Here is a 57,671-nt window from a genome sequence, read left to right on the forward strand (position 1 = left end):
CGCCTTGGGCGCCGCTATGCGGAAACTGGTGCAGATGGCCTACGGCGTGCTGAAGCACCAGCAAGGCTACGATCCTCAGTGGGCAGCGTAAGCCCATTGAGGACTGTAGGGACAGATGGTATCTACGGGGTTTGAGGCCAATCTCATTCAGTTCAATAGCGGCCCAGCCAGTTCCTGACAACCCATGCTCCGAGCACGTCCTCGATAGAGGGAGCGTCCGATGCCCACTTATTGTTGGGCTTCCTGCGTCAGCCCAACCTACGCTCGTTGCGCGCCTGAGTAGTCACTGGGGCATGGCACTGAAGTAAGATCAAACGAGCGTCGCCTCTTTCTTCGGAATCGCGGTATCCGAACCGGCATGCCCCATCAATCGGTCGATCCGACGATCCTTCGCCAGCCACAGGTCATCGACCCAGGCCTGGAATTCCTTTCTCAGCTGCTCGTCGCTGGTGTAGTCCATACCCAGGAAGTGAGCCGGTATCTCAATGGTGCGGACGTCGACGATCACGCGCTTGATCCGTCCACAAAGATAGTCCCAGAACCCGTGCCGGCGATCGGGATAGACAATGGTGACGTCTAGCAGTGTATGCAGTGTTTCGCCCATCGCGCCGAGTACGAAGGCCGTGCCGCCGGCCCGGGGCTTTAGCAGGTGTTTGTAAGGCGACTGTTGGGCATCGTGCTTGGCCTGGGTAAAGCGGGTGCCTTCCATGAAATTGAAGACAGTCACTGGCGTGTAGTGAAACTTCTCGCAGGCGGCGCGGGTGGTTTCCAGGTCCTTGCCTTTCAGGCTCGGGTTTTTGGCCACCTGTTCCTTGGTGTAACGGCGCATGAAGGGGAAATCCAGAGCCCACCAGGCCACGCCCAGCAGAGGCACCCAGATCAGCGCCTGCTTGAGGAAGAACTTGAGCAGCGGGATGCGGTCGTTCAGGACGTACTGGATGACCGGGATGTCCGCCCAGGATTGATGGTTGCACGTCACCAGATACCAGTCGTCCTGCGACAGCGCGTCAACACCCTCAACCTGCCACTCAATCCGGTGGAAGAGGTCGGCCAGGCGGTTGTTGAAGCCAATCCAGAGGTAGGCGATCCAGCTCAGCACCACGGTGCAGCCGGCACGGACCGGGCGGATGGGAACGATCAGCTTGATGAACGCAAACAGCAGAAGTACCGGGAACAGGACCAGCGTGTCTGCGAGTATCAAAAGGGCAGCCAGGCACCCTTTGAGTGTCGCAGGCAAAAAATTCAGCATGACGTTGTCTCGTTAGCGATCAGAGCGAATCCTGAGGGATGTCTGGCTTTCTGGACTCGCCCATCAACTGGTTGGTTTTTGCGCGGGCCTGGTCGCGGATTGCCGGTGTGACATGGACACCGAGCGCGGCGAGTGCGGCCAGCATGACTGAAATATCGTCCGTGTAACCCAGGACCGGTGTGAGGTCGGGGATGGCATCCACCAGGCTGATGAAATAGCCCAGACTGCCGGAAATGACCGTCTTGCACCACAGCGGTGTGCCCGGTGCCCGCATGGTATAGAAGAGCGTCAGTCCCAGCGCCAACGGCTTCCGCCCGAGGTTGTAGGCGCTTTGCCGCAATTTATGGCGAAATCCGGTTTCCGAGTAGTGTCCGGACCACTCGGCGATCCGGCTGCTTTCCGGTTGTGTCTTCACAGGTCAGCCCTCGCTTTTCGCAATGCCTCCCGGCGTGAACGCCGCCTTGTCTCCGGTCGCCAGCTGGAGCAACTCCGGCAGGGTATTGCTGCTACCAATCAATGCTTTGTATTCCTTGTCATAGTATCCAAGGTTGTTGTGCCGGATCATAGCCTGGATTTCCTCGACGTAGGCCGCTCCGCGCTCAGAGTAACCAATCAGACCCTGAGCCAGTGCGATGCCGCCGGGGAAGCGATCCTTCGTGCGGGCCTGCTCACGGGTATTGCGCAGGGCCTGGTAGCTGTCGTGTCGGTTGAGATTGGTGATGTAGGCCCGGATCGACTCATAGGGAGACTGGAACGCCGCTACCTCGTGCGTCGCACCCTTTGCACGGCTACGGGGCACCAATCCGCAGCCTCTGGTAAAACACCACTGGCCGAACAGGTTATTTCCCTGGGTCGCAAAGCGTGAGGTGCCCCAGGCCGATTCGTTGGCCGCCTGGGCCATAATCAGTGACGGCGGGATGACGTCGAGGCGACGATTAAGCTTGTCGTACATTTCGGATGAGGCGACTTCAGCGTCCACCCGCAGGCGCTTGGCCTGACGTTCCAGCCAAGCGCTTTCCTGATCGGTCAGCTCCGATTTGCCTTCCAGAATCTCCAGGTTGTCACGCAGCATCAGGACGCGCGTGTTGGCGAGAACAATGCGTGGATACAGGAAGGAGAAAAACGCGGCTTTCTTTTCGGCGGTGTCGTGATACCCGGAAAAGTCCGGCAGGTCCGCCATGGCCCAGTCCGGAAGCGGTGGCAAGGCATCCAGGGTCGCGTTGTCCTGGTCGTACTCCGGCTGGTAGTCGGCGGGCTTGTGGAATGCGCCCCATCCAAAAGCCAGGACCAGCGTAGCGGCCATGGCCGTCAGTTTTACACCTGCTGACATCACGTTCTCCATTACTGCAGTATGACGCGTATTGTAACAGGTTACGTTTGGGGCACTGTTTGGTTCAGTTACAGTGGGTATATAGGGCGTTGCAAAGGCATCGCGGGTGACGCCCAGAATCTGTAGGTTGGGCTGACGCAGGAAGCCCAACAAACCAGGTTTGCGGCCAAACTCATTCAGCTCAATGGTTGCCAAATCGGTTTTTGAGTACCCATGATTTATGCATATCCGCGATAACGGGAGCTTCCGGTGCTCACTTATTGTTGGGCTTCCTGCGTCAGCCCAACCTACGCTCTGGGGCTATTGTAGCGCTCTCTGTACGTTCTTCTACTCCGGCTCAGGGGCGCCAAGTAGCAGGCCGATGTACTCCTCGCCGGAGGCCTTCGTTTCACGGTATCGCAGCACCATAAATTCGCGGTCACTGGACAGGTAGCCGTCCAGGGTGATCGTGCCGTCGCTGCTGTCGAACGTCAGCCGGTCATCGGATCGCGTGTAGGTCAGATCGATATTGGCATCGCTGACCGACGTCGGCGTTTGTTGGCTTGTGGTGCTGATGGATTCCCTGATCTGGAAACCGGCCAGCGACACGGTGGCTTCCTCTGCCGAGACATCGATGATCGACAGCCGGCCGCCATCCACCTGTCGCAGATACTGTTCGTCGTCGCCCAACCCGGCGATGGTGCCGGACAGTCGGTAAGTCGCCTCTTCGGGACCGCTGCTGCCTTTTTCCAGGGCAAACAGGATACCTTGTCCATTCACTGGATTGTCCAGGTTGAACGCCAACAGGCTGGCGTCGGGATTGCTGGCGCCAATCCCTTCAACGTTGTAGAAACCGGTGGTGCTGTCGTATAGCAGGTTAAGTCGGCCGGTATTGGCTTCACCGGCATTCAATTGGGACGTGCGGTTGCCGACACTCGCGTTTTCGTCCCGGTTAGGGGCGGTCGTGTCGACGGCACCGCTGGCGTCCCTGCGAATGGCCTCTGCGGTGGCCGTCTGGTTGTAGTCGCCATTACCCGAACCGCTCCAGTCGCCAATAAACGATTCGGCGCGGAACGGGTAAGTGCTGTCACCGAGTTGGACGGAAAAGCTGATGACGTTGTAGCCGGAGTGCAGGGTATCTGTATCGAAATCATCACTCTGTGCGAGGCCCACGTCGAACGCCGACACGAAATAGGTTTCCAGCTCATCCTGGCGCTGATAGTTACCGTCATTGTCCTGTTCCAGTTCGATGGCTTTGCCGGCGCTGAAGTAGTTGGCCAGGAGCGTGTCCGGGTAGTCATCGGCGGACAGCAGGATGTGCGCGTCCAGGAAGTAGGGATTGCGGGTCCAGCCAACGGGCAGGGAGCCGGTCTTATCGGTGATGCTCTGGTAGAGTGACGAGCCGGCCAGTAACCGGTCCTGGTTGACGATGCTGGCGGCGCTGGGAGAGGTGGCATGGCTGTTGATTTCCCAGAAGCCCCGGCCCTTGGTGTCATAGAGGCCATTGTCGTAGCGGTCGAGGGTGGCGCGCTCGTAAGGGTAGTCGCTCGCCATCGAGGTCACGTTGATGCCGAAGACCGAGAAGGACGTCATGCTTAAACTGGGATAAACGTAAGAAACGCCATTGCTTTCAAGGCGCTCCTCATAAGCACGCTGCGTGGCCCACTGTGCGGCGGTGCCGCTGGAAAAACGACTGCTGCGGCCCAGTTCCAGCCCGAAATAGACGCCGTTCATATTGACCGAGTCGGCCGAAATGGCGCTGGTGGACACGGGGGACACCTGGGCCAGTTCAGCCATCCGTTTGACGTAGTTGGCCAGGTCCGTGCGATTGGCCAACAGGCTGACAGCGCCTTCCAGGGAGGTGCCGTCGGGAATGTTGATCTCGAAGTCCTGGATCTGGTCGGCCAGGGTCGACCAGACAAATTTGTTGATGCACAGACCTTCGCTGTCGGTGGACTCGACACAGCCCATGACCGCCGCAAATTCGCTGCTGTTGTAGCCGCCCAATCCATAGCGGACCACGTATTCGGAAAACGGGTTTACCTTGACGTCGCGGTCGCGGTCGGTGGCAAAGGCCCGTATGCGGGTGCTGCCATATTCCACCTCAATCAGCACGTCGGGGCCGACTGGCTGGCCGTCCGGGAAGTTAATGATGGTGTAGCCGTCGTCGTCCTGGCGTTGCTCCGTTTCGACGGTGCTGATTTTGGTCAACGTCTGGTTGGTTCTATAGACATTGACGCTGTCGGGTTGCACCAGATGCAGGTTGCGGCGAGACAACGGGGCATTGGGAGCCAGAGACTGAGGCACTTCCACCGTGATCCGGACCTCGCTCTTGGCCAGGCCCGATGAATTGTTCGAGTCACCTGTGCTGGATTCGGTGAAGTCTTCAGCGGGGTTTTTCTCGCCCGAGAAACTGTTGGGGCGGTCGCCGGCCCCCTGGACCGCGTCGTCTCCCCCGCCGCCACAGGCGGTCAGCAGGGTGGTGAGGGTAATGACACTCAGCAGGCGCAGGGCTACGGACATAGAAATCGGGCATCCAGGATTTTTAAGTTCCCGGCAGATTAGCAGGACCGTTAACCCGAAAAAGTGAGGTTTGGCACGGAACGGAGAGGAAGGCCTATTTCGGCGTGTTGTGCGTTAGCGGGGGGGGGGGGGGGGAGATCGATAAGCAGAGAAATAAAAAACGGGATTCATCCAGAATCCCGTTTCTTGCTGAAAGCCCTCTGACGTTCGGGCTTTAGAAGTAGAGCTTCATACCGGCCATGGCGCCTTCATCCAGATCGATGTCGCCGCGGGGGTCGAGATCGGTGTTCAGGTAGCGGTAGCCAGCGAACAGTTCGGCGTTGCGAATGACCCGATAGCTGACCCGTCCTTCGAAACTGGTCATATCGTCGGAGTCCCCGAAGGACAGGATGCTGGGGGCATAGTGCAGGGCGCCAGTCACCGACAGGCCAGGAACGTTAGGGATGTTCATGGTGGCGAAACCGCCGATGCCCACCGCGCCGCCATCAAAGTCGTCATCATCCCAGCCAATACCCTGAACGCCGATACCGGCGGTTGTTGGCAGGTTGCCCAGTGCCGTGCGGCCTTGCGCGTGCAGGTCCAGGTTGACGATGTGGCGGCTGCCTTCGTGGTAGGTGTAGCCGGCGCCGGCCTGGAGATCGGCGGTGTTCGGCATGAAGTCGATCTGGCCTTTGGCGGAATCGTTGGTCAGGCTGAGATCAAAATCGGCAGCCAGCGCCGGTGTGGCGGCCACGGACAGTGCCAGAATGGAAAGGCGGCAATATTTCATGGATTTACCCTTATCGTTCGTTGGTTCTGCGGCCCATAGTAGCCATGGGCTAAGGGCCTCTCAACTTAACATCTGGTCATTCAACCGGGTCTTCCATGACGCCGATCAACGGGTTACAGACGTATTAGTCTGAATCCCGATTGAGTAGTTCAGTGCTTCGGAAAGTCTTGCTCGTTGTCAGCGTCCGGAAATTCACCCGGGTCGGCGTCCTCGGCAGGGATTCGGAATTCCTCGTTGGCCCAGGCGCCCAGGTCAATCAGCTTGCAGCGCTCGCAGCAGAATGGCCGATAAGGATTGTTGACGTCCCATTCGACGTCGTTTTTGCAGGTTGGGCAGGTGACAAGCATGGATCTCTGACTACCGGTTGAGATTGCCCCGTTTGCGTTGGGGAAACGTGTTCAACGCAAGGACGGGATGGACCAGACAAGGTGCAAAGAATTGATTTAACAGGCTATCTATCCGTTGCATCCTGAGGCCTATGTTAACCGGCTCAGACGTCGATTGCACTCCGGCAGAACTGTTCGATCACGGCCCGGAGCATCTCCATGTTCACGGGCTTGGCAACGAAGGCGTCCATACCCGCCCGGCGACAGCGTTCTTCGTCCTTCTCCATCGCGCTGGCGGTCAGCGCAATCACCGGCACGGCCGGCTGATTGAGTTTGCGTTCGCGCTCGCGCAGACGCCGGGTGGCTTCGTAACCGTCGACCCGGGGCATCACGCAGTCCATGAAGATGATGTCGAACTCGTGCCACTGGATCAGGCCCAGGGCGGCTTCGCCATCGTTGGCTGTGGTGACCTCACACCCCAGCTTCTCTAAAAGTCGGCGGGTGAGTGTGCGGTTGACCGGATTGTCCTCGACCAGCAGAACGCGCATGCGCTGGCTGGGCAATGGGTGTTGGCTGCGTTGTTCCGGGCTGGGCTGCAGGGAGAACCGGGTCAGGAACGCGCGCTCGCCGCTGGCGCGATCACTGAACATCTGGTGCAGGATCGGGGTCAGGCAGGACTCTCGTAGCGATTTACTGAGGAAGCCGTCCGCGCCGGCCTGTCGGAAGTGTTCTGCGTCGCCGCGCTGCGGGTTGGAGGACAGCACAAGGATGCGGGTGTCCTTCCAGGCAGGATTCTCCCGCACCTGCTGGCAAAGGAGATCGCTGTCCATATCCGGGACGAAGCCGTCCAGGATCATGGCATCGAAGGGGACGCCGCTGTCACTGCTCTGACGCAGGGTCAGCAGGGCTTCGGCGGCGGAGTGGACGGCTTCGATCTCCACTTCGTTGCGGGACAGCATCTCCAGGGTGATTTTGCGGGATAGTGCGTAGGAATCCACCACCAGCAGGCGTCTACCGCGGATCATGCGGGTGTCCGGGCGTACACGGGTGGTGCCTTCCGGTGCGGTGGCCAGGTCCAGTTCGATCCAGAATGTGGAACCTTCGCCGGCGCAGCTCTGGACATCCAGGTGCCCGCCCATCAGTCCAATCAACTGCCGGCAGATGGTCAGCCCCAGGCCGGCTCCCGGCAACTGCCGGCGAAAACGTTGTCCCAACTGGACGTAGGGTTCATAGACCAGCGGCAGATCTTCAGCGTGGATGCCCACCCCGGTATCTTCAACGGCAATGCGGACCTGAATGCGGTCGTCCTTGTGGCCGAGCACTTCCAGATTGACCAGGACATGTCCGGAATCGGTGAACTTGATGGCGTTGGAGGTCAGGTTCAGCAGGATCTGCCGCAGACGGATCGGATCCCCGCGCAGGGCGCTGGGCAGGTTCTCATCGACGCGCAACTCCAGCGCCAACCCTTTCTCCCTCGCCCGCTCGCCGAGCATGACCACCAGGTCATTGAGGGTGTCGCGCAGGTCGAACGGAATGTCCTCAAGCACCAGCTTGCCGGCTTCCATACTGGAAATGTCCAGCAGGTCGTTGATGATGGCGGAAAGGCTCTCGGCCGAATTCTGCAGGGTTTTGACGAAATCCCGTTGCTCATCGTCAAGTTGCGTATCTTCGAGCAGGCTGGCATAGCCGAGGACGGATTGCAGGGGCGTACGCAGTTCATGGCTGACGTTTGCCAGGAACAGGTTCTTGGCATGGTTGGCCCGCACTGCCTCATCCCGTTCGTCCCTTGAGCGCAGGCTGGATTGGCGCAGGTCTCGGGCCTCTTCCAGCAACTGGGCGCGCATGATGTTCAGGGCATGCTCGACTTCGCTGAGTTCATCGGCCCGGCGTGGCGGGCGGCGTCGAAGCTTGAGCGGGGCAATCAGGGCGTCAAAATTGAGCCGCTTGATGTAATCGGAAATGGCTTCCAGGTGTCGGGTCAGTGTCAGGCGCACAATGACCAGCAGGCCCAGGGTGCCCAGCATCACGATCATGCTCTGGAACAGCAGCAAAATCAGGCCGCGGCTGATCACCTCCTGGTAGACCGTGCTCAGAGACGAGCTTATGGTCAGCGTGCCCAGCTGTTGTCCCTGGTGTTCGCCGTCGCTCATCTTGATCGGGTAGGTCTGCTCAATGCGATCATGATCGACCGGCTGGCCCGCGCGAAAGACATCGCCGGTTTCGGAACGGACCTCGGCGTACTGCATCGACGGGAAGGCGAGCAGTCCATCAAGACTGGTTTCCACGGCCTTGAAATCAAGCATCCAGAGGTTGCTGCTCAGCACCGGTTGCAACATCTCCGCGGCGCGGTTCTGGACTTCCTGCAGCTCACTTTTGCGACGGCCGAATTCACCCATCATCTGGGCGCCTGTGGCGACAACGGAGAGCAGGAAACTGAAAATCAGGACGTAGACCAGCAGGCGTGCCGCGAGTGGCCGGACACCGAATTTCTTGAGGGATGTTCGTAATGCCACGCTACCGTTTCCCTGGTGAAGTGATGCGACTACGGCAAACCTGAGGCATCTGTGTCATGCAGTTGGCCCCATTTCATGCACCGAATGCCCGGGCGTGTTCAGAGGTTACTTTATTACAGATGTCTTCTGCAGCCCTGTTCTGGCTGAAATCTCAGTCTAGCAGACTTATCGTCAAAACGGTCACGCCTGACCCGCTGAAGCGGAAGCGGACATTGTGGTCGTACAGGTGCGCGCCATAGATCCGCTCCTCGATGCGCCCCCGGCGAAAGGATGGGCGTGGATCGTAGGCCACCACGTCTTCGATCAGCGCGCGAAACTCGGGGTAGCGCTCGGCATCCAAGGCGTTCAATTGGGCCTCGGCTTCTGCCGCAAACTCGACTGGCAGTCGCTCGGTGGGCGGCGTGGAAGCCCACGGGATCTCGGCATCCGGGACCGCATCGGCAAACGGCAGGTAGGGTTTGATGTCGAGGATGGGCGTTCCCTCGATCAGATCATGCTCCCGAATGCGCAGCACCAAGTCGCCGTCATGCCGGCGCAGCCCTTCATTGCGCACGACGGACAGGCCCAGGCTGTTGGGGCGGAAAGGTGAGCGGCTGGCAAACACCCCGACTTTTTTGTTGCCGCCGAGTCGGGGCGGGCGGATTGTCGGCCGCCATTCGGCCCTCACGGCTTCATGGAACTGGAATGTCAGCCAGAGATGGGAGCAGTCTTCGAGGCCCCGGAAGGCGTCTTCCCGGTTATAGGGCGGCTGTATGACCAGATCCGCCCAGGCATGTCGGGTGAGCCCAGGTTGGCGGGGTACGCCGAACTTGTCCTGGAAACAGGAGCGGGTGATCGCAATCGGTTCAAGCGTCAGGGCGTCCTGAGCAGGCCGGGATGGATGTCGGCTCATCGGATACTTCCGGCAAAATACATTTCGATACGAAAGGTGATGGAGGTGGTTTCACCGAAATTGTCGTCCCGGTAAAAGTTTACGGCCGGGATGGCCTCGCCATAAAGCCAGGTGCTGTAAAGGCGATAACGGTAGGTGAAATCAACGAAGTATTCCGTCGGACGCCATGAGGGCTGGCTCTCGCCGAGAACGCCCATACGGGGATTCAGTTCGGCCCGGTTGTTGGGGCGGCTGTAGAGGCTGAAAATCTCGGAAAATTCGAAGTTCCGGTCAGAATGCACCCAGCGTAATTCGGAGGCGCTCCGGAATCGCCATTCGCCATACAGCTTGGAAAACCCAATCCACGTGCTTTCGCCCCAGCCGTCCTGGTGAAAATAATAAACGCGCTGGTCGATATCCAGGTCCCAGTCGTCGACGAGGTCAAAACGGCCTCGGGAGCGTGCGCGCCAGAAGGCATCCGGTGGTAGTCGCAGACGGGCACCGACGTCGTTGGTCAAATTCAGCGTGTCGGTCAGATCGGTGATATACCGCAACGCACCGGTGGCCTCGGAGTCACTGCGTTCATTCTCGGTTAATTGGCGGTCGCGATCCCGTTCCGAGAGGGATTTGGTTTCCTCGCTGTCACTTTCCACAACCAGGCGCAGCTTTTCTTCGACGGTGGGCAGGTCCAGCTTGAAGCGGGCTTCCGGCTGGATTTGGGCCAAATTGCCGGTTTCCGAGCGTGTGGCGAAACCGATCCGCAGGTAACTCTGGTTGTCTGGAAGGGCGAGCTGATCGCCGGCCAACGTCTGGTCGGCCCATGCGCCCATGTTCTGGACTTCCTGGGAGCGTTCTTCGTGCTGTCGGATGATCCACTCGGAGGTGTCCAGCCACCATGAGTCCTGCGGTTGGGTGTAGCGCTGGTCCTCGGTGTAGGTAAAAAAATCCGGGTCCAGCGCGTCCATCCGCAAAGGAGAAACGAACGGCTCCTCCCGATCTGCCGTGCTGCCCAGGGCGGCGACCGGAAGAGCGGTGAGGCAAAAAAAGAGCGCCTTGGCGTAGCTGGTTGGACGTACTCTATTCCCGGAAACGATCGATTTCATGCCGAAGCGCTTCCGCCTGTTGTTGCAATACCGCTGGCTTCTGGCGAGGACCGAACAAGCCGGTCACGTGCAGCAGAAGACGTCCCATGGATTTCAGGTTGTCCCGGGATTCCCGGGGAATGACGTGGATATGAGCATGCGGCACCGTCTGGTTCGCTGCCTTGCCATCGTTCAGGAGGATATGGGTTCCCTGCAGTCCCCAACCGAGTTGGCGTTGTGCCTTGAGTACCCGGCGAGCAACCTGGAACAGTCGATCCTGAAAAGTACCTTCCAGCTCGGTTATCTGAACCGCATGTTGTTTTGGAATAACAAGAACGTGGCCCCGTCCAAGCGGATGGATATCCATAAAAGCGCTGCATTCAGCGTCTTCGTAGACCAGGGCGTGGGGCGCTTCATTAGCCGCGATCTGGCAAAAAATGCAGGGCTTGCTCATGAACGTTGATCCACAGAATTCGCGTCCAGCAATGCGTGAAGCGCTTTGACCTCGTCTTCGACCACGGCGAGAGGTTGGGTGTTATCAACCACGTGATCGGCTTTCTGGAGTCGATCCTCCCGGGGCATCTGTGCTGCAATAATGCGCTCCACCTGGTCTCGATTGTTCTGATCGCGACTCATGGTGCGTTCGATCTGCGTTTCAACAGGCACATCCACCACAATGACCTCATCCGCCAGTTGGTGCTGATCGGTTTCCAGAAGTAGCGGAGAAACCAGCAAGACATACTGATGAGGATAGTCCGACGGAGCGGGTTCATCATCCAGCCAAAGCTGACGTCGGATCTCGTTCCGAATGATGGGGTGGAGCAGGTTCTCCAACCATTGCCGCTCGGCTGGCGCTTCAAACACGATCTGCCGCAAGGCCGCGCGATCCAGTGCTCCTTCGGGTGTCAGGATATTCTTGCCAAAGTGCTCAGCAATCCGGGCCAGCGCCTGCGTTCCGGGCTCCACGACTTCACGGGCAACAATGTCTGCATCCACCGCATGGACACCCAACTCCTGGAAGAACCGGGCGACCGTGGACTTGCCACTGCCAATACCGCCCGTCAGACCGATGACTCTCAAGGGATAGACCTGTTGTTATACTTTGAGGAAGTTGACCCAGGCTGCTGTCATCTCAGGGCCGAACCAGAGCGCAAGCAGACCGGCGATCGCCAGATAGGGCCCAAACGGTATCGGCACCTCGCGCCCATGGCCACGGAAAACGATCAGACTGATACCGATGACGGCCCCAACCACGGACGATAGCAGAATCACCGCCGGCAGCAATTGCCATCCGAGCCAGGCCCCCAGGGCGCCTAACAGCTTGAAATCACCATGTCCCATGCCTTCCTTGCCGGTTACCAGCTTGAACAACCAGTAAATGGACCAGAGGGACAGATAGCCAAAGATGGCGCCCCAGAAGGCGCTGCTGAAATCGGTCAGTACTCCGAAGTAGTTGAGAATAAGACCCAGCCAGAGCAGGGGAAGGGTGATGCTGTCCGGTAGAAGCTGGGTATCGAAATCGATCACGGTCAGGGCGATCAATGCCCATACCAGAACCAGCGCCCAAAGCCCCTTTTCGCCAGCGCCCAGCCAGGCCACGGTAAAGACCGACAGAATGGCAGTGGCGGCTTCAATCAACGGGTAGCGAATCGAAATCGGTGCTTTGCAGGTGGCGCACTTGCCGCCGAGGAACAGGTAGCTGATGACCGGGATGTTTTCCCAGGGCTTGATCTCGTGCCCGCATTTTGGGCAGGTCGAGTTGGGGGAGGAGAGGGTGAATTTCTTTTCGGGCTTTCGGTCACTTTCTGGAATTTCAAGAAACTCCTCGCATTGGCAGCGCCAGTCCTGCTCCATCATTTTGGGGAGGCGGAGGATGACGACGTTTAGGAAGCTGCCGATGCAGAGGGAGAGAAAAAGCAGAACGGGGTAAAGAAACGTTGGGTTGTTGAGTAATGCTTCGAAGGTCGGCATGAATGGCCTTGAATTAGAAGATTCGGGAAAGCTTCAGGGCCTGCCGTCCAGTGACAAAAAGTTCACCGGACGACAGAATGGTGCAGCTTTAATCTAAACAACTTGCCCCATTTGGAATATTGGCAGGTACATGCCGACGATCAGGCCACCTACAAGTACACCCAGAACAGCCATTATAAGCGGTTCCATCAATGCCGTGAGATTATCTACCATATCGTCAACCACCGACTCATAGTGGTCTGCAACCTTTTCAAGCATCGAATCGAGGTTGCCCGATTCCTCACCAATTGCCGTTAACTGAACGGCCATCACCGGGAAAACACCGGTCGCTCTCATTGATGCTTGCAGTTGTGTACCGCTGGATACATCGTCCCTGATTCTGCCAATTGCATCTCGATAAACTGCGTTGCCCGTTGCTCCAGCTACCGACTCAAGTGCATCGACGAGGGGGACGCCTGAGGCAAATGTTGTTGATAGAACGCGACCGAATTTTGCGACTGCGGATTTATCAATGATTTCTCCGACAATGGGGAGCTTGAGAATGTACTTATCTATGGCGTCTGAAAATTTGGGTGACCGGCGTTTTGCTTCTTTGAATGCAAAGATAAAACCAACGATTCCCAATAGAACAACAAACCACCAAGCTTGCATCCATTCCGAAATTCGGATTATAAACTGGGTGAAAACAGGTAGTTCTGCTCCGAAACCATTGAAGAGAGACTCGAACTGTGGCACGACTTTCACCAGCAAAATAGCTGTAACGACGATGGCTACTACCACAATTGCGGCAGGGTACGTCATGGCCTTTTTGACTTTCTTTTTCAAAATTTCGGTTTTTTCTAGATAGGTTGCGATCCTGTCAAGCATTTGCTCAAGAGCGCCGGCTTTCTCGCCAGAATCGACAAGATTGCAATATAGGTCATCAAAGTACTTTGGATGTCGACGCAACGAGCCCGCAAAACTAGTCCCCGATGCCACATCGTTTCTTAGTGCGATAACGAGTTCCTGAAGCCCTTTGTTTTCCATGCCGTCCGCAACGATATCGAAGCTTTGAACCAGTGGGACACCTGCCTTCATCATGGTCGCCATTTGCCGAGTGAGCATTGCGATATCGAAAGGCGAGATTTTTTTGCTACCACCAAAGAGCGGCTTGGGTTTCTTTTTAACCTTGTCGGGCATAATGCCCTGCTTGCGGAGCTGGGCTTTTACCAAAGCCAAGCTTGGGCCTGAGAGCTCCCCTTTGGTTTTGTTGCCTTTGCGGTCCTTGCCTTCCCAGACAAAGGTCGATAATTTCTGCGCGTTTTCTGCCATCGTTAGTCCTTCGTCACGCGGTTCGCTTCCTCAAGGCTTGTCACGCCATCCATGACCTTCTTGAGACCGGATTGTCTGAGGTTTGCGAAGCCTTCCGCTTGAGCCTGTTTTGCAATCTTAATTGAGCTCGCCTCTTCCATAATCATGTTGGCGAGGTTCTCTGTAACCTTGACGACTTCGTAGATGCCGACGCGGCCTTTATACCCACCATTGCATTTATCACAGCCTTTGGGGCGGTACAAAGTAAAGCCTGTTTCAATTTGTTGCTCTGTGAAGCCTTCCTTCAATAACACTTCATTGGGGACGTCCGCCGGCTCCTTACAACTACAGAGCCTGCGCGCCAGTCGCTGGGCGATGATCAGGCTAACTGATGTTGCTATGTTGAAGGCTGGAACCCCCATGTTCATCATGCGAGTGAGGGTTTCTGGCGCACTGTTGGTGTGTAGTGTGGACAGTACCAAGTGACCTGTCTGAGCCGCCTTGATTGCGATGTTTGCAGTTTCAAGATCCCGGATCTCACCAACCATGATCACATCGGGATCCTGGCGCAGGAATGCGCGTAGGGCTTCAGCAAAACCAAGCCCGACCTTGTTGTTGACGTTAACCTGGTTAATCCCTTCCAGATTGATTTCTGCTGGATCTTCAGCTGTAGAAATATTTCGCTCTTGCGTGTTCAGAATGTTTAGTCCCGTATAGAGCGAGACGGTTTTACCCGAACCTGTTGGGCCTGTTACTAGAATCATGCCCTGAGGTTGCTCAAGCGCCTCCAGATACATCTGCTTTTGTTCATCTTCATAACCCAGCGCATCAATCCCCAGTTTGGCAGAACTTGGGTCTAGGATACGGAGGACAATTTTCTCACCCCAGAGTGTCGGAAGTGTATTGACACGGAAATCGATCGCCTTGGTCTTGGACAGCTTCATCTTGATCCGACCGTCCTGCGGCACCCGGCGCTCGGAAATATCGAGCTGGGCCATGATCTTTACACGAGCCGCGATTTTCGGGGCGAGCTTTATGGATGGTTTGGAAACTTCTTTGAGGATGCCATCTGTCCGCGTTCTTACACGATAAACTTTTTCATAGGGCTCGAAGTGAATATCAGATGCGCCGCCTCGAATAGCGTCTAATAGCACCTTGTTGACATATTTTACTATAGGGGCGTCATCGACATCCGATGCGGCAACCGCAGCGTCGTCGTTATCCTCTTCCCCCCCTTCAACATCAATGTCTTCAAGGTCGGAATCTTCCAGATCCCCCATAGATGTCTCGTGGGATTCCAGATACCGATCAATCATCTCCCGAAGCTTGGCATCATCAACCAGGATTGCGTCTGTGCTCAGCCCGGTGTTGAACTTGATTTCGTCCAATGCTTGGATGTTTGTGGGGTCCGAAACGGCGATAAACAGTCGTTTCCCTCGCTTGTAAAGGGGGAGGGCGTTGTGTTTTCGAACCAGTTTCTCGTCGACGATCTTCTCCGGCAACATTTCCGGGAAAAATGAGTTCAGATCAAGAACGGAGACGCCGAACTCCATCGCGGCGGAGAATGCTAGCCCCCGGCTATCTGCCAGGTTGTTCTGAACCAGATAGGTGATCAGCGGGATCTTGTTGTTGGATGCCTGGATAAATGCATCGCGGGCTGAGGCTTCATCGAGCAGTCCGTCCTCAACGAATCGGCGGGCAAGTCCGGTCAGGGTAACGTTCTGATTGCTTGGCGGCATAAAATTGAGTGCTGTCGACAGGTTGCTGAATGTTTCTGAAGCTCAAGTTTAGATCGGACCTCAGCGTTTTGAAAGGTTCGCTTGATTACTAGGAGTACTGATCTTCCTTCGCTTGAGCGGGTGACAAAAAATGTCAGTAGACGGCGCTCTATGTCACTGCCTTTTAGTGTTGGTGGCGAAAAGTTGCGCTACGGACCTTTCCATTAGCCTGATTTTGCTGGGCATTTTTACATTTCTTGCAATTGGCATGGTTCCTGCTGGAGTTCTGGTAGGCTTCCCCGACCGGGGTGTCAAACGAAAGGAATAATGCGGAGATTTATATGAAGCGCGTACAACAGGGTTTTACTTTGATCGAACTGATGATAGTTGTTGCGATCATCGGTATTCTGGCGGCGGTGGCGATTCCGGCCTACCAAGACTACACTGCGCGTGCTCAGGTGTCTGAAGGTGTTAACCTTGCAGCTGGACTTAAGAGCACTATTAGCGATATCTGGGCTAACGAGGGTTCTCTTACTAACGCTGATAGTAACAACGCGGGGCTCCCCGTGGCGACTGATGTCAAGGGTAGTTATGTAAGTCAGGTGTCCGTCTCAGATGGCCTGATCACTGTGACTATGAAGAACTCCGATGTGTCCAGTGGCATCAAGGGTAAGACGTTCCAAATCAGCCCGATCACTGGCACGGGGTCCATGATTTGGACCTGCAAAAAAGGCAGTGGATCTATGGATGTTAAATACCTGCCGTCAAGCTGTCGTTAATTGGTGGGATGAAGTAGGAAAAGAGGGCGCAACGGCGCCCTCTTTTTTTAAATAGCCGAGACAAGAGTGTGGTTGCATGTTCAAGTTCAACAAAACCGAGTGCTTGTTGGGCGTTCTGGTTTGGTTGGGACTGTTTCTAGCCTATCTGCTATACTCAGCTGGCTTTAGTGGGCCATTTCTTTTCGATGACTTCCCAAATTTGGAGCCTATTGGATATTGGGGAAGTATCGACTCTCTTGAGAAGTTATATTCATTTGTTTTTGGGGGCTTTGCTGGACCCACTGGCCGCCCCGTAGCTCTGTTGTCCTTCTTGATCGATGCAAATTTTTGGCCGGCAGATCCGTATCCTTTTAAGCGCACCAATGTTCTGCTGCATCTGCTGACTACGTGTGGCGCCATCCTCTTTTATTTACAGCTGCTAAAGTCCTTGGGGGCAAATGCTCTTGTAAAAGAGCGGAATCTTTTGGCGTGCATATTTGTTGCTGGGGTTTGGGTTGTTCATCCATATTGGGTCTCTACGGTCCTTTATGTTGTCCAGCGAATGGCAATATTATCAGCATTGTTTTCTATCTTTAGCGTTGTGTTTTTTTTATATGCACGCTCCTCTGTATGTGATCAGCACCGCTTTAATGCGAAAGCATTGATATGGCTTATCTTGGCTGGCACTTTCTTTTTGCTGGGAGTTTATTCAAAAGAAAATGCAGTGATTTTGCCTGTATGTATTCTCGTGCTTGAATTCATTCTATCGGAGCGTCGACCGATAGAGTCACAGGTTTGGCATTGGATTATACGGCTCGGCTGCGCGCTCCCCTCTATCGCTTTGCTTGGCTATATATTTTATAAGGGGCTTGATACTTGGAATCTCACCTCCAGCCGAAGGTCGTTTTCGGTTGGTGAGAGAGTCATAGCCGAAGGTAGGATTTTATGGTTATACATATACGACATTGTTATACCGAAGGCCTATACAGGGGGGTTGTATACCCAAGTTAGCGTATCCGGTGGCGCGCTGAGCCGGGCTCTCGGCGTGCTTGGATGGGGTGTTTTTTTTGCGCTTGCTGCCTTGGGCTTTAGGTTTCGAAAATCGTCTCCTTTGCTTTTCTTGGGTGTAACTCTTTTCTTGGTGGCTCATTTGATTGAGTCAACAGTTATTCCTTTAGAGCTGTATTTTGAGCATCGTAATTACTTTCCTAGTATTTTTCTGTTTCTTGTGCTTTTGCATTTCTTCCAAAGCCAACTCAGAATTTCTCAACTCTTAGTTCGCGGACTCTATTTTGTTTCGATATGTTTGCTTTCGTTCTTGCTATGGATGAGGGCGAATACTTGGTCAGACTACGGCTCATTGGTTAATGCGTGGGCGGATAGGGCGCCATCTTCGATTCGTGCGCAGTTGGAGGTGTCCAAGCTTGCGCTCCAGCGGGGAGATACCGGCAAGGCTTATGAGTATTATCTTAAAGCAAAGTCTATTGGGTCAGAGGATTTGCGAACTGAATTATGGGGTATTTTTGTCGGCTGTAGTATCAAAGGCCGTGTATCTGATGGTTATATAGATTATGTTGTTCGCAATCTCTCCGGCGCCGCTGAAAGTGGGAGTTTGATTAGGTATCTATCAGTGTTGGTGGATGGCCAGCGCAGTTTTGATTGTCAGGGCCTGTCGCCCCTCCGCGTCAACGATATGCTGGATGCGTACAAGCGTTCTAATAAAACAGGCAAGACGGTTGATTTTCAGCTGGAGATGTTGCAGGGCATCAACGCTGTAAACGCTGGTCTGCCAGAGACTGCTGTTGCCTATTTTCGAGAAAGTGTATGGGGTCTGAGATCGGTGAATTCTGGTATGCTCGCTGTATCACATTTGGCTTCAGCAGCATATCGAGAGACTGCGTTGGAACTACTTGATGACGTCGACTCTTCATATAGAAGCGGTTCTCTAAAGGGGAATGACATTGACTATAGTTATGAGATTGACCGGATGAGGAAAAAGCTGAAGCATGACTAGATATTCTGTTGTTATCCCCGCGAAAAATGAAGCTGCAACGATAACTGATCTTCTGGGAGGACTGGTCGACCGTGCCGGAGTGAGCGAGATTATAGTCGTTGATGATGGCTCAGAGGATGAAACTGCCGCTGTGGCGTCTCAATCGGGTGCAACTGTAATATCGCATTCCTATTCGAAAGGTAATGGCGCAGCTATTAAAACTGGAGCTCGCGCGGCTAAAGAGGATGTCATCGTTTTTATGGATGCTGACGGCCAGCACTCGCCTAGGGATATCAAGAGGCTGATTGATAAGCTGGAGTTGGGTTTTGACATGGTGGTTGGGGCTAGGCAGTTTAGCTCCCAAGCGAGCTTGGGTCGAGGTGCTGCCAATTGCTTTTACAATTGGCTTGCTGCATATATGACCGGTCACAAAGTGGAGGATTTGACATCTGGGTTTCGAGTGGTTAAGAAAGCTAACTTTTTAGAATTTATTAACTTGTTGCCTAACGGGTTTTCTTATCCTACTACTTCAACGATGGCTTTTTTTAGAGCGGGCTATAGTGTTGGCTACGTGCCGATTAATGTGGGTCGACGAGAGGGGAGAAGTCATATTAGGCCTGTAAAAGACGGTATTAGATTTTTGCTCATTATTTTTAAAATTGGTACGCTTTATTCTCCTTTGAAACTGTTCTTCCCGCTTTCATTCTTTGTGTTTTTTGTTGGCCTTTGCTACTACGGATATACCTTTTTTTCAATGGGCCGTTTTACCAATATGAGCGCTTTGATGTTTACCACGTCTTTAATAGTATTTATGGTGGGTTTGGTCTCAGAACAAATTACCGCATTGATGTATAAAAACGATCGATGATACTGAGACGTTGCGAGGGAAAAGGTTCTGCTTCTTCCTATTTACCCACGCTGAGCAAATGATTCCGAGCTTCGCCTGTTTGTTGTGCGGGCCGATGCTATCTCGTTGAAAGCGCTTTGTGACTTTGCCAACAGCGAGAGCGTGACGGTGGTAGCAGTGAAGCAGCTGACTTGAATGCCTCTGACATCATATAGGAATGAATGCACTGTTCGGAGCTATCGAACTCTGAATCAATACTTTGCGTGAACAAGAGAAACCAAAAATTTAGGAGGGCTCCCAAAATAGGCTTTGCTTTCGGGTTAATGGCAAAAATACTCAAAGGTCCCATCGCGCTTGGCACAATTCGCACCGGCATGGTGCTGGGTTTGCGTTTATTGCTCCAAGCAGGAAATCTGTTGCTGGTTGCAAGAATGCTGGGCCCAGATTTCTTTGGCATATTTGCAGGTATCGCTGCACTTGCGGTGTTGCTGGGAACGTTGTCGACTTTTGGTACCCAGCTTGTTTTGTTGGGAGAGGTGTCCAAGGACCCGCGCAACCGTGATGGCGTCCTGTCATATGCTATACCGACAACAATGCTGTTTGCTGGTTTTATGTTGTTGTTGTACCTCGGGCTGATGTTGTTTTGGCTGTCGGAAGATGAGGTCACTTGGCCGGTGGTTTTGGCTATTGGATTGGCAGAAATAGTGCTTCAGCCTCTATTTGGCTTAATGTCTACGGAGCATCATGCACTTGGCCGCGTTGCTCGGGCTCAGCTTTTGCAAAATGGCCCGCTTGTATTGCGTCTAATAATGGCTGTAATAATCTTTTATTTTGAGCTGTCTCCCGTTCTAGATATTTATGCTGTAGGTTATCTTTTGGCTTCCATTATTGTGTTGCTGTTGGGGGCATGCTGTTTACCTAAAAGGTGGCCTGGCTGTCGTTGCTGGCACATGCCAAGTAATGATCAATGGAGTCGTGCTTTTGGTTATGCGGCCGTTAATATTAGCAAGGCTGGCCCGGCGGAGCTCGATAAAACATTGGCTGCTAAGCTCCTGGCGATGGATGTGGCCGGCGTTTATGCTGCGGCAGCCCGTGTTGTTGGTGCCATTACACTGCCTGTCACCGCTCTGACTTTATCAGCTTTGCCTCGTTTGTTTCGTGAGAATGCAGAGCAGCACTTTGGTTCATGGCGTTTGCTGAAATGGATGTACTCCTTAGCGTTATTATATGCTTTGATTCTGTCGGCAGTATTGTGGATTTTCGCCCCAATATTGGGGGAGCTGTTTGGCCGCCAGTACGCAGGTATAGGGGATATTATCCGTTGGTTTTGCTTGGCTCCTCCTGGAATAGCTGTACGCTTGATTGCTGGTAACGTATTGATGGCGACAGGAAAGCCATGGTTTCGAGTTGGTTTTGAAGTTATAGGGCTCGGTCTGTTGGTTCTTGTAGGTATTTGGCTGGCGCCGAATTTTGGGGCTAAAGGAATGGCCTTGGCTGTCGTGTGTTCTGAGTGGGGAATGGCTGCAGTTGGTAGTGTATTAATTATTCTGGTGAGTAGGGCGGGTATTTCTCCAAATTCAAAGGCGTAGCTTTATGAGCAGAATTTATTCAAGTCCGGATGATCCCTGTAACCCGCTGATTGACAGTGAGTCCGTCAGTGAATTTTTCAATCAACGGGCCAATAAGATTTCCTCTATTGGGCCGGTTCAGGCCGTTATCTATCAAGATAAAAATCCAGAGTTGGCCAAAAAGCGCAACGAGGCCGAGAAAGATAAGTTGCTGCCGTTGCTTGGCCTGGATGGTTCCGAGCGCGTGCTTGATGTGGGGTGCGGTACCGGGCGCTGGGCGAGTGATATCCTGCCCAATTGTAGTTGGTACCATGGCTTTGATGCTTGTGACGGTTTGGTTACCTATGCCCGGAGGACAAACCTGTCATCCAAGTGTAAATTTTCCACAGCTTCGGCCGATGCTTTTTCTTTATCTTCTCTTGGTGAGAGCGAGGGCTTTAATCGGGTTTTGTGTGCGGGCGTGTTGATCTATCTCAATGATGATGAGGTGGTTAGTGCTCTGAGATGCATCTTCAATGTGCTTGCTCCCGCTGGCCGGGTCCTTCTTCGAGAGCCAATGGGATTGAGTAGGCGCTTGACGATATCTAATCACTACTCGGACGAGTTATCGCAGGATTACAGCGCTATATATAGGACCAAGACTGAGTTGCTTGATATGGTTAAGCTTGCTGCAGGCAATCTGCGAATTACTTTAAAGGACAGTGGGGCTGTCTATGATAGTCCTGCACTTAATAATCGAGCGGACACGAGGCAGCACTGGATGCTGCTGGAGCAATCGGAATGAGCACAGGCTTTTTTTTTGACTTGGATGGCACGGTAACAACTACAGAATTATTGCCATGTATAGCGTCGGAATTGGCTGCTACTGATGAAATCGCAACGCTTACAAAGCTGACTATGGATGGGCATATTCCTTTTGCTGATTCTATGCGTCTGCGTTGCTTGATTCTTGGCCAGATTCCATTGGAGCAAGTGCATTCCGTCGTTAGCTCTGTCCCCCTGGATCCACTGATTGTTGATTTCATCACGAATAGGCCCAAGGAATGTGCGATCGTAACAGGGAATCTGGATATTTGGCTTACACCTTTAATGGAAAGGCTCAGATGCCGTTGGTATACCTCTCAGGCGGCGTTTGATTCTCGTCGCCTGGGTCTTACTCATATTTTGGATAAGGGGCAGGTAATAAGGGGGGTTAAGTCATCAGGTGAATTTATGCGTCATGTTGCTGTTGGCGACGGAGCAAATGATGCTTCCATGCTAGAGCACGCGGATATCGGAATTGCCTATGGTGGCGTTCACTCACCGGCACCTGTATCAGTAGAAGTTTCCAAAATATTAGTCAATTCTTCGGAGTCATTATGCAGTCTGTTGAAGGCGCTGTAATTGCTTGTGCAGGGCTCGGTTCACGTTTAGGAATGGGGCTGCCAAAATGCCTGATTGAAGTTGATGGAAAAACCATTCTCTCCCGATTAATTGAGACGTTGCGCCCTCTTGTACCCCGTATCCATGTGGTCATTGGATATCGTGAGGAGTTGGTGGCGGAGTATTGTGCGCGCTATCATCGAGATGTTGTTTTGGTTCGTAATCCTCAATTCCGGGAGACCAATACCGCTTTTAGCATATTGCTTGGTAGCTTGGGCTTTAGTTCCAAGGTTTTGTATTTGGATGGAGACCTGATTGTCGAGAAAGAGTCCATAGCTCACTTTGTCCGTATGGCTGGCAAATTCCCTTACTTGATCGGGGTGACAGAGGCAAAAAGTGAAAATGCGGTTTTGGCTTTGATTGAGGGGCAGGGTAAGAAGAATGTAAAAGTATCAGCATTTGGTCGGAACCTTGATAGTCGGTACGAGTGGGCTAATGTTTTTGTCGGACCACCGGCTTGCCTTGCGGATGCTTCCAACTATGTTTTTGAGGTTTTAGAGCCATCACTCCCTTTGCCTGCATGCTTTCTCCAATTGCACGAGGTTGATACGCCAAGCGACCTCCGTGCTGCCGAGTTATTTTTGGGTTCCTACGATAGCGGTAAAGAATGAGATTATCTTAGACTCCTGGCGATACTGTGGATAAGGGTATCTCTATAGGTGTTTTCAAGTTTCTGCGTGATTTAGACTGTCGTTGTGTCTGCGAGAGCAAAGAGTGGCTTCACTGTTGGGGGTGCTTTTGTAATATGGAAGAGCAAAAGCCGGTTAAAGTATTGCTATTGCTGCAGCGTCCTGAGGCATGGGTTAACTTTGCCTCCCTTTGGCATTGTTTGAGTGCTCATAAAGATATTGAACCAACGCTTTGGGTCCTTCCTTACAATTATGAGAGTCATGAGCAGTCTGCAATAAAGAAACCGTTAATTAGAAAACTGTTAAGTAACTCTTCTATTCCATATCACGAGTGGAGTGAAGGGGAATATATTTCGAGCAATCAATTTGATTTCGTAATATTCAATCATCCTTATGATCGAGAAAGGCCAAGTTCCTTGTGGGTCGACAAGGTTAAGCAAGTTGTACCCAGAATAATATACATACCCTATGGTCTTGTTATGGGGGGAGGGTATAAAAATATGAGGTTGCAATTTGGTCAGTCAACCCAGGTTCTCGCTTCTGCTGTTATTGCTCGTTCAGTCCATGAAAAAAAATTATATTCCAGATATTGCCCTGTAGGATCCGGGAATGTCTATGTGCTTGGGCAGCCTCGTTTTGATCAAGTAATAAAGGAAATGGCGCGCCCTGTCCCGAAGTTGTATGAAGAGGCGGCGGCGGGGCGGTTGTGTATATTATGGAATTCTCATTTCAGCTTTGGACGTATTCACTCACAGTCTAGTAACTTTTCTACATTTGATTTATTGGGGCCGGAAATTATTGAGTTGGCTTTGGCTATGCGGGAACAGTTATGTTTACTTTGGCGGCCGCACCCAGGCTTGTTTCCTGCAATTGTTCGAGAGGGTTTGCTTTATGAATCAGATATTCCTATTCTGCGATCTGAACTTGCTGATGTGGGAATAATTCTGGATGAGAACCCCGACCATCTCGCTGCATTTAAGTTATCAGATGCATTGCTGACGGATGTCGGATCTTTTCTATTAGAGTATCTTGTAACCGGAAGGCCTATTTTATCGTTGCTTAACCCTGAGGGCGAGCCGCTTAATCCGGAATCGAGGAAACTGATCGAGTATTACGATCGCGCCAGCGATCCCTCGGATGTAAAGCGTTTTATCGAGCGTCTGCTATCTAGAGAGAATAACGCTTTAGGTTTGAAGCAGGCTCGAAGTCAGCACTTGCCTTTGCTTGATGGAAGATCTTCAGAAAGGGTTGTGGCATTGATGCTGGCTCTTCATAGCGGTGAGGATGCAGGAGTTCTCTCTGACCCTTCGACTGAGGCCGATATGGTGCTTGTCGATAAAAGCTTTGATATCCCGGCAGTCGGTAATCAGTGTGAGCAAGTTGTGGAGGAAGATAAGGAAGATATCGAAATGCCTCCGACACTTGCTCGTCTTCTTAGTGGGCTGAGGGCATTACGGGATTTCAAAAAAAATGAAAGTGTGTGGAAGAAAAGAGGTCGCCGGGTAGTTAATCAGGCTCGGATCTTTTCTGTTGAAAGGGTCAAGCGAAGTCTGCTATTGATGCGAATAATGAGAAATTTTCGGTGACATGTTTTCCCTTTGCACGAAGGGGGCTTCGTTCGACAAATGTTTCAGGTGGATGGCGGTTTGAGTATTATCTTTGTATGTAAGCGTTATTATACAGGCAAGGATGTTATTTGCCATCGATTTGGCCGTCTTTACGAACTTCCTACTCAGCTTGCGCGCTTGGGGCATCAGGTAACGGTGCTCTGCCTCGATTACCGCAATACGGATCATCGGAACAGCTTCATGGAAGACTTCGGATCAGGGTCGGTACGCTGGTTTGTTGTTCCTGTATTCAGTATTTTCAGCTTTGAAGTCAGAGAGGCTTATCAAATCATTAAGTCTTCTAATCCATACCTGATCATCGGCTCGTCGGATATCCCATGTTTGTGGCTTACGAGTATGTTGGCTAAATATTGTGGCGTTAACTACGTTGTTGATCTTTACGATAACTATGAAAGTTTTGGGCAGGCTCGTATTCCTGGTTTTCGAAAGGTATTAAAGTCCAGTGTAAGGGAGGCTGGTGCCGTTATTGTCGTCAGCTCTGCATTGAAGGAAAAGGTTATCGACAGCTATATGCCTGGCGGCCCCGTTTTGATAATGAATAATGGCGTAGCGAAGTCTAGTTTTTATGAGGGAGACCGCAAAATCGCACGAGCAACTTTGGGGCTCCCGGAAGGTGTCAAGCTGATAGGGACTGCCGGTAGCTTATCTAAAATGAAGGGGTTGGACACGGTATATGAAGCTTGGTCAAGAGTTGAGAGTCTAACTGACGATGTATATCTTGTTCTCGCGGGGCGTGTCGAGAAAGGCTTCCCCGTTCCTGATGGGGAGAGAGTGGTCTATCTTGGTGAGTTGCCGGAGACTCAGGTTGGAGAGCTTTTCAGGGCTCTGGATGTAGGCATTATTCCAGCGCATGACTCCGAGTTCGGTCGATATTGTTTCCCTCAAAAACTGTATGAGATGCTGGCCTGTAATTTACCGGTTGTAGGGGCCAGAGTTGGTTCGATAGAGGCGGTTCTGCAGGCCGATCCTAATATGCTATTTGCTCCAGGAGATGTGGATAGCTTGGTGGCGACGGTTTTGCAGCAAGTGCGTGGGCCTGTGTTGGCTGTAGGTGTTAAGACTATGGAGTGGGTAGATCTTGTTAAACAAATAGAACCGGTGATATTGAAATCGGTATGATGGTTGTTGTTTTGCGGCGACAGTTATGAGTCCCTGTCAGCGCGTGTATCTAACCGTTCTAAAGCGTTATAGACTTTAATGCCAAAATTTTGCCAAGCAAAGATTTTTACGAATTCTTGTATGATATCGTTAGGTGGTCGATGTTGAAGAAGTTGCAGAATGTATTGATTCAATTCAGCATAGTTATTTTTTTCTGCCAAATAGCCTGATCTGCCAATAGATACCGCATCAATAACCCCTCCTGTTGCAAATGCTGCGGTTGGCAATCCGTGAGCTGCAGCTTCAATAGCTACCATTCCAAAACCTTCTGGATCATCCGGAATATGTAACACTGGAAAGACGTGCGCATCACAAGCTTCATATGCCGTTACTAGTTGTTTTTCTGTTATCCTCCCAAGAAATTTTATATGTGAGGCTACTCCAGATTTTCGAGCTTGAGCCATTATATCGCTCGCCGTTTGAGTGCCAGGTCTGAGCGAGTTTTTGGGCGTTTCACCCACGACTAGCAGCATGGCGTTGGGTGCTGCCCGCACGATACCGGGTAAGGAATGCTCAACAAATTCACGAAGCCCTTTACGTGTAGTTAGTCGACCGACAGAAAGTAGAATTTTCTTGCCTTCCAGTCCATACCGTTTTTTAAATGCAATTAGGCTTTCTGCTGATTGGGGGGCTTTGGGCAGGTTGACGCCTGGATGGACGAGGTGGACTTTTTTTTCTGGCACTCCAACGGTAAGTGCAAGCTGTCTGGTAGGGGTGCTGTTAACGATGACGCTGTCCATTTTTTTGAAGGTTGGTGTCCAGAGCTTTTGGTAAATTCGGCTCGGTGCGGTTATGTCTAAGCCATGAAGATAAACGGCGGATTTCGCGCCGGAAAGTTTGCTGGTCAACCAGGCCAAGGGAGCCGTTAGCCCGCTACCTGCCATAATGACGCTGGGCTTCCAGCGCCATGCCAGCCATAGAGCTTTGCAAAAAGCGACCAGTATAAACAAGGGTAATGGTTTGAGTGGAGCCTCACTCAAGGTCGTTTGCTCTGGCTTTAAGGCCGCGGCTCCTTTGGGGCCAACGACTTTAATTTGAGTGTAACGAGATAATTCATCCGCCATGTGCCAGTTCAGGCGTTCCATGCCGCCGACCAAAGGGGGCAGGTTGCGGGTGATGAGGATTACCTTTGGCCGTTTTTGTGCTTGTTGTTGATTCACTCTCACTCGTCACAGGGTAGATAGCGGTTAGTTTTAGAGTATCGATTGTAAAGGATGCAGCGTGGGTACGCACTTCATGGATGACGTTCTGTATTGATGTATTAAGCAATCCGGAAGGCTGTTGAGGATTCTGTAATCAGCAAGAAATACTTTTGACGGAGCGTTCTTGTGGTTGGCTTCCTGAATCATTGGACCACTGCAGCTTTCACCGAGATGCGCCCGGCGCTCTTTAGACTGCCGTCTGTTCCCTATAAAATCCCGGCGTACATATAGGAAGGAGCCCTCTCATGTCAGCCGCATCCAGTGATGTCTACCAACTGAAAGTCACCCTCTCAGGCTCCCGGTCGCCCATCTGGCGTCGCCTGCTGGTTGATTCGGGGACAACGCTGCAGGACCTGCACCGAATCATCCAGGTTGCAATGGGCTGGCAAGCGGCTCATTTGCATCAATTCGAGTTGTCTGACGGTGTGCTCTTCGGAGACCCGGAAGAGGATCCAGACGGCAGATGAACTACGTCGACGAGGCTTCTGTGCCATTGGAGGCCGTTCTCCAACGGGAAAAGCAGACGCTGTGGTACGAATATGATTTTGGAGACGGCTGGGAGCATCGCGTCGTTCTGGAGAAAATACTGCCGGGCTCGGAAGATGCCTCTTTACCGCGCTGTAAAAAGGCGGTGCGTCAATGTCCGCCGCAGGATGTGGGGGGGGCTTGGGGGCTTTTATGAATTCCTCGACGTGATGGCGAACCCGGGGCACCTCGAACACGACGACGCAAGGGAATGGTTGGGCGGGGTTGTGTTCGACCCGGCATTCGTCGACCTCGAGGCGATCAACGAGGGTTTTGCTCATCGTGAGCGCCTTGTCGAGCCAGTCGGGGCGCCGCTTTTCGAGACCGACGAGAAATGCGAGGGGCTCAGCTTTCATCAGATGGAGCAGTTGATGACAAGCCCGCTGCATTGCCCGGCGGTGTTTGATATAAGCCTCGATTCCGCGTTGATTGAACCGCATCTCGACTCGGCGCCGATCATGCGTATTCTCAAGGCATTGTTTCAGGAGCTCGACGGCAAAGGCGTGCGCCTGACACCCAAAGGAAACCTGCCTCGTCGGGTTGTGACGTCATTAGTCGAGGCCGGAGGTGACGCCGCGCTGGCAGAGCCTTATCGGGACGGCTTTGCCAGAATCCGCTCGGAAGAGGACGTTATTCACGTGCATTTGGCGCGCCTGATTGCCGAGATCGCCGGGTTTACCCGCAAGCAGCGTTGCCTGCTCATGCTCACGAAGCGCCTGGAGGACTGGATCCGCAACGAGCAATGGCTGCTGATTTATCAGGAACTGCTGCTCACCGCCATGAACCGCTTCAATTGGGGCTGGCTGGATCGGTTTGATGAATTTGACGAGATACAGGTCGTGGGGCTCTTCGCCTTATGGCTATTGGCTAAATACGGTGACGAGTGGCGACCGGAATCGTTCTATGTCGACGCCATGCTGACAGCCTTTCCAATGCTGACTGAGGTGGTTCCGCCCAGCCCCTATTACAGTCCGGAAAAACAAATTGCTCACGCGTTGTCTCTCCAGATGTTCTCGCTGTATAGATGGCTGGGCTGATTGAGTGTGAGGATAAGAACAAGGGCAGCCGTTTGGCCTCTTTAGGTGATCGCGATATTCGTCGCACGCCGTTGTTCGAGGGGCTGTTCAGGGAGCAGAGCGCATAGGACCGTTTTCTGCTAACCGAGACTGTCTGCTCCTAATCCGGTAGGTCAGATGTTAAGCCCCTTGGATGTTGATAACAATTCAATCGATATGCTCAAGCGGGTCGAGTTTCTCAAACTGATGTAGGATGGGCAGATCGATTTCACGCGGAGTCGCGGGCCGTCGATGTCCTGCCCAAGTTGATTGAACTCTGCCCAGGAGCGAGTAGGAGATTCTTTTACGAATGACTCGAATAGCGGTAACCGGTGCAAATGGTTTTATAGGGCGGGCGTTGATAACTGAGTTATTAAAGATCCCCCGTATTCGGGTGGTAGCGGTGTCCCGAAACCCTGATTCCGTGCCGTTGCATGCTAATATTTCCGTTTGCAGTTGGGATAAATGCTTGTCAGAGAGTAGTCATGAAGATCATCCACTCGTTAACTGTGATTGCGTGATCCATCTTGCGGGGCTAGCTCATGCTTCTGCGGTGGATGCGAATGATGCGCCCGATGTCTATCGCCTGGTCAATGTGGACGGAACGCGCTTGCTTGCAAGGAGGGCTGTAGAGTCGAAAGTACGACGTTTTATTTTTGTGAGTAGCATAAAGGTTAACGGGGAAAACACAAAACCAGGCCAGCCTTTTAGCGCTGACTCAGAGCCATGTCCGGAAGACGAATATGGTCGCTCAAAACTTGACGCGGAGTTGGCCCTGCAGGAGATAGGGCAGGCAAGTGATCTAGAGTTTACAATAATTCGCCCTGTTTTGGTTTATGGGGTGGATGTTAAGGCGAACTTCCGCGAATTGATGATATGGGCCATTCGAGGGGTTCCGTTGCCGTTCAAATCTATTTCCAACAAGCGAAGTTTTATAGCTCTGGATAATTTGATAGATCTTATTATTCATTGCTTGGATCATCCCGCGGCGGCCAACCAAGTGTTTTTGGCAAGCGATGGTGAAGATTTATCGACGCCGGAATTGATCAAGAGGCTGGCTGAAGCTGCCGGAAGACCCGCCAGGTTGTTTCCGGTACCGATTGGATTGCTGGGTCTTTTGGCTCGTTTGACTGGTCGTGGATCCGTGATGAAGCGTCTAGCCGGTTCGCTTCAGGTGGACGGGCAGGAGACACGCCGCCGGCTGGGCTGGAACCCGCCGTTATTGATTGATCAGGCGCTGCGGGAAGCCGCTGAAGCCTATCTGAATGAGATCAATGGAAAGGGGGGCTCCAAGTGACGCCCTTGGAGTGGATGTTGCCGCTGATTTTTGTGGTTGTCTGGAGCATGACCTGGGCCGTTCTCAAATATGCCATAAGCCGGCAGTTGATGGATATCCCCAATGCGCGCAGCTCTCATGAGGTACCCACTCCTCGGGGCGGTGGTTTGGCGGTTGTGGTCGGCGTAACAATGGTGTTGCTGGTGGAGCAATCGTCATTGGGCGGCGCGGTAGCGACGGCGTTCCTGGGGGGCGGCGGCCTTGTTGCCGCCCTGGGATGGTTTGATGACCATGACCATGTCGGTGCGAGTTGGCGCCTTTTGGGGCACGTTTTGGCTGCAGCCTGGATCCTGGCCTGGCTGGGAGGTGCACCTGCCCTCAGGCTTGCCTGGGTCGGTTGGTTACCTTACTGGGCCTGGCAGGTGATCGCTGTGCTGTACCTGGTTTGGTTACTCAATCTGTATAATTTCATGGATGGCATAGACGGGTTGGCTGGCGCTGAGACCGTGACGTTGGGAATCTTCGGCGGGCTTCTCTGCTGGTTAACGGTCGATGTGCAGCTTGCGGTTATACCTTTTTTGCTTGCTGCTGCAGCTGCCGGTTTTCTGGTCTGGAACTGGCCGCCGGCACGGATATTTATGGGCGATGCAGGAAGTGGATATATCGGAATCGTAATTGGTGGGTTCACTATATATGTTGGTAAGCTGGATGAGCGTTTATTTTGGGGCTGGCTTATTTTGATCGGCGTGTTTGTTGTCGATGCTACGTACACGTTAGTTCAGCGCCTGCTTCGGGGAGAGCGCGTTTACGAAGCCCATCGCAGCCATGCCTATCAAGTGGCGTCGCGGCAGTTGGCCAGTCACCGGGCTGTGACGATAAGCGTAGTTGCTATTAATACATTTTGGCTTTTTCCGATTGCATTGCTGGTGGTGTTTACGACGCTAGATGGATTTCAGGGCTTATTGCTGGCTTACACGCCACTTGTGATGCTTGCTATGTATTTCAGAGCTGGCAATCAACGTTCCCAGAAGTACGTTGGCAGGTCATGAGAATTTTTTGCCGTTTGGGCTAACCTTTGCGGTTAGCACTTAGCGGTTTATATGAGGCTATATGGACAGGGATTCGCTACTTTACCGTTTCCTCACGCTTTCCCGGGTTAGCAAACGTTTGATCTCGGTTGCCGCCGATATTTGCTTCCTTGCATTAGCGTTGTGGGCCTCTTTCGCCTTGCGGTTCGAGGATGCATCTTGGCTTCCGGATTGGGGGCAGGTGCTTGCTGGCGTTGCCACTATCCTATTTACCATTTTTGTGTTCATTCGGCTCGGCCTTTATCGCGCCGTTATTCGTTATATCAGCGAGAAGGCATTTCTGGCCGTATTGACGGGCGTTACGATTTCCGGTGTTTCGCTGATTGTTTTTGGCTTTCTGGTTCATGCTTTTGTTCCGCGCTCCATTCCGGTCCTTTATGCTGCGATGGCATTCCTGCTGGTGGCTGGTACCCGATTCGCGGTACGTGCTCTTATCAACCGGCCGCGCCACAAGGCAAAGCAGTCCGTGCTGATCCTGGGGGCTGGCAATAAAGGAATGCAGTTGGCTTCGGCGTTGACTCAGGGGATTGAATATCGACCGGTGGCCTTTGTCTCGACCAGAGTGGACAGTCATCGTTCTTTGGTGGCCGGAATGCCCGTATATAGCCTTAGGCACATTGACAAGGCGATTCGCGATCACGGAGCGACGCGGGTGCTGTTGGCTCTTGAGGATACGAGTAAGATTAATCGTCGCGAGCTCATTCAGAAGCTCGAGAAGCTTTCGGTCGCCGTTCAGACTGTTCCGGCTATGTCTGAACTTATTGCCGGAAGGGCCCGTATCAATGACATACGTGATCTGGATATAGAGGATCTTCTAGGTCGCGATCCGGTTCGAGCGGATGCGGCAGTGGCCGATGAAAGCCTGGCCGACAAAAACGTGATGGTGACAGGGGCGGGCGGCTCCATTGGCTCGGAACTTTGTCGCCAAATTATTCGGCATCGGCCTCGCTCTCTTATTATTTTTGACGTATCGGAGTTCGCCCTTTATGCCATTGAGCGTGAGCTGAGGACTTTTAATCAGGTTGAAGGTCTGTCTGTCCAGATTCATGCCCTTCTCGGCAGTGTTGGCCACCGTCGCCGATGCTTGGCGGTCATGCGTGCGTTTAACGTGCAGACGCTCTATCATGCCGCGGCCTACAAGCATGTGCCGTTGGTGGAGCATAATGTTATTGAGGGCGTGCAGAATAACGTATATGGCACATGGCATTGCGCTGAGGCTGCTATCGAGGCGGGTGTTGAACGCTTTGTTCTGGTTTCCACGGATAAAGCCGTAAGACCGACGAATGTTATGGGTGCCTCCAAGCGGCTTGCCGAGCTGGTTCTGCAGGGGCTGGCGCAGCGTCAATCGTCGACGGTTTTCTCTATGGTGCGCTTCGGTAATGTTTTGGGCTCGTCTGGATCAGTCGTGCCCCTGTTCAGGGATCAGATTCGCGACGGCGGTCCGGTAACGGTGACCCATCCTGACATTTGCCGCTACTTCATGACGATTCCTGAGGCCAGCCAACTGGTGCTGCAAGCCGGAAGTATGGGGCGGGGTGGTGAGGTCTTTGTGCTGGATATGGGGGAGCCGGTGCGTATCGTGGACTTGGCTCGCAAAATGATCCATCTCATGGGGCAGCGGGAGAAAACGGAAAACAACCCTGACGGCGACATTGAGATCGTGTTCAGCGGGTTGCGTCCCGGCGAGAAATTGTATGAAGAGCTTCTGGTTGGTAATGATCCCCAGGGGACGCCACACCCGAGGATTATGATGGCCCGTGAAGTGTCTCTACCTTGGGAGCAGGTCAGGCAATTCCTGGATAGAATCTCCATTGCCAGCCACAAGTTTGACTGCCGACAAATACTGAATATTCTCACCGAAGCATCGACCAATTATCAGCCTAATGGAGACCTAGCGGACTTGGTTTGGTGCAACGGTGGGCGTTGCGGTGTGCTTTTACCTGAAGAAGGTGACTCGAAGGTACGCCGCCTGTCTCTCTAGTGTTTTTTTGGTTTAATGATGCATAGTGGTCTTTAAGGGGGGCTGGCAAGAACATGAGTGAGCCAGGCCGTCATCATATTTCGGTAGGATTGATAAACATGGAAAGTAAGCTTGCCGTTATTGGGCTTGGATATGTGGGATTGCCGCTGGCTGTGGCCTTTGCGGAAAAGTATCCAGTTGTCGGCTTCGATATTAGCCCGAAGAGAATTGCGCAGCTAAACGAGGGTGAGGACTATACCCGAGAAGTGGATAGCGAGGCCTTGCGACAAGCCTCAAGCTTGTCTTTCACAAATCATCTCGATGAGATTGCATCGTGCAACATCTATATTGTGACGGTGCCCACGCCGATAGATGAATTCAAATCTCCGGATCTAACTCCGCTGGTTAAGGCCAGCGAAACGGTTGGCCAGGTTTTGAAGTCCGGAGATATTGTCGTATACGAATCGACTGTCTATCCCGGAGCAACGGAAGAAGTGTGCGTTCCCATTCTGGAGCGCGTTTCGGGATTGACCTTCAATAAGGATTTCTTTGCCGGCTATAGCCCGGAGCGCATTAACCCGGGTGACAAGGAGCATCGCGTGACTTCCATAAAGAAAGTCACGTCAGGTTCCACGCCCGAAGTGGCTGACCGCGTTGATTCATTATATGCAAGCATTATCATTGCCGGTACCCACAAAGCCAGCTCCATCAAAGTCGCCGAGGCGGCCAAGGTCATCGAGAACACCCAGCGTGACGTCAATATTGCATTGATGAATGAGCTAGCCATGATCTTCGCGCGGCTTGGATTGGATACCCAAGATGTGTTGGCCGCAGCGGGCACCAAATGGAATTTCCTTCCGTTTAAGCCGGGCCTGGTTGGCGGTCATTGTATTGGTGTCGATCCTTACTATCTGACTCATAAGGCGCAGGCGGTTGGCCATCATCCGGAGATGATTCTTGCGGGTCGTCGTATGAATGATTCCATGGGCGCTTACGCAGCTTCTTCTTTAGTTAAGGCAATGATCAAGGCCGGGCAGACGATATCCGGGGGTCGGATACTGATTTTGGGTCTGACGTTTAAAGAGAATTGCCCGGATTTGCGGAATACGCGTGTTATTGATGTGGTGCGTGAATTGCGGGATTTCGGTTGTCAGGTTGATGTCGCCGATGCCTGGGCAAGTAATGAAGAGGCGCAACACGAGTACGGAATATCATTAGCAAATCAGCCGGAAGCAGGCGTCTATGAAGGCGTCATACTGGCTGTGCCGCATCGTGATTATATTGAAATGGGTGCGAGTGAAATTCGAACCTATCTGAAACCGGGCGGCATCTTCTTTGATCTGAAGGCTGTATTCGGGAAGTTGGAATCCGATTTACGACTCTGATTTATTGAAGTGCGATATCGGTAATTTCGTATTCTTGTCTTTTTTGCTGGATATTGTCATGAAGCTCAGGTCATATTTCCTCATTTAATTGTCACTGAGGGAATATTGATCTATTATCGCTGTTGTCAGTTTTTGACTCGGCAAAGAACGATATTTCTTTTGCTTTACCTTCCGAATTTACGAATTCAGTTTCAAAGTTGTTTTTGACCAATTAAGGGTAAAATCCATGGCAAAGATCAATGAGTATTACCAGAAAAAACAGCTGATGGATAAGCTTGCAGACGAATTGAAGAAACTCGAGGAAGACAACGCATTGAAGCGTGAACTTGAGTTTGAAGAAAAGATCCGCGGTCTGATGAAGGACTACAACAAATCCGCCAAGGATGTGTTGCAGGTCCTGGGTGCGATTGATCCGTCGGTGTCTGGCGCCAAAGCCGACGCGGCAGGCTCTTCTCGCCCGAAGCGTCCGCTGAAGACCTATAAGAACCCGCACTCCGGTGAAGTTGTGAAGACCCGTGGTGGTAATCACAAAACGCTGAACGAGTGGCGCGAGAAATACGGTAAGGAAGCCGTACAGGGCTGGCAGCAAGACTAAGCCAGTCGGGTCCCGGCAGTTGAGGTGCCGGGGCCTCGTTTCTTTTAGTTTCCGCCGCATTATTTCTCGTTAATAAAGCTGTCTTATCCGCTTTTCCGCGCCATTTGACCTCCCTCCAAAGAAGCATTGAGTAGCGCTTTTACGTTAGAATCCGATCAAAGTTTCTGACAAGGATGCTCTATGCTAGCCGTCATTCTTTCCGGTGGGTCCGGTACCCGATTGTGGCCGTTATCCCGCGAGGCTTATCCAAAGCAGTTTCTTCCTGTAGTCACAGACGAATCGCTATTGGCCGAAACCATTACGCGCGGATTGGGCTGTGCGCCGTCGACCCGCGTTATGGCAATTACCAACGAAGACCACCGCTTTGTCGTGGCAGCGCATCTGCATGAGTTGGCGGACAAGAAAACCGATGGGATCATTCTCGAGCCGGTCGGCCGGAATACGGCGCCGGCAATCGCGTTGGCGGCGCTGGCCGCTGCGGAAAGCGATCCGGAAGAATTGTTGCTGATCATGCCGTCTGACCATGTCCTGCGTAACCAGCAGGCGTTTGCCGAGGCCGTCGCGGTCGGAGCCAAGGCCGCCGCAGGCGGCAAGCTGGTGACCTTTGGTGTGGTGCCTGCTACGCCTCATACCGGTTACGGCTATATCAAGGCCGGCGACATGGCCGAAGGCTCCGCTCCGGTGGAGGCCTTCGTAGAAAAGCCCGACGAAGCCACAGCTCAATCCTATCTGGATCAGGGCGGCTACTACTGGAACAGTGGCATGTTCCTGTTCCGCGCGGATCGCTATCTCGAAGAATTGGGCAAGCACAACCCGCAAATGCTGGAAGCCTGCCGGAAAGCTTATGCCGGCAAACAGTCGGATATGGACTTCGTGCGCGTCGATCGGGAAGCCTTCGAGGCCTGTCCGGATGACTCCATTGACTATGCGGTGATGGAAAAGACCCAGGATGCCGTTGTCGTGCCTCTGGATGCCGGTTGGAGTGATGTGGGTTCGTGGTCCGCGCTGTGGGAAATTCAGCCGCGGGATGAGCATGGCAACGTCTGCCGGGGCGATGTGATTACTGAGGACGTGTCTGGCTCCTACATCCATTCTGAGGGCCGTCTGATTGCGGCACTGGGTATCAGTGATCATGTCATCGTCGAGACGGATGACGTGGTCCTGGTCGCGGACCGTAACCGGGTTCAGGACGTGAAGAAGCTTGTCGCCCAGGTGAAGGCGCAGGGCCGCGCCGAGCACCGCTTCCACAAGAAGGTCCATCGGCCTTGGGGAACCTACGAGGGGATTGCGATGGGCGAGCGCTTCCAGGTCAAGCGCATCACCGTCAATCCAGGCGCATCCCTCTCTCTGCAGAAACACCACCACAGGGCCGAGCATTGGGTCGTGGTCAGTGGGACCGCCAATGTGGTTCGTGGTGACGAGGAGATTTTGCTGACCGAAGATCAGTCCACTTATATTCCCGTTGGCCACCGTCACCGCTTGACCAATCCGGGCGTCATCCCGCTGGAATTGATCGAGGTCCAGACCGGGAGTTATCTCGGCGAGGACGATATTGTACGGTTCGCCGATACCTACAACCGGGTCTGACCCGCGTTCGTAGCCGGGGTACAGGAGTTAACCGGCTACGAGGTCCACTATCAAGTCAAACAGGTCAAAGGAGGACCTTATGTCACAATGGCCAGGGAACCGGCCGCAAGCCCCTCGTTCGTCTTCTTCCGGCGCCTCCGGTCGCGCTTCCCATCTCACGCTGGCCTCTGTCTCACCAGGTTGGCATGCCTTTGCAGACTCGTTGGCCGTCGCTCTGATGCGCTCGTCGAGAGGAATCGTCTGGTTAAGGGGCGAAGCCGGCTCGGGCAAGACCGAATTGTTGCGGGCTCACATTCCGCATTGGCCATTTCCCTCGGTGTGGATGGACTTGCGGAGAGAGTGTGAGGTGATGGCCAGTCTCGAGCCGGCGGTGCCATCGGGCGATGAGATGAGTTCGGCCCGGACGCTGTTGATCCTCGATGATATGTCGCCAAACGATCTGCTTTACCTGATGAAAGATCCTCTGCATCCGGCGAGCGAGTTGTTGCTGTCTCACCCGGGTCCTGTGCTGCTGGCCAGTCGGGCTTCGGGGCGAGAGGATGCCCAGTCACTGATGGCCCACTCCGGCCGTTCGGTCGAACCCATGGACATGCCGCCCTCTGGAATCGACCACCGGTTGAGCATTTTAAGAGGCAAACAGCCTGCGATTGAGCGCGAATGGCGTGTCGATATCGACCCTGATGCCTTGCATCGAGCGGCCCGTGGTGTTTCGCCCGAATGGCCGGAGACGCCGGGTGGTTCGTTGCGCTGGTTGATGGCTGCTGCTGCGCGTGTGGCGTTGGAGGCGGAGCAGGGCGATCCGGCATTGCGCAGTGCTGAAGCGCGTATCGATGATCTTAGCCGTGCCTTGTTATTGGCTCAGGCCCGCGGTGGCGACGTTGACTCGTTGGAGTGCGATATCCGTCAGGCGGAGATCGAGCGGGCGGCGTACAGCGTCGACTGGCATGAAAAGGCGCGCCGCGGTGATTTGCGGACGGTGCGGGCTGTCGATGTGGAGCGGGAGATTGCTGCGGCACGTGGGGCAATGTTCAATGGCGGCGTTCCGGATGTGCTGTGCCGGCAATCCCGGTGTTGTCCCGCACCAATTGCCGAAGACAGCTAGCTGCGGCATTATGGCCGGATTTGGCGTATCTCGATGCTGCGAGAGCGGTCGTTCTCGTGCCGTTGCATTGAGCGTCGTTATTGGAAGGTTTGATGTCCTGCTATGAACGATCTGGAAATTTACGTGCGTGAACTGGATACAGCCCGGTTGGAAGCCTGGCTGGCCGAATCCCTGGATGGCCTGGCGATGGCCTCTGTCGGCAGTGTCGGTGTTGCTAAAGGTAAGGGCTATTATCAGGGCGTGCCGGTACGCGTTTCGTTATACCCCGGCGCCTTTTCCAAACATTTCACCAGCGTCGTACTGGAAGGCGACGAACTGCCATGGCGTTCGGATCTGGACTGTGCCCGCAATGCCTGGCGTCGTCTTGACGTTGAAGTGCGTTGCAGCCCGGGTGACTGGCAGGAAGGGGATCCCGTGCAGGATGAAAAATGGTGGCGGTTGGATGACCGGGGTGAGCAGATGGTGAACTGGAACTGAATGGTCTGAGGTAAATGGGAATCCCGAGCCATGCCGGGATTCCCATGGACTTGCGGCGGTTGCCGTCAGTCTTCCAGGATGCTGACGTTGTCCGCCTGCAGACCTTTATCGGCCTGAACGACATTGAAGCGCACCAGTTGACCCTGGCGCAGCACCCGACGACCACGGCCGCGAATGGCGCGGAAGTGGACGAAGACCTCATCACCGCTTTCGCGGACAATAAAGCCAAAGCCTTTCTTCACGTTGAACCACTTAACGGTTCCTTCCTCATTGCCTTCCGGCCCGAAATCATCCTCCATGCCATCGCTGGCGGGACGGTCATTCTGGCTGCCGCTGGTGGATTTGCTTTGGGTCAGTGCCACGGCCAGGAAGCCGGCAATGCCAAACAGGATTACGGCGATCACGTAGGCGGCGATACCTTGGGCACTGCCGAGCACAAAGGTGGGGTTGTCGGCGACATCATTGGTGCCCGATTGCGACAGGATCTGGAAAAGTTCCGGTGTAAAGGTGACCAGGAAAAAGGCCAGGACGAACGGGGCCGGAATAGCGATCAGCAGGGCTACCAGAATCGCTTTCTGTGGATTACGCATTGGACGACTTATTCTCCCATCAATCGATCAAACAAAAACATAAGGGCGCCTGAATCACGTAAAATAGGGGCTCAGGCGTAACAAAATTGCAGAGGTTCCAGGCGACCACAGTAGCCGGATTGGCCGGGTAGCCCATCTGCAAGCGCAGCATCATAACAGATCAGTCTGTGGACGACCCACCCCAGAGCAGGAGTTCCGTCACATGAATTGGGAAGAACTGGAAGCACGAATGGTGGAACTGGAAACCCGTGTGGCCTTCCAGGACGACGTGATAGCCACCCTGAGCGACCAATTGTCACGCCAGGAGATCGATATGCGGGAGCTTTGGGAGGCCAAGAGACTGCTCAAGAAACAGTTGGAAGCGGTGTCGCCCTCCAACATCAAGCGGGAAGAGGAAGAGGCGCCGCCACCGCATTATTGAGGGTAGGCAGGATTTTGCGGGCACCCACCTTGCGGTGCCTCAGAAGCCTCTGCTACATACACGGGATAACGACTAAAAGGTGGGCGGGTAGGTTGGGCTGACGCAGGAAGCCCAGCAAACCGGGTTCACGACCAATCTCATTCAATACCGGCCAAGCCGGTTTTTGAACCCCAAGCTCCAGGCATGTCCGCGATAACGGGAACATCCGGTGCCCGCTTCTTGCTGGGCTTCCTGCGTCAGCCCAATCTACCGGATCGCGGCCGTGATCGCCGGCGTTTATTTCGCCAACAACCGCACCAGAATCTCTTCATAGATCGCCGACAACGTATCCAGATCGTCGGCCTTCACGCACTCATCGATCTTATGGATTGTTGCATTGACTGGCCCCAGTTCGACGACCTGGGCGCCCGTTGGCGCGATAAAGCGACCGTCAGAGGTGCCGCCGGACGTTGAAAGCTCCGTCGGCTCGCCGGTGATGGCCTGGATCGCTTCGCTGGCCGCATCAACCAGAGAGCCCCGGTCGGTCAGGAACGGCTGGCCACTCAGGTGCCATTGCAGATCGTACTTCAGGCCGTGGCTGTCCAGGATCTCGATCACTCGCTGCTGCAGGCTATCCGCGGTGTTCTCGGTGCAGTAGCGGAAGTTGAAGTGAACTGTCAGTTCGCCTGGAATGACGTTGCTGCCGGTGCCGGCTTCGACCTTGGTGATCTGGAACGTGGTTGCAGGGAAGAATTCATTGCCTTCGTCCCACTGCGTCCGGGCCAGCGCGTCCAGTGCCGGGGCTGCCGTGTGAACCGGGTTCTCAGCCAGGTGAGGGTAGGCGACATGACCCTGGATGCCGTGTACGGTCAAGTAGCCGTGCAGTGAGCCTCGCCGACCGTTCTTGATGATGTCGCCAACTCGATGCGTGCTGGATGGCTCGCCGATCAGGCACCAGTCCATCTTCTCGTTGCGGGCTTCCAGGGCTTCGACCACTTTGACGGTGCCATCATGGGCCGGACCTTCCTCATCGCTGGTAATCAGCAGCGCAATCGACCCCTTGTGATCCGGATGCTGGGCGACAAAGCGTTCGCAGGCCGTCACAAAGGCCGCCAGGCTGCCTTTCATGTCGGCGGCCCCCCGCCCATACAAATAGCCGTCCCGGATAGCCGGCTCGAACGGCGCCTGTGACCAGTTCTTTTCCGGACCGGTCGGGACCACATCGGTATGACCGGCGAACGCCAGCAAGGGCCCTTCTTTTCCACGACGTGCCCAGAGGTTCTGGACCTCGCCAAAGTTCATGGCTTCACCCTCAAAGCCCAGCGGTGAAAGGTGTTGCATCATCAGCGTCTGGCAATCCGCGTCATCGGGCGTGACGGATCGGCGGCGAATCAGTTCGATGGCGAGTTCGAGGGTGGGGGATAGGGACATGCGGGTCTCTTGGGTTGGTTGGATCTGCGGGTTATTGGATTAACCGAATGTTTAGCACGGGCCGTGGCTTCTTACGAGAGGCCGGTAGGTTGGGCTGACGAAGGAAGCCCAACAATTCTCGACTTGCAGCCGGTTGGATCCCATCCGCGTTCATAGCGGAAACTGGATGCGTTCAGTACTTTAGGGCGCTCACCCCGTCGGGCTTCCTTCGTCAGCCCAACCTACGGTGATTTAGCGCCCCTCCGGCAAACAATCAGTTATTCGCGTGCAACGCCTCGTTCAGTTCGATCGCGGTCTTGTTGGTCTTGCACTCCACCGCGCCGTTCTGGGAGTTGCGGCGGAACAACAGGTCCGGCTTGCCGGCCAGGTCCCGTGCCTTGACCGTCTGAACCACCTCGTTCTTGTCATCCAGCACGGCAACCTTGGTACCGGCGGTGATGTACAGGCCGGCTTCAACGGTGGTGCGGTCGCCCAGCGGGATGCCGATGCCGGCATTCGCGCCGATCAGGCAGTTCTCGCCGACGGCGATGATGATGTTGCCGCCACCGGACAGGGTGCCCATGGTGGAGCAGCCACCGCCCAGGTCGGATCCTTTTCCAACCATGACGCCGGCGGAGATCCGGCCTTCGATCATGCTGGTGCCTTCGGTACCGGCGTTGAAGTTGATAAAACCTTCGTGCATGACGGTGGTGCCTTCGCCCACGTAAGCGCCCAGGCGAACCCGGGCCGTATCCGCAATACGCACGCCGCGCGGCACCACGTAGTCGGTCATCTGCGGGAATTTGTCGACGGATTTAACTTCCAGCAGGCGGTCCTCCGTCCGGGCATCCATCTGGCGGTCAGCCAGCTCGTTCAGGTCGATGGCACCCTCGTTGGTCCAGGCCACATTCGGCAGCAGGCCGAAGATGCCGTCCAGCTTGAGTCCATGAGGCTTAACCAAGCGATGGGAGATCAGGTGCAGCTTGAGGTAGACCTCCGGGGTGCTGGAGGCGGTGTCGTCGGTATCCAGCAGTGTGACGACGGCCGGGCGTTTGCTGCCGGCGGCTTTCTCGGCCAGACGGGCCTGGTCGTCCTGTCCGGCACTGCGCAGGGTCTCTGCAAATTGGGTCAGCTGTACTGCATCGGCTTCAATAGCCTGGTTGCCGCCTTGATATCCCAGCGTGTTGGATGCGATTTCCCGAATGGTCGCCTCCGGCATGTACAGGGGCTTCTGGTAAAACGTTTCCAGCCACTCGCCCTTGCTGTTCTGGGTGCCGATGCCGATGCCGAATGCGAAACTCATGGGGTTAATGCTCCTTGATCAGTAAACGGTTGCTTCGGGCGCCGCGAGGCGCCCGGATTATCCTGAAACGGGATCTGAAAATAGGTTTCAGCTGATTAAGCGGGCCCAGTCGTCGGCATTGAAGCCGACATGGACCTGGCCTTCCAGCTCAACGACAGGCCGCTTGATGACGGACGGATTCTCCATCATGACAGCCAGCGCGGAATCGCGGTCTATGTTATCACGAACGTCATCCGGCAGCTTGCGCCAGGTGGTGCCGCGGCGGTTCAGCAGGATTTCCCAGCCGACCTGTTTTTCCCAACTGGCCAGCCGATCCTCGTCAACGCCTTCCTTCTTGAAATCGTGGAAGGTGTAGCTCTGGTCAGCGTTGTCCAGAAACTTGAGGGCTTTCTTGACGGTATCGCAGTTTTTGATGCCGTAGATGTCCATGGGCCTTACTGCTCCTGAATGAAGGTGCGGATGCGTTCGGCGGCCTCGATGCATTCGGCCAGCGGTGCAACCAGCGCCATACGGATTCGGTTTTCCCCTGGGTTTCGTCCGCTGACGTCGCGGGACAGATAGCGTCCCGGCAGTACATGAACGTTCTGCCGGGCCGCCAGGTCACGGGCGAAGATGTCATCGGCGAAGGGTGTCTCCGGCCACAGGTAGAAGCCGGCATCCGGGGCCGATACGCGCATCACCTCGGACAGGATGGGCACCACCGCATCGAATTTCTCGCGATAGGCGGCGCGATTTTCCCGCACGTGATCTTCATCCTGCCAGGCGGCGATGCTGGCCAGCTGGTGCTGGATTGGCATGGACGAGCCGTGATAGGTGCGGTAGCGCAGGTATTCCTTGAGCACTTGGGCGTCGCCAGCCACGAAGCCCGAACGCAGGCCCGGCAGGTTGCTGCGTTTCGACAGACTGTGGAAGACAATGCAGCGCGCATAGTCATCGCGACCGATGGCGGCGCAGGTCTGCAACAGGCCTTCCGGCGGATTGTTCTCGTCCGGATAGAGTTCGGAATAACACTCATCCGACGCAATCAGGAAATCGTGCCGGTCAGCCAGCTCGATCAGCCGCTTGAGCGTATCCCGGGGAATGACGCTGCCGCTCGGGTTACCCGGCGAGCACAGGTAAAGGATCTGGCAGCGATCCCAGACCTCGCTGGTCACCGCTTCGAAATCCGGGATGAAATGGCTGTCCGCCTCGCAGGGCAGGAAGTGCGGCTCGGCGCCGGCCAGGAACGCGGCCCCCTCATAGATCTGGTAGAACGGGTTGGGCATGACCACTTTCGCGCCCGGAATCGGGTTCACGACAGCCTGGGCGAGGGAGAAGATGGCTTCCCGCGTGCCGTTCACAGGAATGATGTGATCGGCTGCCGTTAATGTGCCCGGGGTCAGCTCAAAACGCGCCGTGGCCCAGTCGGCGATGGTCTGGCGCAGCTCTTCCATCCCTTTGGTCGTCGGGTAGTTGGCCAGACGGTCCAGGTTGTCACGCACCACGTCCTTTACGAAAGAGGGTGCGGCGTGCTTGGGCTCACCAATGCCCAGGGCGATCGGTGCGAGCGACGCGGGCGGCGTGATGCCGGCCTTGAGTTGCGCCAGTTTCTCAAACGGGTAGGGATGAAGACGGTCGAGATTCGGATTCATGCTTGGTTCTCTGAGAAAATTTAGACGCCCACGCTCTCGTCCAGCTGGCGGCACAGGTCGTCCTGTAAGGCCTGGCAGACGACAGGGTCACTGAGCGGTGCACCTTCCTCGTCGGTGACGAAGAATACGTCTTCGACTCGCTCGCCCAGCGTGGCGATCTTGGCGTTGGTCAGCCGAACGTTGTTTTCCAGCAGGATGCTGCCGATACGCGCCAGCAGGCCGGGGCGGTCCGGTGTGATGACTTCCATAACGGTCCGCTGGTTCACCGTGTCATTGGAAAAGGTGACCTGGGTCGGGAACGAGAAGTGCTTGAGCTGTCGCGGTGTGCGGCGATGGATGATGTCCGGGTAATCCTCGGGATCGTCCAGCTCCTCAATCAGGCGCTGGCGAACCCGTTCCTTGCGCGCCTGGTCCTTGCCCAGCGGCTGGCCCTGTTCATCCAGCACCACGTAGGCGCTGATGGAATAAGGGCCGTCGCTGCTGCTGATGCGGGCGTCAACGATGTTGAGGTTAAGTTGTTCGAGCACGGCGGTTGTGGCCGCGAAGAGAGCCGCCCGGTCTTTCATGTAGATCACGATCTGCGAAAAGCCATCGGTTGGCCCGCCGCGGGTATCGCGGATCATGACCAGCGGATCGGGATCGTTGCCGTGACGGATAATGGCGGCGGTCTGCCAGGCGATGTCGACGGTGGAATCCTGCAGGAAGTAGTCCTCGTCCATCACATCCCAGATGGCATCGATCTGCTCGTCGGTAATGTTCTGGGCCAGCAGGATTTCCCGGGCCTCGGATTGGGTGGCCTTGATCCACTCGTTGCGGTCCACCGGTGTCTCTGACCCCCGGCGCAGGGCTCGCTTGGCCTCGATGTAGAGCTGGCGCAGCAGGGAGGCGCGCCAGGTATTCCAGAGTTTCGGATTGGTCGCGCTGATGTCGCAAACCGTCAGCACGTACAGGTAGTCCAGGTGCACCTGACTGGGCACGGCCCGGGCGAAGGCGTGGATGATGTCCGGGTCGGAGATGTCCTTGCGCTGGGCGGTCATCGACATCAGGAGGTGGTTTTCCACGAGCCAGGCAATCAGGTGGGTGTCCCGTTGGCTCAGGTGATGGCGGTCGCAAAAGTCGATGGCTTCCTCGGCGCCCAGTTCCGAGTGGTCGCCGCCGCGGCCCTTGGCGATGTCGTGGTACAGGCCGGCAATATAGAGGTTTTCCAGCTTGGGCAGGCGATGCACCAGGCGTGAGGCGAGCGGGAAGTTGGAGAGTGCCTCGTCGCCACTCATCTGCACCATGTTGCGGATCACCCGCAGGGTATGGGCGTCGACCGTGAATATATGGAACAGGTCGTACTGCATCTGCCCGATAATGGCCCCGAATTCGGGCAGGTAGCGGCCCAGCACATTGTACTTCTTCATGAAGGACAGGGTCTGGTCGAGGGCGTGCGGCGTGCGCAGCAGCTCCATGAACAAGGTGGTGACCGCGAGGTCGGAGCGGAACGCGTCGTCGATCAAATGACGGTGGGCCCGTAGTGATCGGATGGTGGTTGCCCGGATGCCGCGGATGGTCGGGTTCTGGGCCATCAACACGAAGATTTCCATCAGCGCATAGGGCGCGTAGGCAAACACCTGGTTGTTGGTGGCCTCGATGTAACCGTTGCGGATCTGGAAGCGCTTGTTGATGGGGCGGATGTCGTCGTTGCCGTCGGAGCCCAGAATCGCCTCGTCGTAGTACTGCAGGATCACGTCCGTCAGCTCCGCCAGGGCCAGGACCGTGCGGTAATACTCCTGCATCATGATTTCCACGCCCAGGCGTTTGCCTTTGTCGTGGTATCCGAGCATCTCGGCCAGGGCGCGCTGGTGGTCGAACAGCAGGCGGTTTTCGTTGCGGTCGGCGATCAGCTGCAATCCGTAGCGAAGGCGCCATAGGAAGTTCTCGCCGTTGAGGATGATCTGGTATTCCTCCTCGGTGAGAATGCTGAACCGGGTCAGGTCGGCGATGGACTCCAGGCCAAAGTGGCGCTTGGTGATCCAGCCGATGGTCTGGATGTCCCTCAAGCCGCCGGGCGAGCCCTTGATGTTGGGTTCCAGGTTGTACTCGGTGTCGCCGTATTTTTCGTGGCGACGGCGCTGTTCTTCCCGCTTGGCGATGAAATAGGCTCGATCGGCACTGACGTCGTCTGAGTAGACCTGTTCCGAAAGGGTCGCACGCAGGCTGTCCGGGCCGGCGATGGTGCGGGTTTCCAGCAAGTTGGTGAGGATGGTGACGTCGTCCCGCGCTGCGGCCTTGCTTTCCTCGATGCTGCGGACGCTGTGGCCGATATCCAGGCGCAGATCCCAAAGCAGGGTGATAAAGCTGGTCAGGTCCTCCTGCCACGCTTCATGGACCTGATCGCGCGTGAGTATCAGAAGGTCGATATCCGAGTGGGGGTGGAGCTCCCCGCGGCCATATCCCCCGACGGCAATCAGGGCAATATCGTCCGATGCGGCAAACTCGTAACGACTCCAGAGCAGGGCCAGGATGCGATCGACCGAAAGCGCCCGGGCCATGACCAGTTCACGGACATCAGCGCCGTTACGAAACGCCTGGGCGTGGGTCTCGAAAGTGGCCTTCAGGGCTTGCCTGGCCGGCCCGATCGGTGAAGGCGCTTCGGCGATCTGGGCTTCCAGACTGGCTGTATCAAGGACGTCGGCTGTCGCCATGGTAGTCGTGGCCTCGGCGGCTGATGGCAGGCCGGGCAACCCGGCCTGAGACACTATAGGGCAGGATCGGGTTGCTCTGCTGGCTTAAAACGTCTCGTCCGAGCGCTTCGTCAGCACTTCGTGGCCATCGGCCGTCACCAGGATGGTGTGCTCCCACTGGGCTGACAGCTTGTGATCCTTGGTGACCACGGTCCAGCCATCCGGTAGCAGTTTGCAGTGGTACTTGCCCTGGTTGATCATTGGCTCGATGGTAAAGGTCATGCCTTCCTGCAGCTCGAAACCGGTGCCCGGACGGCCATAATGCATAACCTGAGGCTCCTCGTGGAAGACGCGCCCGATGCCGTGCCCGCAATAGTCGCGAACGACCGAATAGCGGCTCTTCTCCGCATGCTGCTGGATGACATGGCCGATATCGCCAAGACGGGTGCCTGGGCGGACAAGCTCGATCCCTTTATAGAGGCATTCCTGGGTAATGCGCACGAGTCGTTCCGCCGCAATCTTGGGTTCGCCTACAAAGAACATCTTGCTGGTGTCGCCGTGGAACTCGTCTTTGATCACCGTGACATCGATATTCAGCGTGTCGCCGTTCTTGAGCACTTTCTTCTCGCTCGGAATGCCGTGGCAGACGACATGGTTGACGGACGTGCAGATCGATTTCGGAAAGCCCTTGTAGTTCAGGGGCGCCGGGATAGCCTTCTGGACGTTGACAATATAGTCATGGCAAATGCGGTCCAGCTCTTCAGTGGTTACGCCGGGCTTGACGTGTTCACCGATCATCTCCAGCACATCGGCGGCCAGGCGGCCGGCCACACGCATCTTTTCAATTTCCTCAGGGGTCTTGATCGATACCTGCATCAGTAAGGCTTTCCTTCACACGGATTAAGCGCCCATTTTAGGGAGGTGCCACGGATGGTACAAGGCAACGCTTTCTAATTGGACCATATGCCCGCTCTATATAGGCATCATTATAAGGCCTTGATCTTCGGCAAATGCGTAGTGCGTTAATGAAAAACAAGTGGCGTATTTGGGCGCTCATATGGTATAAACGCGCCCGCTGAAGCCATTGTCCGGACGCTTGTTCAGGTAGTGATCAGCAAAAAACACACATGTGTCGACACGTTGACCCAGGGTGCTTGTCAGGATTGGATCCTGCAGGTTGGGCAATTGGACACGTGGAGGACTAACCCAAAGTTTGAAAGGTATTGATCATGGCACAAGTCAACATGCGTGACCTGCTCAAGGCAGGCGCTCACTTCGGTCACCAGACTCGTTACTGGAACCCGAAAATGTCGAAGTTCATCTTCGGCGCCCGCAACAAGATTCATATCATCAACCTGGAACAGACTGTTCCGGCCATGGACGAAGCGCTGAACTTCATCCGTCAGCTGGCCGAGAACAAGAACAAGATCCTGTTCGTTGGCACCAAGCGCGCCGCGGCCAAGATCATCAAGGAAGAGGCTCAGCGCGCCAACCAGCCGTACGTCAACCATCGCTGGTTGGGCGGTATGCTGACCAACTACAAGACGATCCGTCAGTCCATTCGTCGCTACCGTGATCTGGAAACCCAGAGCCAGGACGGTACCTTCGACAAGCTGACCAAGAAGGAAGCGCTGGAGCGCACCCGTGAGATGGACAAGCTCGAGCGCAGCATCGGCGGTATCAAGGACATGGGCGGCCTGCCGGACGCACTGTTCGTGATTGACGTGGACCACGAGCGCATCGCCATCAAGGAAGCCAACAAGTTGGGCATCCCGGTTATCGGCGTTGTCGATACCAACAGCGATCCGGACGGCGTCGATTACGTGATCCCGGGTAACGACGATGCGATCCGTGCGATCCAGATCTACGTGAAAGCCGTTGCCGATACCTGCCTCGAAGCGAGCCAGGGTGGCACCGGTGCTGATGAGTTCGTTGAAGTCAGCGAAGAAGACGCACCGGCTGCTGAATAAGGCGGTGCAACCGGCTGATTCAGATTCAGCGACGAAAAAGGGGGGCTGAGTCCCCCTTTTTTGTAAGGGTTGCAGGTGCTCGCAGTGACACAGGGTCGACCGCATGCATACCCGGTCGGCCCCGCGAATTAAAGAGGTGGCGCCCAACCACGGGCGTCATTGACTGGATATTGAAAACGAGAGGATTGAACATGGCTGCTATTACCGCTGCAATGGTCAAAGAGCTGCGTGATCGCACGGGTCTGGGCATGATGGAGTGCAAGAAAGCACTGGTTGAAGCCGAGGGCAGTGTTGAAAACGCGATTGAAGAGCTGCGCAAGTCTTCCGGCCTGAAAGCGGCCAAGAAGGCCGGCCGTACTGCGGCTGAAGGTGTTGCCGTGCTGAGCGTTGCCGACGACAACAAGAGCGCCACGCTGCTGGAAGTGAACTCCGAGACTGACTTCGTCGCACGTGACGATAACTTCATGACTTTTGCCAACGAAGTTCTGGAAGTTGCGGTCAAGACCGGTGAGACTGACGTGGCCAAGTTGATGGAAGGCGATCTGGAAGGCAAGCGTGAAGCGCTGGTCCAGAAGATCGGTGAGAACATCACTGTTCGTCGCATCCTGAAGATCGAAGGCGACGTGGTTGACGGCTACGTTCACAGCAACAGCAAGATTGCTTCTGTTGTGGCCCTGACCGGTGGCAACGCCGAAACCGCCCGTGACATCGCCATGCACGTCGCGGCCGTTAACCCGCGGGTTGGCAAGCCGGACGAAATGCCGCAGGACGAAGTCGAGAAAGAGAAGGACATCATCCGCGCGCAGCCGGACATGGAAGGCAAGCCGGAGGAAATCGTCGAGAAGATGATGACCGGCCGGATCAACAAGTTCCTGAAGGAAAATAGCCTCGTGGAACAGCCTTTCGTGAAGAACCCGGATCAGACCGTCAAGGCGCTGCTGAAAGAGCAGGGTGCCGAACTGGCCGGTTTCATCCGTCTGGAAGTCGGTGAAGGCATCGAGAAAGAAGAAGTGGATTTCGCTGCAGAAGTGGCTGCGGCGGCAGGTACCGGCAAGGCCTGATCCCGCTTCTGCAAGCCGCGTCGCGCGCCGTTCCGGCGGCGCCGCCGCGGGTTGCATCCGAAACGGTCTGACGTCGGGCCGTTCCGGATGCAGCCCTGACCCTGATAACGTCTGCGACGGCGAGCTTCGGCGGCGACGGGCGTTGTCGGCCGTCAAGTCATCGTTCACGCCATTAGGGGAACCCTCGCCATGCCGAAACACTCGCAGTCCCAGCCCAAATACAAACGCGTCCTTCTCAAGCTCAGCGGCGAAGCCCTGATGGGTGAGCAGGATTTCGGCATTGACCCCAAGGTCCTTGATCGCATGGCGCTGGAGATCGGCGCATTGATCGGTATTGGTGTCCAGGTGGGGCTGGTCATCGGCGGGGGTAATCTTTTCCGGGGTGCCGCGCTCAACGCAGCGGGTATGGATCGGGTGACCGGCGACCATATGGGCATGCTGGCAACCATGATGAACGGACTGGCAATGCGGGATGCGTTGGAACGCTCCAACATCCGCACGCGCGTTATGTCCGCCATTCCGATGAGTGGTATTGTCGAGCATTACGACCGTCGCCGGGCCGTGCGCGACCTGAAAGACGGCGACGTGGTGATTTTCTGTGCCGGTACCGGGAACCCCTTCTTCACGACGGATTCGGCGGCGTGTCTGCGGGGCATCGAGATCGATGCCGACGTCGTTCTCAAGGCGACCAAGGTCGACGGCGTTTACTCCGCCGATCCGGTCAAGGATCCCTCGGCTGAGAAATACGAAAGCCTGACCTATGATGAAGTGCTCGACAAAAAGCTCGGCGTCATGGATCTCACTGCCATTTGCCTGTGCCGCGACCAGGGCATGCCGGTTCGCGTGTTCAACATGAACAAGTCCGGCGCGCTGACCCGTATCGTGGTGGGCGAGGCAGAAGGTACACTGATTGAATAAGGCTCGACCGAGCCTGAACACGCATTTTCCGGGCAACGGACTGAATTGAGGAATTCAAAGTGATCAACGAAATCAAGTCAGACGCCGAAAAGCGCATGAAGAAGAGTCTGGACGCGCTGCACTCGGCCTTCAACAAGATCCGCACCGGCCGCGCGCATCCGGCCATCCTGGACAGTGTCACGGTCAACTACTACGGCCAGGAAACTCCGCTGAAACAGGTGGCTGCGGTCAACGTTGAAGATTCCCGTACGCTGGCGGTTGCCCCGTGGGAGAAGAACATGGTCCCGGCCATCGAAAAGGCCATCATGACGTCTGACCTGGGCCTGAACCCGGCCAGCAATGGCGATATTATCCGCGTGCCCATGCCGATGCTGACCGAGGAAAGCCGTCGCGAGCTGGTCAAGCAGGCCAAGGCGGACGCCGAGCACGGTCGCGTCTCCATCCGTAACGCACGGCGTGACGCGAACAACGATCTGAAAGAACTGCTCAAGGAAAAGGACATCACCGAAGACGAAGAGCGTAAGGGCGAGGAAGAGATCCAGAAGCTGACCGACCGCTACATCGCTGAAGTCGAAAAGATGCTCAAGAGCAAGGAAGACGATCTCATGGAGGTCTGATTCCTGTTCTGGAACTTACCGGGGGCGGCCGGGGACAATGATCCCGGCGCCCCCGTGACGTATCAGGGGAAGGCATGACGGAAAGTCTATCCGCCAACATACCGGTGACGGCGGCCTCAACGCCGCGGCATGTGGCCATCATCATGGATGGCAACAATCGCTGGGCGAAGCTGCGCCGGCTGGCGGGAGTCGCGGGTCACAAGGCCGGCGTCAACGCAGTGCGCTCGACGGTCGAGACCTGCGCCCGGAATGGCGTCGAGGTACTGACGCTGTTTGCATTCAGCAGTGAGAACTGGCGGCGGCCCAAGGATGAAGTGTCGGCGCTGATGCGTCTGTTTCTGATGGCTCTGGAGCGCGAAGTCCGCAAGCTGCATCGCAACAACATCCGCTTGCGCATTATCGGCGATCGCTCCGCGTTCAACGACAAACTTCAGGAGCACATGGCCCGGGCAGAAGAGTTGACGGCCGGGAACACGCGTATGACGCTGGTGATCGCCGCCAACTATGGCGGGCACTGGGACATTACACAGGCGGCACAGTCGCTGGCGCGGGACGTCCAGAATGGCCTCCTGCAACCGGGCGACATCACCGACGAGCATCTGCAAAAGCGGCTGTGCATTGGTGATCTGCCCATGCCGGACCTGCTGATACGTACCGCCGGAGAGCAGCGCATCAGCAATTTCCTGTTGTGGCACCTTGCGTACACCGAATTCCACTTTTCCAATGTGTTCTGGCCGGATTTTGACGAGCGGGAGATGCTCGCGGCACTGGAGGCCTACGCCGGCCGCAAGCGTCGTTTTGGCCAGACAGACGATCAACTGGAGAAGGCCGCCGCGACTGGCTCCGAATCCAAATAAATAACAAGAGCGAGCCCTGTTGTGCTCAAGACACGTGTCATCACAGCCCTCATCCTGGCTCCGATCGCCATTGGATGTATTTTTTTCCTGCCACCACTGGGCTTTGCCCTGTTTACCGGGATCATCATTTCCATCGGCGCCTGGGAGTGGGCCAATATGGCCGGCATGACCGCCGGTCCCGCGCGCATTGGCTATGCCCTCGCCACCGCACTGGTGCTATTCCTGCTGTTGCAGAGCACGGCACTGACCGTTCTGGTGCTGGCGGTGATCTGGTGGATCGTCGCCCTGTTGCTGGTACGGGCCTATCCGGGCGGCAGTCAACGGTGGCAACCGGTCCCGGTCAGGGCGCTCATGGGCGGGCTGGTACTCGTCCCCGCATGGGTCGGTCTGAACCAGTTGCGCTCCGGTGATTTTCACCTGGCCAATGCGGATAATAATCTGCTGCTGTTGCTCTACGTCTTTTGTGTGGTTTGGGTGGCAGATATCGGCGCCTATTTTGCGGGTCGCGCTTTCGGCAAAGCCAAGCTTGCCCCCCGGGTCAGTCCCGGGAAGTCCTGGGCCGGCGTCTGGGGCGGGCTGGTCGCTGTGGCGGCACTGTCTTTGATTGTGAGCCTCGTGATTGGTTGCAGCGCCACCGAAACAGGGCTGCTGCTGGTCGTCAGTCTCATTACGGGGGCGGTGTCGGTGCTTGGGGATTTGCTTGAAAGCATGCTCAAGCGCTTTCGGGGCATCAAGGACAGCAGTCAGTTGCTGCCCGGTCACGGTGGTATCATGGATCGCATTGATAGCCTGACTGCGGCCATCCCCGTCTTTGCCCTGTGTATTACCCTGCTGGGCTGGCTTCAGGTCAGTCCGATTGCATGAACCTGCTGGGGGCGCCATGCGTCACGTAACCGTCCTGGGCGCGACGGGCTCAATCGGCCTGAGCACGCTCGATGTCATTGCCCGTCATCCGGATCGTTTCCGTGTCTTCGCGCTGACGGCCTGTCGTCAGGTCGACAGCATGCTTGAGCTGTGCCGGCGGCATCGGCCACGCTATGCCGTCATGGCCGACCCTGAGGCGGCTGCGCAGCTGAACCAAAAGGTGCCGGCGGCGTGGCAGGTGGAGGTGCTATCCGGACCGGAAGGTCTGGTTGCCGTCGCCGAAGCCGATGAATGCGATACTGTCATGGCCGCCATCGTCGGCGCAGCCGGTCTCGAGTCGACTCTGGCGGCGGTGCGCACCGGCAAGCGGGTGCTGCTCGCCAATAAGGAAGCGCTGGTCATGTCCGGCGCCCTGTTTATGGATGCCGTGGCCGAGAGCGGGGCGGAGTTGCTACCGATCGACAGCGAACACAACGCGATTTTTCAGTGCCTGCCGCCGCACCAGGTGCGAAATTTCCCTGGAGCCGGCGTCCGGCGGGTATTGCTGACCGCCTCCGGAGGCCCGTTCCGCGAAACGCCGGCGGACGCGCTGGTCGACGTGTCTCCCGAGCAGGCCTGCGCCCATCCCAACTGGAGCATGGGGCAGAAGATTTCGGTGGATTCGGCCAGTCTGATGAACAAGGGGCTGGAGCTGATCGAAGCCTGCTGGCTGTTCAATACCCGGCCGTCGCAAATTGAGGTGCATGTGCATCCGGAAAGCATCATCCACTCCATGGTGGAGTATGTGGATGGCTCGGTGCTGGCCCAGTTGGGAAGCCCCGATATGCGCACACCGATCGCCAATGGGCTGGGATGGCCGGAGCGGATTGATGCCGGTGTCGCGCCTCTGGATCTGTTTGCCCTCGGACGCTTTCATTTCGAGCGGCCGGACTTGCAGCGTTTCCCCTGCCTGCGGCTTGCAGCAGAGGCGTTTGAATGCGGCGGTACCGCGCCAGCCGTTCTGAATGCGGCCAACGAAGAGGCGGTTGCCGCCTTCCTGCGTCGTGAGATCCGTTTTACCGATATTCCGGCCGTGATTGAATCGGTTCTGTCGTCGTTGCCGGCGGTTGCCGCGGACAGTTTTTCCGTTATCTTCGAAAAAGATCATGAATCCCGGGCCTTCGCTGCGGAACAGATTCGCAGACGCGCGGTCTCAGTGTCTGGCCTCAAGTAAGGTCGGTCTCCTGACGGGTGTCTTTCCCGAGGCGGTCGGCCGGTATAAAAAGAGGCGTGTGACGGCGGGCGTCGTCACGGTCGGAGCCTGCCCCACGCAGGTCGGCCATAACCTGGTTTGAATCCGGAGCAACATGCAGTTTATTGAATCAGCGCTTGCGCTCATCGTGACCCTGGGCATCCTGGTCACCATCCACGAATACGGGCACTTCTGGGTGGCCCGCCGGTGTGGCGTGAAGGTTTTGCGGTTTTCTGTCGGCTTCGGCAAGCCCATGTTTTCCCGGTATGACCGGCACGGCACCGAGTTTGCGGTGGCCGCGATTCCGCTGGGCGGCTATGTCAAGATGCTGGATGAGCGGGAAGGGCCGGTGCCCGACGATCAGCTCGACCAGGCCTTCACCCGGAAATCCCCCGGCAAGCGCATCGCCATTGCAGCCGCCGGTCCCGCAGCCAATTTCCTGTTTGCCATCTTCGCTTACTGGTTGTTGAGCGTCGTGGGTGTTACCACAGTCGCGCCGGTCGTTGGGGACGTCAAGCCGGGCAGTGTGGCTGAACGCATGGGGTTGTCGCCCGGCATGGAAATCATCAGCGTCGACGGCGAGCCGGCAGCCAACTGGCGCGACATCGGCGCCTCGTTACTGGAACGTGCCGGTGAATATGGCCAGGTTCGCATGACGGTCCGGGAAGATGGCCAGACCAGCGAGCATTCGGCCGATCTCCAGGGCTGGCGGTTGGATCAGGACGAACCCAATCCGATTGACCTGTTTGGTATCGCGCCATACCGCCCGGATGTGCCAGCGGTGCTGGGCCAGGTTATGGAGGGTGGCCGTGCACAAGCGGCGGGCCTGAAGGCCGGCGATCATATCGAAGCGGTTAACGGTACACCTGTGGAGGATTGGTTCGCCCTGGTCAAGAAGATCCAGGCGTCGCCCGAGAAAACACTGACATTGACGCTGACGCGTGATGGGCAGGAGCGGCAGATGGACGTCACGCCTGCACGACACGAAACCGATGACGGTCAGGTGATCGGACTGGTCGGTGCCGGGGTCAAACCGGTCGACTGGCCGGACGAGATGATGCGGAATACCCGATACGGTGTCCTGGCAGCTATTCCGCATGCGGTGGGTGAAACCTGGGGGGACACCCGCCTGACTCTGATTGCCATCAAGAAGATGGTGACCGGGTTGCTGTCTTTGAATAATCTCAGCGGCCCCATTACCATTGCCCGCGTTGCCGAGCAAAGCGTGAGTTCCGGGTTCGAGGATTTCATCCAGTTCCTGGCGTACCTGAGCGTGAGCCTTGGCGTGCTGAACCTGTTGCCGGTTCCCGTTCTGGACGGCGGCCATATTCTCTTCTACAGCCTGGAGGCCATTCGGCGCAAACCGCTCTCCGAGCAGGTGCAGGCCGCCGGAGTGAGAATAGGGATGGCCATGATCCTGACATTGATGGTCTTTGCTCTTTACAACGACCTGATGCGGTTGTGAGAATCACGACCTTCCGTACGCGCATAAACAGGCGAATTATCTGAATGAGACGTTCTCTTCTGAGTGTGGCAGTAGGCCTCATTTCCACAGTAGGGGTCCTGCCATCGGCTCTGGCTGACCAGTTTGTCGTATCCGATATAGAAGTCGAAGGGTTGCAGCGGGTGTCCGCCGGGACCGTATTTGGTGCTTTCCCCGTTGATATCGGTGAGCCGGTCGACGAAGTGTCACTGGCGGATGCGATCAAGAACCTGTTCGGTACCGGGCTGTTTACGGATCTGAGCGCCAGCCGGGACGATGACGTCCTGGTCCTGACCGTCAAGGAGCGGCCAGCCATCAGTTCCATCGATATTGAAGGGAACAAGGCGATCGAGACCGATGCGCTCAAGCAGGCCCTGGACAGTGCCGGCCTGAAGGAAGGGCAGGTGTTCAAGCGCGCCACCCTGGAGCGACTCGAGCTGGAAATCCAGCGCTCCTATGTGGCCCAGGGTCGCTACAGCGCCCGGGTCAAGGCGACGGCGGAAGAGTTGCCCCGTAACCGGGTGGCGATCAAGCTGGATATCAACGAGGGCGAAGTCGCCTCGATCCGCCATATCAATATCATTGGCAACGAATCCTTCTCCGACGAACAGCTTCTCGACCAGTTCGAACTGGAAACATCCAACTGGTGGGCCTCGATCACCAACTCCGACAAGTACGCTCGCGAACGTTTGAGCGGCGATCTGGAAACGCTGCGCTCTTGGTATCTGGATCGCGGGTATATCGATTTCAATGTGGAGTCCAGTCAGGTCTCCATCTCTCCGGACAAGAAAGACGTCTTCATCACCATCGCGATTAATGAGGGGCCGAAGTACACGATCTCGGACATCAAACTGCGTGGTGACCTGATCCTGAAAGAAAGTGAACTGCGTGATCTGATCAAGCTGAAGTCCGGCGATACCTACTCACAGCAGGCGCTGACCAATACGTCCGAACGTCTTTCTCGTCGTCTGGGCAAGGAAGGCTACACCTTCGCCAACGTCAACGCGGTGCCGGAAACCCACGATGATCACACCGCATCGGTGACGTTCTATGTTGAGCCAGGTAAGCGTGCCTACGTTCGCCGGGTCAACTTCAAGGGGAACGTCAGCACCCGTGACGAGGTTCTGCGCCAGGAAATGGTGCAGATGGAAGGTGGCGTGGCGTCGACCGATCTGATCGAATACTCCAAGACGAAACTGGAACGACTGGGTTTCTTCAAAACCGTGGACGTGGAAACCGTCCGGGTGCCGGGCCATGACGACCAGGTCGACGTCAATTACACCGTCGAAGAGCAGCCGACCGGCAGTCTCTCCGCCTCACTGGGCTTCTCTCAGAGTTCCGGTGTGATCCTGGGGGCCAGCGTTTCCGAGAAGAACTTCTTCGGCACTGGTAAGCAGGTCACGATCGGCGCCACTCACAGTGATTCGGTGCAGAGTGCCAAGTTCTCCTACACCAATCCTTACTATACCGTTGATGGCGTCAGTCGTGGCTTCAGTCTGTACGGGCGCCAGACCGATTACGATGAGCAGGATATTACCTCTTACCTGCTGGACGAGTATGGCGGCAGTATCGATTTTGGCTATCCGATTGACAGCATCACCCGTCTGAATTTTGGTACCGGTTACACGCGGACCAAGATCAAGCTGGATGATTATCCGGCCCAGGAAGTCTCCGACTTTATCGATGAATATGGCGACACCTCGGATACCTTCCACCTGACTGGCAGTTGGACTCGCAACTCGCTGAACCGCGGCGTATTGCCGACCGCCGGTTTCAGCCAGTCGATTTCGCTGGATGTGGCGGTGCCGGGCAGTGACTTGACGTATTACAAGGCGTCTCACCGGACCAACTTCTATCAGCCGCTGAACGATAACCAGACCTGGGTCTTCCATACGCGCACGGACATTGGCTATGGCGATGGCTTTGGCAACAACAGTGAGCTGCCGTTCTATGAGAACTACTTCGCTGGTGGCTATGGTTCGGTTCGGGGTTATGAGGCCAACTCTCTTGGGCCGCTTGCCACCAACGCCGTTGGCGACAACTCCGATCCGGATCCGTTCGGCGGTAACCTGCTGACCGAAGGCAGCATGGAGCTCATCTTCCCGACACCGTTTGCCGGCGATACCCGGTCCATGCGGACGGCCTTCTTCCTGGATGCCGGTCAGGTCTTCGATACCAGTCGCGGTTACGATCCCAAGCTGGGCGAAGTCCGGACAGCGGCGGGCATCAGCTTCCAGTGGATTACCGCGATTGGTCCTCTGGCCTTCAGTCTGGCCAAGCCGCTGAACGATAAATCCGGGGACAATACGCAGGTGTTCCAGTTCTCACTGGGGCAAACTTATTAATCGCCGGGCTCAAATCGCGCAGCGCAATCGGTACAATGCGCAGAACAAGACGAATGAACAGGAGTTTTCAGCATGATGAAGAAGATGATGGTCGCAGCCCTGGCCTTGATGCTGGCGGTGCCGGCGCTGGCCGACACCAAGATTGGTGTCGTGGACTTGCGCCGCGCTCTTTTTTCTTCGGATGACGCGCAGGCATTCAGCAAACAGCTTCAATCCGAGTTCAGTGACGACGAACAGAAAGTCCGGGATGCCCAGGAAGAAGCTCGCAAGCTCAAGGAACGTCTGGAAAAAGACGGTGCTATGATGAACGAGTCCGAGCGCAATGAGCTGTCGGGCAAATTCAAGGACAAGGTCCAGGAATTCCAGTATCTCAAGAATCGTCTGGACTCAACCGTCAACAGCCGCAAGCAGAAGTTCCTCGAAGACGCCCGCCCGCAGGTGGATGC

53 protein-coding genes (1 of these 53 running past the window's edge) are annotated in these 57,671 nt (G+C 55.5%); 31 read left to right on the forward strand and 22 right to left on the reverse strand.

Translation table 11 applies throughout. The features are described from left to right. Positions 1-310 precede the first annotated feature (310 nt). From yihG to pilB, 14 genes are all read right to left on the reverse strand, one after another. Positions 311-1,249 (reverse strand): 1-acylglycerol-3-phosphate O-acyltransferase, YihG family, encoded by a 939-nt coding sequence (gene yihG / locus J3364_RS20295; RefSeq protein WP_349559980.1) that lies wholly within the window; start codon positions 1,247-1,249, stop codon positions 311-313. Positions 1,250-1,268: 19 nt separating this feature from the next. Further along, a complete protein-coding gene (locus tag J3364_RS20300; RefSeq protein ID WP_349559981.1) occupies positions 1,269-1,664 on the reverse strand; it encodes a YkvA family protein in 396 nt (131 codons plus the stop codon). Positions 1,665-1,667: 3 nt separating this feature from the next. After that, positions 1,668-2,579 (reverse strand): glucosaminidase domain-containing protein, encoded by a 912-nt coding sequence (locus tag J3364_RS20305; protein WP_349559982.1) that lies wholly within the window; start codon positions 2,577-2,579, stop codon positions 1,668-1,670. Between the two features lie 327 nt (positions 2,580-2,906). After that, positions 2,907-5,081 carry a hypothetical protein gene (locus J3364_RS20310; protein WP_349559983.1) on the reverse strand — a complete coding sequence of 725 codons (2,175 nt, stop codon included), beginning with the start codon at positions 5,079-5,081 and terminating at the stop codon, positions 2,907-2,909. Positions 5,082-5,295: 214 nt separating this feature from the next. Beyond that, entirely contained in the window at positions 5,296-5,850 is a 555-nt protein-coding gene (locus tag J3364_RS20315) for a YfaZ family outer membrane protein (protein WP_123632533.1), read from the reverse strand. Positions 5,851-5,999: 149 nt separating this feature from the next. Beyond that, complete coding sequence (gene yacG, locus J3364_RS20320; RefSeq protein ID WP_349559984.1) at positions 6,000-6,197, reverse strand: DNA gyrase inhibitor YacG; 198 nt, start codon at positions 6,195-6,197, stop codon at positions 6,000-6,002. A gap of 143 nt (positions 6,198-6,340) precedes the next feature. Continuing rightward, positions 6,341-8,689, reverse strand: a complete 2,349-nt coding sequence (locus J3364_RS20325) for a hybrid sensor histidine kinase/response regulator (protein ID WP_349559985.1) — start codon at positions 8,687-8,689, stop codon at positions 6,341-6,343. Between the two features lie 151 nt (positions 8,690-8,840). Beyond that, positions 8,841-9,581 carry a tRNA (N6-threonylcarbamoyladenosine(37)-N6)-methyltransferase TrmO gene (gene tsaA / locus J3364_RS20330; RefSeq protein ID WP_349559986.1) on the reverse strand — a complete coding sequence of 247 codons (741 nt, stop codon included), beginning with the start codon at positions 9,579-9,581 and terminating at the stop codon, positions 8,841-8,843. Next, positions 9,578-10,663 carry a hypothetical protein gene (locus tag J3364_RS20335; RefSeq protein WP_349559987.1) on the reverse strand — a complete coding sequence of 362 codons (1,086 nt, stop codon included), beginning with the start codon at positions 10,661-10,663 and terminating at the stop codon, positions 9,578-9,580. Before J3364_RS20335 ends, tsaA begins: the two co-directional genes overlap by 4 nt. Continuing rightward, entirely contained in the window at positions 10,638-11,096 is a 459-nt protein-coding gene (locus J3364_RS20340) for an HIT family protein (RefSeq protein ID WP_349559988.1), read from the reverse strand. Before J3364_RS20340 ends, J3364_RS20335 begins: the two co-directional genes overlap by 26 nt. Next, entirely contained in the window at positions 11,093-11,722 is a 630-nt protein-coding gene (gene coaE / locus J3364_RS20345; RefSeq protein WP_349559989.1) for a dephospho-CoA kinase, read from the reverse strand. Before coaE ends, J3364_RS20340 begins: the two co-directional genes overlap by 4 nt. Before the next feature lie 15 nt (positions 11,723-11,737). Beyond that, positions 11,738-12,613 (reverse strand): prepilin peptidase, encoded by an 876-nt coding sequence (locus tag J3364_RS20350; RefSeq protein ID WP_349559990.1) that lies wholly within the window; start codon positions 12,611-12,613, stop codon positions 11,738-11,740. A gap of 93 nt (positions 12,614-12,706) precedes the next feature. Then, complete coding sequence (locus J3364_RS20355) at positions 12,707-13,924, reverse strand: type II secretion system F family protein (protein WP_349559991.1); 1,218 nt, start codon at positions 13,922-13,924, stop codon at positions 12,707-12,709. Between the two features lie 2 nt (positions 13,925-13,926). Further along, positions 13,927-15,642: a type IV-A pilus assembly ATPase PilB gene (gene pilB / locus J3364_RS20360; RefSeq protein ID WP_349559992.1), complete on the reverse strand. Its 1,716-nt coding sequence runs from the start codon at positions 15,640-15,642 to the stop codon at positions 13,927-13,929. A gap of 320 nt (positions 15,643-15,962) precedes the next feature. Here pilB and J3364_RS20365 point away from each other — a divergent pair, with 320 nt between their 5' ends. From J3364_RS20365 to J3364_RS20405, 9 genes are all read left to right on the forward strand, one after another. Beyond that, positions 15,963-16,400, forward strand: coding sequence for a pilin (locus tag J3364_RS20365; protein ID WP_349559993.1), 438 nt, complete (start codon positions 15,963-15,965; stop codon positions 16,398-16,400). 76 nt (positions 16,401-16,476) lie between these two features. Continuing rightward, positions 16,477-18,393, forward strand: coding sequence for a hypothetical protein (locus J3364_RS20370; protein ID WP_349559994.1), 1,917 nt, complete (start codon positions 16,477-16,479; stop codon positions 18,391-18,393). Then, entirely contained in the window at positions 18,386-19,240 is an 855-nt protein-coding gene (locus J3364_RS20375) for a glycosyltransferase family 2 protein (protein WP_349559995.1), read from the forward strand. Before J3364_RS20370 ends, J3364_RS20375 begins: the two co-directional genes overlap by 8 nt. Before the next feature lie 242 nt (positions 19,241-19,482). Then, on the forward strand, positions 19,483-20,808 hold the full coding sequence (locus J3364_RS20380; RefSeq protein ID WP_349559996.1) for a lipopolysaccharide biosynthesis protein: 1,326 nt from the start codon (positions 19,483-19,485) through the stop codon (positions 20,806-20,808). Positions 20,809-20,812: 4 nt separating this feature from the next. Next, positions 20,813-21,571, forward strand: a complete 759-nt coding sequence (locus tag J3364_RS20385; RefSeq protein ID WP_349559997.1) for a class I SAM-dependent methyltransferase — start codon at positions 20,813-20,815, stop codon at positions 21,569-21,571. After that, positions 21,568-22,170: an HAD-IB family phosphatase gene (locus tag J3364_RS20390; protein ID WP_349559998.1), complete on the forward strand. Its 603-nt coding sequence runs from the start codon at positions 21,568-21,570 to the stop codon at positions 22,168-22,170. The genes J3364_RS20385 and J3364_RS20390 overlap by 4 nt, the downstream gene beginning before the upstream one ends. Continuing rightward, entirely contained in the window at positions 22,146-22,820 is a 675-nt protein-coding gene (locus tag J3364_RS20395; protein ID WP_349559999.1) for an NTP transferase domain-containing protein, read from the forward strand. Before J3364_RS20390 ends, J3364_RS20395 begins: the two co-directional genes overlap by 25 nt. A 134-nt stretch (positions 22,821-22,954) precedes the next feature. After that, positions 22,955-24,424, forward strand: a complete 1,470-nt coding sequence (locus J3364_RS20400) for a CDP-glycerol glycerophosphotransferase family protein (protein WP_349560000.1) — start codon at positions 22,955-22,957, stop codon at positions 24,422-24,424. 60 nt (positions 24,425-24,484) lie between these two features. Further along, a complete protein-coding gene (locus J3364_RS20405) occupies positions 24,485-25,585 on the forward strand; it encodes a glycosyltransferase family 4 protein (RefSeq protein WP_349560001.1) in 1,101 nt (366 codons plus the stop codon). Between the two features lie 23 nt (positions 25,586-25,608). On the opposite strand, the gene J3364_RS20410 is transcribed toward J3364_RS20405, so the two are convergent. Beyond that, positions 25,609-26,784, reverse strand: a complete 1,176-nt coding sequence (locus J3364_RS20410) for a glycosyltransferase family 4 protein (protein ID WP_349560002.1) — start codon at positions 26,782-26,784, stop codon at positions 25,609-25,611. A 287-nt stretch (positions 26,785-27,071) separates the two neighbouring features. Here J3364_RS20410 and J3364_RS20415 point away from each other — a divergent pair, with 287 nt between their 5' ends. From J3364_RS20415 to J3364_RS20465, 11 genes are all read left to right on the forward strand, one after another. Beyond that, positions 27,072-27,293 carry a plasmid pRiA4b ORF-3 family protein gene (locus J3364_RS20415; RefSeq protein WP_349560003.1) on the forward strand — a complete coding sequence of 74 codons (222 nt, stop codon included), beginning with the start codon at positions 27,072-27,074 and terminating at the stop codon, positions 27,291-27,293. After that, positions 27,290-27,508 (forward strand): plasmid pRiA4b ORF-3 family protein, encoded by a 219-nt coding sequence (locus J3364_RS20420; RefSeq protein WP_349560004.1) that lies wholly within the window; start codon positions 27,290-27,292, stop codon positions 27,506-27,508. Before J3364_RS20415 ends, J3364_RS20420 begins: the two co-directional genes overlap by 4 nt. A 13-nt stretch (positions 27,509-27,521) precedes the next feature. Continuing rightward, positions 27,522-28,388, forward strand: a complete 867-nt coding sequence (locus J3364_RS20425; RefSeq protein ID WP_349560067.1) for a hypothetical protein — start codon at positions 27,522-27,524, stop codon at positions 28,386-28,388. Positions 28,389-28,716: 328 nt separating this feature from the next. Then, on the forward strand, positions 28,717-29,703 hold the full coding sequence (locus tag J3364_RS20430) for an NAD-dependent epimerase/dehydratase family protein (RefSeq protein ID WP_349560005.1): 987 nt from the start codon (positions 28,717-28,719) through the stop codon (positions 29,701-29,703). Between the two features lie 14 nt (positions 29,704-29,717). Continuing rightward, a complete protein-coding gene (locus J3364_RS20435; protein WP_349560006.1) occupies positions 29,718-30,731 on the forward strand; it encodes an MraY family glycosyltransferase in 1,014 nt (337 codons plus the stop codon). A 61-nt stretch (positions 30,732-30,792) separates the two neighbouring features. Then, positions 30,793-32,751, forward strand: coding sequence for a polysaccharide biosynthesis protein (locus J3364_RS20440; RefSeq protein WP_349560007.1), 1,959 nt, complete (start codon positions 30,793-30,795; stop codon positions 32,749-32,751). Between the two features lie 98 nt (positions 32,752-32,849). Continuing rightward, positions 32,850-34,115 carry a Vi polysaccharide biosynthesis UDP-N-acetylglucosamine C-6 dehydrogenase TviB gene (tviB, locus tag J3364_RS20445; RefSeq protein ID WP_349560008.1) on the forward strand — a complete coding sequence of 422 codons (1,266 nt, stop codon included), beginning with the start codon at positions 32,850-32,852 and terminating at the stop codon, positions 34,113-34,115. A gap of 226 nt (positions 34,116-34,341) precedes the next feature. Further along, positions 34,342-34,710: a histone-like nucleoid-structuring protein, MvaT/MvaU family gene (locus J3364_RS20450; RefSeq protein ID WP_123635005.1), complete on the forward strand. Its 369-nt coding sequence runs from the start codon at positions 34,342-34,344 to the stop codon at positions 34,708-34,710. A 180-nt stretch (positions 34,711-34,890) separates the two neighbouring features. Next, positions 34,891-36,297, forward strand: a complete 1,407-nt coding sequence (locus J3364_RS20455; RefSeq protein WP_349560009.1) for a mannose-1-phosphate guanylyltransferase/mannose-6-phosphate isomerase — start codon at positions 34,891-34,893, stop codon at positions 36,295-36,297. A gap of 349 nt (positions 36,298-36,646) precedes the next feature. Continuing rightward, positions 36,647-37,399, forward strand: a complete 753-nt coding sequence (locus J3364_RS20460; RefSeq protein ID WP_349560010.1) for a hypothetical protein — start codon at positions 36,647-36,649, stop codon at positions 37,397-37,399. A gap of 102 nt (positions 37,400-37,501) precedes the next feature. Then, positions 37,502-37,876: a hypothetical protein gene (locus J3364_RS20465; protein ID WP_349560011.1), complete on the forward strand. Its 375-nt coding sequence runs from the start codon at positions 37,502-37,504 to the stop codon at positions 37,874-37,876. 65 nt (positions 37,877-37,941) lie between these two features. On the opposite strand, the gene J3364_RS20470 is transcribed toward J3364_RS20465, so the two are convergent. After that, positions 37,942-38,466: a cold-shock protein gene (locus J3364_RS20470; protein ID WP_349560012.1), complete on the reverse strand. Its 525-nt coding sequence runs from the start codon at positions 38,464-38,466 to the stop codon at positions 37,942-37,944. A gap of 202 nt (positions 38,467-38,668) precedes the next feature. Between J3364_RS20470 and J3364_RS20475 the strand changes: the two genes are divergently transcribed. Continuing rightward, positions 38,669-38,887 (forward strand): SlyX family protein, encoded by a 219-nt coding sequence (locus tag J3364_RS20475; RefSeq protein WP_123635000.1) that lies wholly within the window; start codon positions 38,669-38,671, stop codon positions 38,885-38,887. A 276-nt stretch (positions 38,888-39,163) separates the two neighbouring features. On the opposite strand, the gene dapE is transcribed toward J3364_RS20475, so the two are convergent. The 6 genes from dapE to map all read right to left on the reverse strand — a co-directional run bounded on the left by dapE (position 39,164) and on the right by map (position 46,755). After that, positions 39,164-40,297 (reverse strand): succinyl-diaminopimelate desuccinylase, encoded by a 1,134-nt coding sequence (dapE, locus tag J3364_RS20480; protein ID WP_349560013.1) that lies wholly within the window; start codon positions 40,295-40,297, stop codon positions 39,164-39,166. Between the two features lie 253 nt (positions 40,298-40,550). After that, a complete protein-coding gene (dapD, locus tag J3364_RS20485; protein WP_502882538.1) occupies positions 40,551-41,588 on the reverse strand; it encodes a 2,3,4,5-tetrahydropyridine-2,6-dicarboxylate N-succinyltransferase in 1,038 nt (345 codons plus the stop codon). Between the two features lie 78 nt (positions 41,589-41,666). Next, positions 41,667-42,008 carry an ArsC family reductase gene (locus J3364_RS20490; RefSeq protein ID WP_349560015.1) on the reverse strand — a complete coding sequence of 114 codons (342 nt, stop codon included), beginning with the start codon at positions 42,006-42,008 and terminating at the stop codon, positions 41,667-41,669. A gap of 5 nt (positions 42,009-42,013) precedes the next feature. Beyond that, complete coding sequence (gene dapC, locus J3364_RS20495; RefSeq protein WP_349560016.1) at positions 42,014-43,210, reverse strand: succinyldiaminopimelate transaminase; 1,197 nt, start codon at positions 43,208-43,210, stop codon at positions 42,014-42,016. Positions 43,211-43,230: 20 nt separating this feature from the next. After that, the gene (locus J3364_RS20500) at positions 43,231-45,900 is read right to left on the reverse strand and encodes a [protein-PII] uridylyltransferase (protein ID WP_349560017.1); all 2,670 of its coding nucleotides are present in this window, start codon (positions 45,898-45,900) and stop codon (positions 43,231-43,233) included. An 84-nt stretch (positions 45,901-45,984) separates the two neighbouring features. Continuing rightward, the gene (gene map, locus J3364_RS20505; protein ID WP_123634994.1) at positions 45,985-46,755 is read right to left on the reverse strand and encodes a type I methionyl aminopeptidase; all 771 of its coding nucleotides are present in this window, start codon (positions 46,753-46,755) and stop codon (positions 45,985-45,987) included. Between the two features lie 353 nt (positions 46,756-47,108). On the opposite strand from map, the gene rpsB reads away from it, so the two are divergent. The 10 genes from rpsB to J3364_RS20555 all read left to right on the forward strand — a co-directional run. Next, entirely contained in the window at positions 47,109-47,849 is a 741-nt protein-coding gene (gene rpsB, locus J3364_RS20510) for a 30S ribosomal protein S2 (protein ID WP_123634993.1), read from the forward strand. A gap of 191 nt (positions 47,850-48,040) precedes the next feature. Beyond that, a complete protein-coding gene (tsf, locus tag J3364_RS20515) occupies positions 48,041-48,910 on the forward strand; it encodes a translation elongation factor Ts (protein ID WP_349560018.1) in 870 nt (289 codons plus the stop codon). Positions 48,911-49,099: 189 nt separating this feature from the next. After that, positions 49,100-49,828 carry a UMP kinase gene (pyrH, locus tag J3364_RS20520; RefSeq protein WP_123634991.1) on the forward strand — a complete coding sequence of 243 codons (729 nt, stop codon included), beginning with the start codon at positions 49,100-49,102 and terminating at the stop codon, positions 49,826-49,828. Positions 49,829-49,887: 59 nt separating this feature from the next. Beyond that, positions 49,888-50,445 (forward strand): ribosome recycling factor, encoded by a 558-nt coding sequence (gene frr, locus J3364_RS20525; RefSeq protein ID WP_349560019.1) that lies wholly within the window; start codon positions 49,888-49,890, stop codon positions 50,443-50,445. A gap of 74 nt (positions 50,446-50,519) precedes the next feature. Next, positions 50,520-51,302, forward strand: a complete 783-nt coding sequence (gene uppS / locus J3364_RS20530; RefSeq protein ID WP_123634989.1) for a polyprenyl diphosphate synthase — start codon at positions 50,520-50,522, stop codon at positions 51,300-51,302. Positions 51,303-51,323: 21 nt separating this feature from the next. Then, positions 51,324-52,166 carry a phosphatidate cytidylyltransferase gene (locus J3364_RS20535; RefSeq protein WP_349560020.1) on the forward strand — a complete coding sequence of 281 codons (843 nt, stop codon included), beginning with the start codon at positions 51,324-51,326 and terminating at the stop codon, positions 52,164-52,166. Positions 52,167-52,182: 16 nt separating this feature from the next. After that, positions 52,183-53,379, forward strand: coding sequence for a 1-deoxy-D-xylulose-5-phosphate reductoisomerase (gene ispC / locus J3364_RS20540; RefSeq protein ID WP_349560021.1), 1,197 nt, complete (start codon positions 52,183-52,185; stop codon positions 53,377-53,379). A gap of 133 nt (positions 53,380-53,512) precedes the next feature. Further along, the gene (rseP, locus tag J3364_RS20545; RefSeq protein WP_349560022.1) at positions 53,513-54,862 is read left to right on the forward strand and encodes an RIP metalloprotease RseP; all 1,350 of its coding nucleotides are present in this window, start codon (positions 53,513-53,515) and stop codon (positions 54,860-54,862) included. 44 nt (positions 54,863-54,906) lie between these two features. Further along, positions 54,907-57,225 (forward strand): outer membrane protein assembly factor BamA, encoded by a 2,319-nt coding sequence (gene bamA, locus J3364_RS20550; RefSeq protein WP_349560023.1) that lies wholly within the window; start codon positions 54,907-54,909, stop codon positions 57,223-57,225. 72 nt (positions 57,226-57,297) lie between these two features. Then, a protein-coding gene (locus J3364_RS20555) for an OmpH/Skp family outer membrane protein (protein WP_123634984.1) crosses the window boundary here: on the forward strand, positions 57,298-57,671 show its 5' portion. 121 nt of this gene lie beyond the right edge of the window; only the first 374 of its 495 coding nucleotides appear in the window; it begins with the start codon at positions 57,298-57,300; its stop codon lies off the right edge, out of view.

The organism is Marinobacter sp. NFXS9 (assembly GCF_040148665.1).
Taxonomy (GTDB): Bacteria; Pseudomonadota; Gammaproteobacteria; order Pseudomonadales; family Oleiphilaceae; genus Marinobacter_A; species Marinobacter_A mangrovi.

What these genes read in the sequence shown, in the direction of transcription:
- yihG (WP_349559980.1), bottom strand. Translation starts at nt 1,249, where the DNA reads ATGCTGAATTTTTTGCCTGCGACACTCAAAGGGTGCCTGGCTGCCCTT.
- J3364_RS20305 (WP_349559982.1), bottom strand. Translation starts at nt 2,579, where the DNA reads ATGTCAGCAGGTGTAAAACTGACGGCCATGGCCGCTACGCTGGTCCTG.
- J3364_RS20310 (WP_349559983.1), bottom strand. Translation starts at nt 5,081, where the DNA reads ATGTCCGTAGCCCTGCGCCTGCTGAGTGTCATTACCCTCACCACCCTG.
- J3364_RS20315 (WP_123632533.1), bottom strand. Translation starts at nt 5,850, where the DNA reads ATGAAATATTGCCGCCTTTCCATTCTGGCACTGTCCGTGGCCGCCACA.
- yacG (WP_349559984.1), bottom strand. Translation starts at nt 6,197, where the DNA reads ATGCTTGTCACCTGCCCAACCTGCAAAAACGACGTCGAATGGGACGTC.
- tsaA (WP_349559986.1), bottom strand. Translation starts at nt 9,581, where the DNA reads ATGAGCCGACATCCATCCCGGCCTGCTCAGGACGCCCTGACGCTTGAA.
- J3364_RS20335 (WP_349559987.1), bottom strand. Translation starts at nt 10,663, where the DNA reads ATGAAATCGATCGTTTCCGGGAATAGAGTACGTCCAACCAGCTACGCC.
- J3364_RS20340 (WP_349559988.1), bottom strand. Translation starts at nt 11,096, where the DNA reads ATGAGCAAGCCCTGCATTTTTTGCCAGATCGCGGCTAATGAAGCGCCC.
- J3364_RS20350 (WP_349559990.1), bottom strand. Translation starts at nt 12,613, where the DNA reads ATGCCGACCTTCGAAGCATTACTCAACAACCCAACGTTTCTTTACCCC.
- J3364_RS20355 (WP_349559991.1), bottom strand. Translation starts at nt 13,924, where the DNA reads ATGGCAGAAAACGCGCAGAAATTATCGACCTTTGTCTGGGAAGGCAAG.
- pilB (WP_349559992.1), bottom strand. Translation starts at nt 15,642, where the DNA reads ATGCCGCCAAGCAATCAGAACGTTACCCTGACCGGACTTGCCCGCCGA.
- J3364_RS20365 (WP_349559993.1), top strand. Translation starts at nt 15,963, where the DNA reads ATGAAGCGCGTACAACAGGGTTTTACTTTGATCGAACTGATGATAGTT.
- J3364_RS20370 (WP_349559994.1), top strand. Translation starts at nt 16,477, where the DNA reads ATGTTCAAGTTCAACAAAACCGAGTGCTTGTTGGGCGTTCTGGTTTGG.
- J3364_RS20375 (WP_349559995.1), top strand. Translation starts at nt 18,386, where the DNA reads ATGACTAGATATTCTGTTGTTATCCCCGCGAAAAATGAAGCTGCAACG.
- J3364_RS20385 (WP_349559997.1), top strand. Translation starts at nt 20,813, where the DNA reads ATGAGCAGAATTTATTCAAGTCCGGATGATCCCTGTAACCCGCTGATT.
- J3364_RS20390 (WP_349559998.1), top strand. Translation starts at nt 21,568, where the DNA reads ATGAGCACAGGCTTTTTTTTTGACTTGGATGGCACGGTAACAACTACA.
- J3364_RS20395 (WP_349559999.1), top strand. Translation starts at nt 22,146, where the DNA reads ATGCAGTCTGTTGAAGGCGCTGTAATTGCTTGTGCAGGGCTCGGTTCA.
- J3364_RS20400 (WP_349560000.1), top strand. Translation starts at nt 22,955, where the DNA reads ATGGAAGAGCAAAAGCCGGTTAAAGTATTGCTATTGCTGCAGCGTCCT.
- J3364_RS20415 (WP_349560003.1), top strand. Translation starts at nt 27,072, where the DNA reads ATGTCAGCCGCATCCAGTGATGTCTACCAACTGAAAGTCACCCTCTCA.
- J3364_RS20420 (WP_349560004.1), top strand. Translation starts at nt 27,290, where the DNA reads ATGAACTACGTCGACGAGGCTTCTGTGCCATTGGAGGCCGTTCTCCAA.
- J3364_RS20425 (WP_349560067.1), top strand. Translation starts at nt 27,522, where the DNA reads ATGGCGAACCCGGGGCACCTCGAACACGACGACGCAAGGGAATGGTTG.
- J3364_RS20430 (WP_349560005.1), top strand. Translation starts at nt 28,717, where the DNA reads ATGACTCGAATAGCGGTAACCGGTGCAAATGGTTTTATAGGGCGGGCG.
- J3364_RS20435 (WP_349560006.1), top strand. Translation starts at nt 29,718, where the DNA reads ATGTTGCCGCTGATTTTTGTGGTTGTCTGGAGCATGACCTGGGCCGTT.
- J3364_RS20440 (WP_349560007.1), top strand. Translation starts at nt 30,793, where the DNA reads ATGGACAGGGATTCGCTACTTTACCGTTTCCTCACGCTTTCCCGGGTT.
- tviB (WP_349560008.1), top strand. Translation starts at nt 32,850, where the DNA reads ATGGAAAGTAAGCTTGCCGTTATTGGGCTTGGATATGTGGGATTGCCG.
- J3364_RS20450 (WP_123635005.1), top strand. Translation starts at nt 34,342, where the DNA reads ATGGCAAAGATCAATGAGTATTACCAGAAAAAACAGCTGATGGATAAG.
- J3364_RS20455 (WP_349560009.1), top strand. Translation starts at nt 34,891, where the DNA reads ATGCTAGCCGTCATTCTTTCCGGTGGGTCCGGTACCCGATTGTGGCCG.
- J3364_RS20460 (WP_349560010.1), top strand. Translation starts at nt 36,647, where the DNA reads ATGGCCAGTCTCGAGCCGGCGGTGCCATCGGGCGATGAGATGAGTTCG.
- J3364_RS20465 (WP_349560011.1), top strand. Translation starts at nt 37,502, where the DNA reads ATGAACGATCTGGAAATTTACGTGCGTGAACTGGATACAGCCCGGTTG.
- J3364_RS20470 (WP_349560012.1), bottom strand. Translation starts at nt 38,466, where the DNA reads ATGCGTAATCCACAGAAAGCGATTCTGGTAGCCCTGCTGATCGCTATT.
- J3364_RS20475 (WP_123635000.1), top strand. Translation starts at nt 38,669, where the DNA reads ATGAATTGGGAAGAACTGGAAGCACGAATGGTGGAACTGGAAACCCGT.
- dapE (WP_349560013.1), bottom strand. Translation starts at nt 40,297, where the DNA reads ATGTCCCTATCCCCCACCCTCGAACTCGCCATCGAACTGATTCGCCGC.
- J3364_RS20490 (WP_349560015.1), bottom strand. Translation starts at nt 42,008, where the DNA reads ATGGACATCTACGGCATCAAAAACTGCGATACCGTCAAGAAAGCCCTC.
- dapC (WP_349560016.1), bottom strand. Translation starts at nt 43,210, where the DNA reads ATGAATCCGAATCTCGACCGTCTTCATCCCTACCCGTTTGAGAAACTG.
- J3364_RS20500 (WP_349560017.1), bottom strand. Translation starts at nt 45,900, where the DNA reads ATGGCGACAGCCGACGTCCTTGATACAGCCAGTCTGGAAGCCCAGATC.
- map (WP_123634994.1), bottom strand. Translation starts at nt 46,755, where the DNA reads ATGCAGGTATCGATCAAGACCCCTGAGGAAATTGAAAAGATGCGTGTG.
- rpsB (WP_123634993.1), top strand. Translation starts at nt 47,109, where the DNA reads ATGGCACAAGTCAACATGCGTGACCTGCTCAAGGCAGGCGCTCACTTC.
- tsf (WP_349560018.1), top strand. Translation starts at nt 48,041, where the DNA reads ATGGCTGCTATTACCGCTGCAATGGTCAAAGAGCTGCGTGATCGCACG.
- pyrH (WP_123634991.1), top strand. Translation starts at nt 49,100, where the DNA reads ATGCCGAAACACTCGCAGTCCCAGCCCAAATACAAACGCGTCCTTCTC.
- uppS (WP_123634989.1), top strand. Translation starts at nt 50,520, where the DNA reads ATGACGGAAAGTCTATCCGCCAACATACCGGTGACGGCGGCCTCAACG.
- ispC (WP_349560021.1), top strand. Translation starts at nt 52,183, where the DNA reads ATGCGTCACGTAACCGTCCTGGGCGCGACGGGCTCAATCGGCCTGAGC.
- rseP (WP_349560022.1), top strand. Translation starts at nt 53,513, where the DNA reads ATGCAGTTTATTGAATCAGCGCTTGCGCTCATCGTGACCCTGGGCATC.
- bamA (WP_349560023.1), top strand. Translation starts at nt 54,907, where the DNA reads ATGAGACGTTCTCTTCTGAGTGTGGCAGTAGGCCTCATTTCCACAGTA.